At 72.1% G+C, this 55173-nt stretch carries 53 protein-coding genes; 21 read left to right on the top strand and 32 right to left on the bottom strand.

What is annotated here, in order from left to right:
* Positions 1-144 precede the first annotated feature (144 nt).
* Both AC4IJH_RS19095 and AC4IJH_RS19090 read left to right on the top strand, forming a co-directional pair.
* Positions 145-981, top strand: coding sequence for a hypothetical protein (locus AC4IJH_RS19095; protein WP_490852965.1), 837 nt, complete (start codon positions 145-147; stop codon positions 979-981).
* Positions 982-1436: 455 nt separating this feature from the next.
* Positions 1437-2450 carry an SDR family NAD(P)-dependent oxidoreductase gene (locus AC4IJH_RS19090; protein ID WP_490852964.1) on the top strand — a complete coding sequence of 338 codons (1014 nt, stop codon included), beginning with the start codon at positions 1437-1439 and terminating at the stop codon, positions 2448-2450.
* A 423-nt stretch (positions 2451-2873) separates the two neighbouring features.
* Here AC4IJH_RS19090 and AC4IJH_RS19085 read toward each other — a convergent pair whose 3' ends face one another.
* A complete protein-coding gene (locus AC4IJH_RS19085; RefSeq protein ID WP_490852963.1) occupies positions 2874-3440 on the bottom strand; it encodes a PadR family transcriptional regulator in 567 nt (188 codons plus the stop codon).
* A 146-nt stretch (positions 3441-3586) separates the two neighbouring features.
* On the opposite strand from AC4IJH_RS19085, the gene AC4IJH_RS19080 reads away from it, so the two are divergent.
* Both AC4IJH_RS19080 and AC4IJH_RS19075 read left to right on the top strand, forming a co-directional pair.
* A complete protein-coding gene (locus AC4IJH_RS19080) occupies positions 3587-4051 on the top strand; it encodes a nuclear transport factor 2 family protein (protein ID WP_490852962.1) in 465 nt (154 codons plus the stop codon).
* A gap of 55 nt (positions 4052-4106) precedes the next feature.
* A complete protein-coding gene (locus AC4IJH_RS19075) occupies positions 4107-4727 on the top strand; it encodes a GNAT family N-acetyltransferase (RefSeq protein WP_490852961.1) in 621 nt (206 codons plus the stop codon).
* A 101-nt stretch (positions 4728-4828) separates the two neighbouring features.
* On the opposite strand, the gene glyA is transcribed toward AC4IJH_RS19075, so the two are convergent.
* Positions 4829-6097, bottom strand: a complete 1269-nt coding sequence (glyA, locus tag AC4IJH_RS19070) for a serine hydroxymethyltransferase (RefSeq protein ID WP_490852960.1) — start codon at positions 6095-6097, stop codon at positions 4829-4831.
* Between the two features lie 270 nt (positions 6098-6367).
* Here glyA and rocD point away from each other — a divergent pair, with 270 nt between their 5' ends.
* The gene (gene rocD / locus AC4IJH_RS19065) at positions 6368-7582 is read left to right on the top strand and encodes an ornithine--oxo-acid transaminase (protein WP_490852959.1); all 1215 of its coding nucleotides are present in this window, start codon (positions 6368-6370) and stop codon (positions 7580-7582) included.
* A gap of 10 nt (positions 7583-7592) precedes the next feature.
* Here the strand turns inward: rocD and AC4IJH_RS19060 are convergent, their stop codons facing one another.
* A complete protein-coding gene (locus AC4IJH_RS19060; protein WP_490852958.1) occupies positions 7593-8801 on the bottom strand; it encodes a glutathionylspermidine synthase family protein in 1209 nt (402 codons plus the stop codon).
* An 8-nt stretch (positions 8802-8809) separates the two neighbouring features.
* A complete protein-coding gene (locus AC4IJH_RS19055) occupies positions 8810-9217 on the bottom strand; it encodes a hypothetical protein (RefSeq protein ID WP_490852995.1) in 408 nt (135 codons plus the stop codon).
* A 126-nt stretch (positions 9218-9343) separates the two neighbouring features.
* On the opposite strand from AC4IJH_RS19055, the gene AC4IJH_RS19050 reads away from it, so the two are divergent.
* The gene (locus tag AC4IJH_RS19050; RefSeq protein WP_490852994.1) at positions 9344-10219 is read left to right on the top strand and encodes a DMT family protein; all 876 of its coding nucleotides are present in this window, start codon (positions 9344-9346) and stop codon (positions 10217-10219) included.
* Positions 10220-10647: 428 nt separating this feature from the next.
* On the opposite strand, the gene AC4IJH_RS19045 is transcribed toward AC4IJH_RS19050, so the two are convergent.
* Entirely contained in the window at positions 10648-12201 is a 1554-nt protein-coding gene (locus AC4IJH_RS19045; protein ID WP_490852957.1) for an MFS transporter, read from the bottom strand.
* A 91-nt stretch (positions 12202-12292) separates the two neighbouring features.
* Positions 12293-13714 (bottom strand): MocR-like pyridoxine biosynthesis transcription factor PdxR, encoded by a 1422-nt coding sequence (gene pdxR / locus AC4IJH_RS19040; protein ID WP_490852956.1) that lies wholly within the window; start codon positions 13712-13714, stop codon positions 12293-12295.
* A 47-nt stretch (positions 13715-13761) separates the two neighbouring features.
* Between pdxR (AC4IJH_RS19040) and AC4IJH_RS19035 the strand changes: the two genes are divergently transcribed.
* The 7 genes from AC4IJH_RS19035 to AC4IJH_RS19005 all read left to right on the top strand — a co-directional run bounded on the left by AC4IJH_RS19035 (position 13762) and on the right by AC4IJH_RS19005 (position 19658).
* Positions 13762-14247 (top strand): carboxymuconolactone decarboxylase family protein, encoded by a 486-nt coding sequence (locus tag AC4IJH_RS19035; RefSeq protein WP_490852955.1) that lies wholly within the window; start codon positions 13762-13764, stop codon positions 14245-14247.
* A gap of 5 nt (positions 14248-14252) precedes the next feature.
* Positions 14253-14702: a carboxymuconolactone decarboxylase family protein gene (locus tag AC4IJH_RS19030; RefSeq protein ID WP_490852954.1), complete on the top strand. Its 450-nt coding sequence runs from the start codon at positions 14253-14255 to the stop codon at positions 14700-14702.
* Positions 14699-15535 carry an isocitrate lyase/PEP mutase family protein gene (locus AC4IJH_RS19025; protein WP_490852953.1) on the top strand — a complete coding sequence of 279 codons (837 nt, stop codon included), beginning with the start codon at positions 14699-14701 and terminating at the stop codon, positions 15533-15535. Before AC4IJH_RS19030 ends, AC4IJH_RS19025 begins: the two co-directional genes overlap by 4 nt.
* Before the next feature lie 259 nt (positions 15536-15794).
* Entirely contained in the window at positions 15795-15998 is a 204-nt protein-coding gene (locus AC4IJH_RS19020; protein WP_490852952.1) for a hypothetical protein, read from the top strand.
* Positions 15995-17533 (top strand): L-lactate permease, encoded by a 1539-nt coding sequence (locus AC4IJH_RS19015; protein WP_490852951.1) that lies wholly within the window; start codon positions 15995-15997, stop codon positions 17531-17533. Before AC4IJH_RS19020 ends, AC4IJH_RS19015 begins: the two co-directional genes overlap by 4 nt.
* A 115-nt stretch (positions 17534-17648) precedes the next feature.
* Complete coding sequence (gene pdxR, locus AC4IJH_RS19010; RefSeq protein ID WP_490852950.1) at positions 17649-19094, top strand: MocR-like pyridoxine biosynthesis transcription factor PdxR; 1446 nt, start codon at positions 17649-17651, stop codon at positions 19092-19094.
* Between the two features lie 93 nt (positions 19095-19187).
* Positions 19188-19658: a hypothetical protein gene (locus AC4IJH_RS19005; RefSeq protein ID WP_490852949.1), complete on the top strand. Its 471-nt coding sequence runs from the start codon at positions 19188-19190 to the stop codon at positions 19656-19658.
* Positions 19659-19749: 91 nt separating this feature from the next.
* Here the strand turns inward: AC4IJH_RS19005 and AC4IJH_RS19000 are convergent, their stop codons facing one another.
* Positions 19750-20925, bottom strand: coding sequence for a trypsin-like serine peptidase (locus tag AC4IJH_RS19000; RefSeq protein WP_490852948.1), 1176 nt, complete (start codon positions 20923-20925; stop codon positions 19750-19752).
* A gap of 225 nt (positions 20926-21150) precedes the next feature.
* On the opposite strand from AC4IJH_RS19000, the gene AC4IJH_RS18995 reads away from it, so the two are divergent.
* Positions 21151-21345: a hypothetical protein gene (locus AC4IJH_RS18995; RefSeq protein WP_490852947.1), complete on the top strand. Its 195-nt coding sequence runs from the start codon at positions 21151-21153 to the stop codon at positions 21343-21345.
* A gap of 37 nt (positions 21346-21382) precedes the next feature.
* Here AC4IJH_RS18995 and AC4IJH_RS18990 read toward each other — a convergent pair whose 3' ends face one another.
* The 7 genes from AC4IJH_RS18990 to AC4IJH_RS18960 form a co-directional block, all read right to left on the bottom strand.
* Complete coding sequence (locus tag AC4IJH_RS18990) at positions 21383-22084, bottom strand: response regulator (RefSeq protein ID WP_490852946.1); 702 nt, start codon at positions 22082-22084, stop codon at positions 21383-21385.
* Between the two features lie 73 nt (positions 22085-22157).
* The gene (locus tag AC4IJH_RS18985; RefSeq protein ID WP_490852945.1) at positions 22158-23840 is read right to left on the bottom strand and encodes a sensor histidine kinase; all 1683 of its coding nucleotides are present in this window, start codon (positions 23838-23840) and stop codon (positions 22158-22160) included.
* Between the two features lie 131 nt (positions 23841-23971).
* Positions 23972-24976 carry an ABC transporter substrate-binding protein gene (locus tag AC4IJH_RS18980; protein WP_490852944.1) on the bottom strand — a complete coding sequence of 335 codons (1005 nt, stop codon included), beginning with the start codon at positions 24974-24976 and terminating at the stop codon, positions 23972-23974.
* Between the two features lie 2 nt (positions 24977-24978).
* The gene (locus AC4IJH_RS18975; protein ID WP_490852943.1) at positions 24979-26970 is read right to left on the bottom strand and encodes an ABC transporter permease; all 1992 of its coding nucleotides are present in this window, start codon (positions 26968-26970) and stop codon (positions 24979-24981) included.
* 286 nt (positions 26971-27256) lie between these two features.
* A complete protein-coding gene (locus AC4IJH_RS18970; protein WP_490852942.1) occupies positions 27257-28327 on the bottom strand; it encodes a quaternary amine ABC transporter ATP-binding protein in 1071 nt (356 codons plus the stop codon).
* Positions 28327-29868, bottom strand: coding sequence for a GMC family oxidoreductase (locus tag AC4IJH_RS18965; RefSeq protein WP_490852941.1), 1542 nt, complete (start codon positions 29866-29868; stop codon positions 28327-28329). The genes AC4IJH_RS18970 and AC4IJH_RS18965 overlap by 1 nt, the downstream gene beginning before the upstream one ends.
* 62 nt (positions 29869-29930) lie before the next feature.
* Positions 29931-31439 carry an aldehyde dehydrogenase family protein gene (locus AC4IJH_RS18960; protein WP_490852940.1) on the bottom strand — a complete coding sequence of 503 codons (1509 nt, stop codon included), beginning with the start codon at positions 31437-31439 and terminating at the stop codon, positions 29931-29933.
* A gap of 288 nt (positions 31440-31727) precedes the next feature.
* Here AC4IJH_RS18960 and AC4IJH_RS18955 point away from each other — a divergent pair, with 288 nt between their 5' ends.
* Positions 31728-32435: a hypothetical protein gene (locus AC4IJH_RS18955; protein WP_490852939.1), complete on the top strand. Its 708-nt coding sequence runs from the start codon at positions 31728-31730 to the stop codon at positions 32433-32435.
* Positions 32436-32517: 82 nt separating this feature from the next.
* Here AC4IJH_RS18955 and AC4IJH_RS18950 read toward each other — a convergent pair whose 3' ends face one another.
* The 3 genes from AC4IJH_RS18950 to AC4IJH_RS18940 all read right to left on the bottom strand — a co-directional run bounded on the left by AC4IJH_RS18950 (position 32518) and on the right by AC4IJH_RS18940 (position 35064).
* Entirely contained in the window at positions 32518-33660 is a 1143-nt protein-coding gene (locus AC4IJH_RS18950) for a DUF5954 family protein (protein ID WP_490852938.1), read from the bottom strand.
* Positions 33661-33664: 4 nt separating this feature from the next.
* The gene (locus AC4IJH_RS18945; protein WP_490852937.1) at positions 33665-34120 is read right to left on the bottom strand and encodes a DUF6415 family natural product biosynthesis protein; all 456 of its coding nucleotides are present in this window, start codon (positions 34118-34120) and stop codon (positions 33665-33667) included.
* A gap of 125 nt (positions 34121-34245) precedes the next feature.
* On the bottom strand, positions 34246-35064 hold the full coding sequence (locus AC4IJH_RS18940) for a lipase family protein (protein WP_490852936.1): 819 nt from the start codon (positions 35062-35064) through the stop codon (positions 34246-34248).
* 137 nt (positions 35065-35201) lie between these two features.
* Here AC4IJH_RS18940 and AC4IJH_RS18935 point away from each other — a divergent pair, with 137 nt between their 5' ends.
* Together AC4IJH_RS18935 and AC4IJH_RS18930 are read left to right on the top strand one after the other, a co-directional pair.
* Positions 35202-36023, top strand: coding sequence for a helix-turn-helix domain-containing protein (locus AC4IJH_RS18935; RefSeq protein ID WP_490852935.1), 822 nt, complete (start codon positions 35202-35204; stop codon positions 36021-36023).
* Positions 36020-36313 carry a DUF397 domain-containing protein gene (locus tag AC4IJH_RS18930; protein WP_490852934.1) on the top strand — a complete coding sequence of 98 codons (294 nt, stop codon included), beginning with the start codon at positions 36020-36022 and terminating at the stop codon, positions 36311-36313. Before AC4IJH_RS18935 ends, AC4IJH_RS18930 begins: the two co-directional genes overlap by 4 nt.
* Here AC4IJH_RS18930 and AC4IJH_RS18925 read toward each other — a convergent pair.
* A complete protein-coding gene (locus tag AC4IJH_RS18925) occupies positions 36267-37082 on the bottom strand; it encodes a siderophore-interacting protein (RefSeq protein WP_490852933.1) in 816 nt (271 codons plus the stop codon). The genes AC4IJH_RS18930 and AC4IJH_RS18925 overlap by 47 nt on opposite strands.
* A gap of 106 nt (positions 37083-37188) precedes the next feature.
* Here AC4IJH_RS18925 and AC4IJH_RS18920 point away from each other — a divergent pair, with 106 nt between their 5' ends.
* On the top strand, positions 37189-37932 hold the full coding sequence (locus AC4IJH_RS18920) for a TetR/AcrR family transcriptional regulator (protein WP_490852932.1): 744 nt from the start codon (positions 37189-37191) through the stop codon (positions 37930-37932).
* Positions 37933-38126: 194 nt separating this feature from the next.
* Positions 38127-38726, top strand: coding sequence for a chitin-binding domain-containing protein (locus AC4IJH_RS18915; RefSeq protein WP_490852931.1), 600 nt, complete (start codon positions 38127-38129; stop codon positions 38724-38726).
* A gap of 79 nt (positions 38727-38805) precedes the next feature.
* On the opposite strand, the gene AC4IJH_RS18910 is transcribed toward AC4IJH_RS18915, so the two are convergent.
* Positions 38806-39744, bottom strand: a complete 939-nt coding sequence (locus tag AC4IJH_RS18910; RefSeq protein ID WP_490852930.1) for a GlxA family transcriptional regulator — start codon at positions 39742-39744, stop codon at positions 38806-38808.
* Positions 39741-40325: a cysteine hydrolase family protein gene (locus tag AC4IJH_RS18905; protein ID WP_490852929.1), complete on the bottom strand. Its 585-nt coding sequence runs from the start codon at positions 40323-40325 to the stop codon at positions 39741-39743. The genes AC4IJH_RS18910 and AC4IJH_RS18905 overlap by 4 nt, the downstream gene beginning before the upstream one ends.
* A gap of 170 nt (positions 40326-40495) precedes the next feature.
* Between AC4IJH_RS18905 and AC4IJH_RS18900 the strand changes: the two genes are divergently transcribed.
* Positions 40496-41281: a hypothetical protein gene (locus tag AC4IJH_RS18900; protein WP_490852928.1), complete on the top strand. Its 786-nt coding sequence runs from the start codon at positions 40496-40498 to the stop codon at positions 41279-41281.
* 31 nt (positions 41282-41312) lie between these two features.
* Here the strand turns inward: AC4IJH_RS18900 and AC4IJH_RS18895 are convergent, their stop codons facing one another.
* From AC4IJH_RS18895 to AC4IJH_RS18885, 3 genes are all read right to left on the bottom strand, one after another.
* Positions 41313-43145: a hypothetical protein gene (locus AC4IJH_RS18895; protein ID WP_490852927.1), complete on the bottom strand. Its 1833-nt coding sequence runs from the start codon at positions 43143-43145 to the stop codon at positions 41313-41315.
* 133 nt (positions 43146-43278) lie between these two features.
* On the bottom strand, positions 43279-44136 hold the full coding sequence (locus AC4IJH_RS18890) for an ABC transporter permease (protein WP_490852926.1): 858 nt from the start codon (positions 44134-44136) through the stop codon (positions 43279-43281).
* Positions 44133-45209 carry an ATP-binding cassette domain-containing protein gene (locus AC4IJH_RS18885; protein ID WP_490852925.1) on the bottom strand — a complete coding sequence of 359 codons (1077 nt, stop codon included), beginning with the start codon at positions 45207-45209 and terminating at the stop codon, positions 44133-44135. Before AC4IJH_RS18885 ends, AC4IJH_RS18890 begins: the two co-directional genes overlap by 4 nt.
* Positions 45210-45446: 237 nt before the next feature.
* Here AC4IJH_RS18885 and AC4IJH_RS18880 point away from each other — a divergent pair, with 237 nt between their 5' ends.
* Positions 45447-45956, top strand: coding sequence for an anthrone oxygenase family protein (locus AC4IJH_RS18880; protein WP_490852924.1), 510 nt, complete (start codon positions 45447-45449; stop codon positions 45954-45956).
* A gap of 14 nt (positions 45957-45970) precedes the next feature.
* On the opposite strand, the gene AC4IJH_RS18875 is transcribed toward AC4IJH_RS18880, so the two are convergent.
* The 9 genes from AC4IJH_RS18875 to AC4IJH_RS18835 all read right to left on the bottom strand — a co-directional run.
* Positions 45971-46738, bottom strand: coding sequence for a serine/threonine kinase C-terminal domain-containing protein (locus AC4IJH_RS18875; protein ID WP_490852923.1), 768 nt, complete (start codon positions 46736-46738; stop codon positions 45971-45973).
* Between the two features lie 41 nt (positions 46739-46779).
* Positions 46780-47217 (bottom strand): hypothetical protein, encoded by a 438-nt coding sequence (locus AC4IJH_RS18870; protein ID WP_490852922.1) that lies wholly within the window; start codon positions 47215-47217, stop codon positions 46780-46782.
* Positions 47214-48863, bottom strand: coding sequence for an AbeC-like domain-containing protein (locus AC4IJH_RS18865; RefSeq protein WP_490852921.1), 1650 nt, complete (start codon positions 48861-48863; stop codon positions 47214-47216). Before AC4IJH_RS18865 ends, AC4IJH_RS18870 begins: the two co-directional genes overlap by 4 nt.
* Positions 48864-49053: 190 nt before the next feature.
* Complete coding sequence (locus tag AC4IJH_RS18860; RefSeq protein WP_490852920.1) at positions 49054-49668, bottom strand: GNAT family N-acetyltransferase; 615 nt, start codon at positions 49666-49668, stop codon at positions 49054-49056.
* Between the two features lie 132 nt (positions 49669-49800).
* Positions 49801-50694, bottom strand: coding sequence for a serine/threonine kinase C-terminal domain-containing protein (locus AC4IJH_RS18855; RefSeq protein WP_490852919.1), 894 nt, complete (start codon positions 50692-50694; stop codon positions 49801-49803).
* 1 nt (position 50695) lies between these two features.
* Positions 50696-51076 carry a hypothetical protein gene (locus AC4IJH_RS18850; RefSeq protein WP_490852918.1) on the bottom strand — a complete coding sequence of 127 codons (381 nt, stop codon included), beginning with the start codon at positions 51074-51076 and terminating at the stop codon, positions 50696-50698.
* On the bottom strand, positions 51063-52829 hold the full coding sequence (locus AC4IJH_RS18845) for an AbeC-like domain-containing protein (protein WP_490852917.1): 1767 nt from the start codon (positions 52827-52829) through the stop codon (positions 51063-51065). Before AC4IJH_RS18845 ends, AC4IJH_RS18850 begins: the two co-directional genes overlap by 14 nt.
* A gap of 174 nt (positions 52830-53003) precedes the next feature.
* Positions 53004-53993 (bottom strand): malate dehydrogenase, encoded by a 990-nt coding sequence (locus AC4IJH_RS18840; protein WP_490852916.1) that lies wholly within the window; start codon positions 53991-53993, stop codon positions 53004-53006.
* A 530-nt stretch (positions 53994-54523) separates the two neighbouring features.
* On the bottom strand, positions 54524-55173 hold a 650-nt coding region (locus AC4IJH_RS18835; protein WP_490852915.1), incomplete at its 5' end, for a DUF2690 domain-containing protein.

The following is a 55173-nucleotide window of genomic DNA, read 5'->3' as shown; positions in this document are numbered from 1 at the left end:
CCGGGGAGGCGTTCGAGGGGCCCGGGGAGGCGTCCGGGAAGACGGCCAGGGAGGCGTCCGGGGAGAAGGCGGGGAAGGCATCCGGGGAGAGAGCCGGGAAGACGTTCGGGGAGATGGCGGGGGCGGGGGAAGGGGGTGGGAGCGATGGCGAGGAATGATCGCGAGCGCGACGAGCGGCTGCCGGAGGAGCTGCGGGAGCTGGGGCGCGGGCTGGGCGGTCCGCCGGTGGACGGCGAAACGGTCGTCGAGCGGGTGCTGGCCGACATAGTGGCCGCACGGTCGCGGGAGGGCGACGCCTCCGCGTCATCCCCCGCGCCGCATCACCGGGGATTCCCCGGCCGGGCCGGTCGGCTGCGCGCCCTCTGGGCCCGTGTCCGGCGGCGGAAGCGGGCGCTGGCCGCTGGCCTGTGCGGACTGGTGGTCCTGCTCGCCCTCACCCCGCCGGTGCGCGCCGCAGTCGTGGAGTGGTTCGACTTCGGCGGTGTCGAGGTGCGGTACGACCCCTCCGCCCGGCCGCCGGGCAGCCCGCAGCCGCCGGAGTGCGGAGAGCTGTCGGCGCAGGCAGCGGCCCGTAAGGCCGGACTCGACGCGGTCGCGCCGCGCGGCGTGGACGCGTTCGAGGGCGCGGCGGTGTCGGCGGACGGCCAGGTCCTGTCGCTGTGCTGGCGGGGCGAGGACGGCAGGCGGATACGGCTCGACCAGTTCCCGGCGGCCCTCGACCCGGCCTTCGCCAAGCTGACCCCCGTCCCGCACGAGTGGCTCTCGGTAAAGGGCGCCATCGCCCTGTGGTTCCCCGAACCACACCGCCTGGAGTTGAAGTTGACATCCCTGGAAGGCCGGGAGCGCTCCGTCACGGTCCGCCCCGCAGGCCCCACGCTCGTGTGGGAGCACTCCGCCTCGCTCACGCTACGGCTGGAAGGGGTGCCGTCCACCACGGACGCCATACAACTCGCCGAGTCCGTCCGCCGATTGGGAACCTGAACGGGCCGGGCGGTGTATCAGAGGCAGTCGGAGCGGAAAGCCGCACCACCGAACCTCCGGAGGCCCCCGTGCGCAGGCGAACCCCACCCCAGCTTCATCGGCAACAGCACCCTCACCCTCCCCATACGCCTGAACCCGCAGGCCTGAACGACCTCGGCAGGCGTGCCGAAATCCGGTGCCCTTCCAAGCCCCGTCAGGGGCGCGGGGCTGTGTCGCTATGCGGCTCCGCCGCGTGGGCGCGACCAGCCCCCACCGGCCTGCAGGTTCATCACCGCACGCCCAGCGGATCACCCAGCCGCGGCGAGCGATGGCGCACGCGGTATCGGCGGGGTGTCGGCGGCGGACAGCCCCCGTCGACGCGGTGTCGGTCGCGTGTCGGCAGCCGCTGCGACCTTGTACGTGGCCGATGCCGGTCACCATCCGCAGCAACCACCCCGACCTTCAAGGAGCTTGCCGTGTCACCCAGAGTTCAAACGCCCCGCGACAGCCGGACCCGGCCGTGGGACGTGCACCGGCTTCCGCGTGCCGACGGCAAGAGCTTCCTGGTGACCGGGGGCAATGCGGGGATCGGGTACTTCGTCGCCGAGCAGCTGGCCCGTACCGGTGCCACCGTCGTCATCGGCAGCCGCGATGCGGCGAAGGCCGGGGCGGCCATGGCGTCGATCCGTTCCCGTGTACCGGGGGCGGCGCTCCGCCACCTTCCGCTGGACCTCGCCGACCTGCCCTCGCTCGGGGCGTGCGTGGACAGGCTGCGGCTGGACCGTCTGGACGCGGTCGTCCTCAACGCCGGTGTGCTGCTCGATCACCCCAGGCGGCGGGAGACCCGAGCCGGTCATGAGCTGATGTTCGCCACCAATCACCTGGGGCACTTCGCGCTGACCCACTGGCTGATGCCGCTTCTCGCGGCCGCACCCGCCGCCCGCGTCGTGACCACCGGCAGCCTCACCGCGAAGTCCGAGCGACTGGACCCCGACGACCTCCACAGCACGCGCGACTACCTGCCCAAGCGCACCTATGCGCGCTCGAAGCTGGCCCAGATGCTCTTCGGCTTCGAACTCGACCGGCGTCTGCGCGCCGCCGACGCCACAACGCTGAGCGTGGTGACCCACCCCGGTGGCGCGCTCGACTCCCTCACCCCGTCCCGCCCGCCTGTCCACGTCCGCACCACCGGCGAGCTCCTGCACGGTCTCCCGGCCGGGCTCCTCCTCCAGGGCAAGGAGGCAGCCGCCTGGCCCGCCGTCCGCGCAGCCCTCGATCCGACCGTGACCGGTGGCCGGCTCTGGGGCCCCAGAGTCTTCGGCCTACGAGGCAGACCGAGACTCGAGCCCGTCCCGGACCACATGGCCGACACCACGGCCGCCGCCCACCTGTGGGAGGCCAGCTGCGCCCTGACCGGCATCGCCCCGGCCGCGTACGGGCAGTCCGGCCCGGTCCCGTGCGGAAAGGAGTCTTTCGTGCCCTCTACCTGAACTGAGACGGGCGACAGGACGGCAGGGCAACAGGACGGCAGGGCAACAGAGCGGCAGGGCAACAGAGCGGCAGGGCACTGAAGGTGCGCTGGACAGTGCACTGGTCTGGGCCCCCGACGACCCGCGGCTCCCCGAACTCGCCGACGCCGTACGGCCCTGGGGCGCCCGGCGGTCCGGCGGCCCGGAAGCCCGCCCATCAGCAGCCCCCGCCCGGCACGCCCGCCCTCGTATACGCCCATGCCACCGCCGCCCGTGCCACCACCGTGCATGCCCCGCCGTGCATGCCCACCCTCGTGGACGCGCATGGTGCCGCCGTGACTTCGGCGTGGCGGCGCCGGATGGAGTGATGGAGTGATGGAGTTGGTGCCCTACGGGCCGCAGGGTGATTGCCGTACGCGCAGAGGTGAATGTCGAACTTGCCGTCTACAGCGAGTGGTTGAGGGAGCGGGTGCGCAGGATGTTGGCGGTTTGATGGCACCAGGTGCGGTTGCCCTCTTCGAAGGCGAGGCCGCGGAGGCAGGTGAGGTAGGGGCCGATGCGCTCGCCGTGGCGGAGGAAGTCCTCCTCGGTCCGGCGGCCGCGCATCTGACGCAGCAGGGCGCCGAACAGTTTGATCTTCGCGTCGGCGAAGGTGGCCCGCTCTTCAAGTTGGGCGATCAGTTCCTCGGCGGGGAGGTGGTCGGCGGCCTGGACCTTCACCAGCAGGTCGTCGCGGATGACGGAGGGCTTGGAGGTGGCGGCAGCGAACCGTTCCAGTTCGGCGAGGCCGGGCTCGGTGACCGTGAACAGGCGCTTGTTGGGCCGGGTGTCCTGCACCACTTCGCGGCCGGCGACCAGCCTTTCCTTCTCCAGCTTGGCCAGCTCGGCGTACAGCTGCTGCGGGAGGGCGTGCCAGAAGTTCGCCACGCCCACGTCGAATGCCTTGGCCAGCTGGTATCCGCTGAGTTCCTCGTCCAGCAGCGCCGCGAGTACGGCATGCCGCAAAGCCATGAGACCCCCTCCCTCGCCTGCGCCCGCCCACCGCCTCTTCTGCTTCTACCTCTTCCGGTCGGGCGCGACGCCATGGTACTCAAGAAACTGACTAGTCACTTTCTTGAGTATGTGGAGTGCTGAAGCACTGGAGCGCTGGAGGAACTGTGATGTCTGCCGATCGCTTTCGTGAGGCCGTCGAACGCCGTGATCTCGCCCTGCTGGAGGGCCTGTTCACCGAGGACGTCCGCTTCTACAGCCCGGTGAAGTTCACGCCGTTCGAAGGCAGGCCGATGGTGCTGGGCCTCTTCGGCGTACTGCTGCGTACCTTCGAGGACTTCCGCTACATAGGGCACTTCGACGGTACGGCCGAGACCAGCACCGACGGCACCGAAGCGGCCTCTGCCGTCCTGCCCTTCCGGGCCACCGTGCGGGGCCGGCAGATCCATGGCATCGACCTGCTGCAGTTCGACGAGGCCGGTCTGATCAAGGAGTTCACGGTGATGGTCCGCCCGCAGTCGGCCGTGCACACACTGGGTGAGGCGGTGCTGGCCGGACTGGTCGCCGACGGCCTGGTCCCGGCGCCGTCACCGGAACCGTCACCCGAACCGACTGCGGCACCCAACGCCTAGCGGGCCGGGCGCAATTCGGATGTGGTGCGCGGGTGCCGCGTGATAGGTGTCCGGCATGGACGATCTTGTGACCGCGCGGCTCGTGCTGCACCCGCTGAGCCCCGCCGAGGCGACACGTCTGCTGGCGAACGAACCGGACGGCAGTGTTCCGTGGGCACCCGGCTATCCCGCCGAAGACGATCTGGCCGGGGCCCGGCGGTTCCTGACGGCGTGCGCGGGCCCCGGCGATCCCCAGCCGTTCGGCCCGTACGAGATACGGCGCCGCGAGGACGGGCACGCGATCGGCGGCCTGGAGTTCCACGCCACCCCCGACGAGAACGGCAGCGTCACCATCGGCTACGGCCTGGTCCCGGCCGCACAGGGCCAGGGCTACGCCTCCGAGGCGGTACGCGAACTCCTGCGCCTGGCAAGGGCGCTGGGCGTGACCCGCGTCAAGGGCGACGCCGACCTCGACAACACCGCCTCGCAGCACGTCATGACGGCCGTCGGCATGCGCTGGGTCGCGGAGGACGAGCGGGTGAGGTACTACGAGATCGCCTTCGAGGACGACACCGACACCCTCCCGGGCAACGGCGAAAAAGCCGAAGTCGACGCCCTCCCGGGCAGCTTCGAAACAGCCGAAGCCCACACCCTCCCGGACGCCCCATCGAGCCCCACCGAGCCCAATCGCCGGTAAACCCCGCCCCTCCGTGTCCGGCAGCCCGTCACCCGCGTCCGGCCCTGCGTGAAGCCCGGACACGGCCGTTCAGCCGCTCGTCCGCTCGGCAGCTCGGCCGTTCAGCCGCTCAGCCCCGGTGCCGGAAATGCCGTCATCAGGTCGGCCACCTCTGCGCGGATCTTCGTGAGCGTTTCCTCGTCGCCCGTGCCCGCCGCTGCCACGCCCCGGTCGATCCAGTCGGCGACCAGTGGCATGTGGTCGGTGCCCAGGCCGCGGGAGGTCAGGGACGGGGTGCCGATGCGTACGCCCGAGGGGTCGAAGGGCTTGCGGGGGTCGAAGGGGACGGTGTTGTAGTTGACGACGATGCCGGCCCGGTCCAGGGCCTTGGCGGCCACCTTGCCCGGGACGTCCTTGGGGGTGAGGTCCATCAGGATCAGGTGGTTGTCGGTGCCGCCGGAGACCAGGTCGAAGCCGCGTGCCAGCAGCTGTTCGGCCAGGGCCCTGGCGTTGGCGACGACCGCGTGCGCGTAGTCGCGGAAGGCGGGCTGGGCGGCCTCGTGCAGGGCGACGGCGATCGCGGCGGTGGTGTGGTTGTGCGGGCCGCCCTGCAGGCCGGGGAAGACCGCCTTGTCGACCGGCTTGGCGAAGGACTCGCGGGACATCAGCATCGCGCCGCGCGGGCCGCGCAGCGTCTTGTGGGTGGTGGTGGAGATGACGTCCGCGTGCGGTACGGGGGAGGGGTGCGCGCCGCCCGCGACCAGCCCGGCGATGTGCGCGATGTCGGCGACCAGGACGGCGTCCACCTCGCGCGCGATCTCGGCGAAGGCCGCGAAGTCGATGGTGCGCGGGACGGCCGTGCCGCCGCAGAAAATGATCTTCGGCCGTTCCTTGAGGGCCAGTTCGCGGACCTGGTCGAAGTCGATACGGGCGTCCTTCGCCCGTACGCCGTACTGCACTCCGCGAAACCACTTCCCGGTCGCCGAGACGCCCCAGCCGTGGGTGAGGTGGCCGCCCATGGGCAGCGACATGCCCAGCACGGTGTCGCCGGGCTCGGCGAAGGCGAGGTAGACCGCGAGGTTGGCGGGCGAGCCGGAGTACGGCTGGACATTGGCGTGCTCGACGCCGAAGACCGCCTTGGCGCGGTCGATCGCCAGGCGCTCGACGAGGTCGATGTTCTGCTGGCCCTCGTAGTAGCGGCGGCCCGCGTAGCCCTCGCTGTACTTGTTCTGCAGCACGGTCCCGGTGGCCTCCAGGACCGCCGCGGAGACATAGTTCTCGGAGGGGATCAGCCGCAGGGTGTCGGCCTGGAGCCGCTCCTCGGCGCCTACCAGGGCGGCGAGTTCGGGGTCCGCTGCGGACAGCGCGGGGTGGGAAAGGGGAAGCGTCATGGCGTCCTCCGGGGCGATCGGTGATGGGTCCGGTCGTGGTCCCGGGGTGCCGAGGGGGTCCCCCCGGTCGAGCGCAGTCGAGAGTGGGGGAGGGCGGCACCTCGTGGGCGGGTTGCCGCACACCGCTTCCTCGGGGTCCGTTCCCCGTACGCCAGTCGCGGTGCGCAAGGCCAGTCTAACGGGGGCTGTGCGGCGCAAGGTTTCATCGCATACCGTCCGCCCAACGGTAGAAATGCCGTCGGATCGCCCGCATAGCGAACGGAGTCAATGGTGACGCCCACGACGCCCACGGAACGCAGCATCGCCGCCGCCGAGGCCCACAGCGCGCACAATTACCATCCGCTCCCCGTCGTGGTGGCCTCCGCCGAGGGCGCCTGGATGACCGATGTCGAGGGGCGCCGCTACCTCGACATGCTGGCCGGGTACTCGGCGCTCAACTTCGGTCACGGCAACCGCCGGTTGCTCGACGCCGCAAGGGAGCAGCTGGAGCGGGTCACCCTCACCTCGCGCGCCTTCCACCACGACCGCTTCGCCGACTTCTGCGCCCAGCTCGCCGAGCTGTGCGGCAAGGAGATGGTGCTGCCGATGAACACCGGCGCCGAGGCGGTGGAGACGGCCGTGAAGACGGCCCGCAAGTGGGGTTACCGCGTCAAGGGCGTGCCGGACGGGCAGGCGAAGATCGTCGTGGCGGACAACAACTTCCACGGCCGGACGACCACCATCGTCTCCTTCTCCACCGACCCCGAGGCCCGCGCCGACTACGGCCCGTACACCCCCGGCTTCGAGATCGTCCCGTACGGCGATCTGGCCGCGCTGGAGGCGGCCGTGGACGAGAACACGGTCGCGGTGCTGCTGGAGCCGATCCAGGGCGAGGCGGGTGTGCTGGTGCCGCCGCCCGGATATCTGCCGGGCGTACGGCAGTTGACGCGCGAGCGGGGCGTGCTCTTCATCGCGGACGAGATCCAGTCGGGGCTGGGGCGCACGGGCCGGACCTTCGCGTGCGAGCACGAGAGCGTGGTGCCGGACGTGTACGTCCTGGGCAAGGCGCTGGGCGGCGGGGTCGTACCGGTCTCGGCGGTGGTGGCCTCCTCGGAGGTGCTGGGCGTCTTCCGGCCCGGCGAGCACGGCTCGACCTTCGGCGGAAACCCGCTCGCCTGCGCGGTGGCACTGGAGGTCATCGCGATGCTGCGCAGCGGCGAATACCAGCAGCGGGCAACAGAGTTGGGCGAGCATCTGCACAGCGAGCTGCGGCTGCTGGTGGGCGGCGGCGCGGTGGACGCGGTGCGCGGGCGCGGGCTGTGGGCGGGCGTGGACATCAACCCGGCCCACGGGACCGGCCGCGAGATCTCGCACAAGCTCATGGACCGGGGCGTCCTGGTCAAGGACACCCACGGCTCCACGATCCGGATCGCGCCGCCGCTGGTGATCAGCAAGGAGGACCTGGACTGGGGGCTGGACCAGCTGCGGTCCGTACTGGGCGCCTGAGTCCGTACGGTCAGCGGATCACATGGGGCAGGAAGCGGGCGTACTCGTCCGTGACCGGCCCCGCCGACTCCCGGATGCCGAGCCCCGCCGCCTCGTCCTCGACGACCCACGCGCCGAGCACCACACGGTTGCCGTCGAAGTCGGGCAGCGGGGCCAACTCCTGGTAGCAGCAGGCCTCTTCGCGTGTGGCCGACGGCATCACTCCGTTGCCGACGGAGTCGCCGCCCGGCTGATGGAGCGTCACCCCGGCGCCCTCGCGCCCGAGCAGCGGCTTGGATACGTACCCGCTCGTGTGCGCCAGCTCGCGCGGCCCGTCCAGGTAGGCGGGCAGCAGGTTCGGGTGGCCGGGGTAGAGCTCCCAAAGGACGGCCAGCAGCGCCTTGTTGGACAGCAGCATCTTCCAGGCGGGCTCGATCCACAGCGTGGAGCCGGTGCCGCCGCCGTTGTCGAGAGTGTCCAGGACGTGCGGACCGAAGGCGTCCGTGGCCAGCCACTCCCACGGGTAGAGCTTGAAGCAGGCCCGTATGAAGCGCAGCCGCTGGTCCACGAAGCGGTGTGCGAGCCGGTCCCAGCCGATGTCCTCCATCGAGATGGCGACGGTCTCCAGGCCGGCCTGCTGCGCCGTCTCCTCCAGGTAGGCCACCGTCATAAGGTCCTCGCCCAGCTCGTCGCCCGCGGAGTGCGCGAAGTGCAGCGGGGCTCCCGGCGGCAGCAGCGCGGCCTGCTTCTTCCAGGCCGCCACCAGCCGCTCGTGCAGCGAGTTCCACTGGTCGGCGCCGGGGAAGCGGTCCTCCATCCAGAACCACTGCGGGCTCGCCGCCTCCACCAGGGAGGTGGGGGTGTCGGCGTTGTACTCCAGCATCTTGGCCGGGCCGCTGCCGTCGTAGCGCAGGTCGAACCGCCCGTACAGGGAGGGCAGTTCGTCCCTCCTGCGCCAGGACTCGGCGACCAGCTCCGCCAGGTGCGGGTCGGTCAGTCCGAGGTCGGCGAAGCGGCGCTGCTGGACGATGTGCTCGGCCGCCGCCAGGCACATCGTGTGCAGTTCCTCGACGACCTCCTCCAGTGCCTCGACCTCGGGCAGCGAGAAGGAGTAGTACGCGCTCTCGTCCCAGTACGGGCGCAGCGAGTCGTCCGGGTAGCGGGTCAGGGGGTAGATCAGGCCCTGCGCCTCGACGGTCTGCTGCCAGCCGGGGCGCGGGGTGATGGTGTGCCGCCGCATGGTGCCGCTCAGCCCCCGCTCGAACCGGAGCAGCCGAAGCCGCCGCGGTCCACGGCCTGGCTCTTGCTGAAGGTGCCGCGGTCGGCACGGCCGCCGCTGGTCTCGGAGCCGTAGTACCACTGCCCGTCGACGGACTTCCCGCCGCCCGCGCCGGCACCCTTGCCCGTGCCCTTGCCCTTCCCGTACGAGCCGCCGCTGCCGGTGCTCCCGCCGGTACCGGACGATCCCGAGCTCCCCGAGTTCCGGCACGCCTTGGCGTCCACCACCCGGTATCCCTTGACCACGTCGTAGCTGTTGCGGTCCACGCACCGCTTGTCCGGCTCGGAGCCGCAGGAGGTCAGGGCCGCCGCCAGCGCGCCCATCCCGCCCAGGATCACCGTGCTCGACCGCAGCCGTCGTCGCGCCTTCTCCGCCATGTACGTATCCCCCGTCACCGGCGTCACTCGTGTCACTTTCAACGGTGCAGCCTAGGTGTACGCCCCGGCACCGCGTGAAAGGGGTCCGGCCGCCGTACGCCTATGGTCGGATCTGTGATCCTCGGGATGGTTTGCGCGCTCGGCTCGGCGCTCTGCTTCGGCACCGCCTCCGTACTCCAGGCGGTCGCGACCCGCGCCACCGCGCCCGGCACCGGCTCCGGCGTCGACCCCGGCCTTGTGCTGCGCGCCCTGAAACAGTGGCGCTATCTGCTCGGCCTGGCCCTGGACGGCGCCGGTTTCCTGCTCGAACTGGCCGCGCTGCGCTCGCTGCCCATCTACGCGGTGGGCGCCGCCCTGGCCGCCAGCCTCGCCGTCACCGCCGTCGTCGCCACCCGCGTCCTGCACACCCGGCTCAGCCGCGTCGAGTGGGCGGCGGTGGCGCTGGTCTGCGGCGGCCTGGCCCTGCTGGGGCTGGCCTCGGGCGAAGAGGGGCACCGTACGGGGTCCCTGGCGCTGCGCCTGGCCACGCTGGGGGTGGCACTGGCCGTCCTCGCCTGCGGCGTACCGGCCGGGCGCCTGCCGGGGCGGGCGCGGGCGGCGGCGCTCGGCCTCGGCGCCGGCTGCGGCTTCGGGGTCGTGGAGGTCTCCGTACGCCTCATCGACAGCCTCTCCCTCCCCTCCCTGCTCACCAACCCCGCCACCTACGCGCTCCTCATCGGCGGCGGCTCCGCCTTCCTCCTGCTCACCTCCGCCCTCCAGCGCGGCTCGGTCACCACCGCCACCGCCGGCATGGTCATCGGCGAGACGCTCGGCCCGGCCCTGGTCGGCGTCGCCTGGCTCGGCGACCGCACCCGCGAGGGCCTCACGCCCCTGGCCGTCACCGGCTTCGCCCTGGCCGTCCTGGGCGCCCTGACCCTGACCCGCTTCGGCGAACCACCCGCCGCACCCACCGAGTCCTCCCCCACGCCCCCGGCACCTCCCGAACGGAACACCGCACCCTGACGCCCCGCGCCTCACACCTCCCTGTGGCCGGCGCCGTGCCCACCCCTGTGGGCCGTGCCTCACACCTCCCCGTCGACCACGGCGCGGGCGATCCCGCGCAGCGGTCCCGCGCCCGCGCCCGCGAGGTCGAAGGCTTGAAGTAGCCGTTGTCGTAAACGGGGTGTCGTCCGCGCCCGCGAGGTCGAAGGGGGCACGGCCCAGGCCGGGCGCGATCCGGGCCGGATGCGGTCCAGGCCAGACGCGGCCCAGGCCGGGCGCGCCCACCAAGTCGCCCGGACAGGCGGCCTGTCGGGGGCCGGCGCGCCGTAGGGCCGGTCGCATCGGGCACACAGGAAGCACCCCGCCCCCTTCGCGCAGGCCAGCGGGGTAACCGGTACGCGCGCGCCCCGACCGCCCGCGCCACCCCGCCCCACACCCGGACGCCCCCGTCACCCCACCCCCGTACCCGCCCCGCCCCTGCGGCGAAAGGCCGCCAGCACCAGCGCTCCGCAGACCACCGCGAGGGCCGTGCTCGTCAGGGAGACGGTTTCCAGGGCGGTGAGGAAGGCTCGGGAGGTGGTGTCCAGGAGGTGGGTGGCTGTGGCGGGCGGGAGGCCGGGGGCGGCCGAGGTGGCGGCGGCGATGCCCTCGCGGGCGGTGTGCAGGGCCTCGGCGGGCAGGGTGCCCGTGGGGGCGGGCAGGTTGGCGCGGTAGACGGCGGTGCCGATGCTGCCGAGGACGGCGATGCCCAGCGAGATGCCGAGGTCGCCGGTGACGGAGACGACGCTCGCGGCGTTGCCCGTGCGGTCGGGCGGGGCGGCGGCGGTGGCCGTGTCGGTGCCGAGCGCGAAGACGGGGCCGTACCCGATGGCCATGAGGGTGAAGGCGACGGCGACCAGGAGCGGGTCCGCGCCGGGGGTGAGGCGGGAGAGCGTCGCGAAGCCCGCGGCCATCATCACCAGGCCCGCCGCGATGACCCGGGCGCGGGGGAAGCGGCGTGCCAGCAGCGGTCCGAGCAGGGAGGCCAGCGCGCCGACGACGGCGCCGGGCAGCAGCCACAGACCGGCCTCGAACGGGCCGAGCCCGGCGACCGACTGGAGGTACTGGGCGATGAAGAACTGCATGCCGGCGTAGGTCAGGACGCAGGCCGTGACGGTGCCGACGGAGGTGGAGAAGGCCCGGTCGGAGAAGAGGCGCAGGTCCAACAGCGGTACGGGCAGCCGCCGTTGGCGCAGTACGAAGCAGGCGCCGAGGGCCAGTCCGGCCACCAGTACCAGGGCGGGCAGCGGCGTCACGCCCTCGGCGGTCAGCTTCTTCAGGCCGTACACCGCGCCCAGTACGGCACCGAGCGACAGCGCGACGCTGACCGCGTCCAGGCGGCCCGGGGCCGCCGCGCGGCTCTCCGGCAGCAGTACGGGCCCGAGCGCCGCCAGCAGCCCCATCACCGGCACCGCCACCAGGAACAGCGACCCCCACCACCAGTGCTCCAGCAGGAGCCCGCCCACCACGGGGCCGAGCGCCGCGCCGGTGGAGAATCCGGCGCTCCAGATGCTGATCGCCACGGCGCGCTGCCGCCCGTCGGGGAACATCCGGCGCAGCAGCGACAGCGTCGAGGGCATCAGGGTCGCCCCGGCCACGCCCAGCGCCGCGCGCGCCACGATGAGCATCGTCGCGCCGGCGGCGAACGCGGCCAGCGCCGAGACCACGGCGAAGGCCACCGCGCCGGTCAGCAGCAGCCGTCTGCGCCCGATCCGGTCCCCGAGGGTGCCCATGGCGATCAGCAGACCGGCCATCAGGAAGCTGTAGATGTCGATCATCCACAGGAGTTGGGTGCTGCTGGGGTGCAGGTCGGCGCTGATCCGGGGGACGGCCAGGTGCAGCATCGTCATGTCGAGGGAGAGGACGGCCGCGGGCAGGACGAGCAGTGCCAGCCCGGCCCACTGCCGTGCTCCGGCACGGGCAGGGGGCGCGGCGTCGGCTACGGATAACGGGGACGGGTCCATCCCCGCACCGTAAGAATTCCGGTGTCAACCGGGCCAAGCGATCAACGGCGAGTGCGTCACCTCTCGCGCGTGGCGCAGCACGTGCCCGCCGTCACTCCACCGCCTCCGGCAGCACCCGCAGCAGCGCGTCCAGCGCCCCCGAGAAGGCGTGCTCCGCCGGGGTGCCGTACCCCACGACCAGGGCGTCGCGGGCCGCGCCCGGCGCGTCGGGCGCGCGGAAGCGGGTCAGCGGGTCCAGGGCCAGGCCCTGCCACAGGGCGGCCTGCACGATGGACGGCGCGGTGCCGGGCGGGAGTTCGAGGACGGCGTGCAGCCCGGCGGCGATCCCGGAGACGTGCACGTGCGGGGCGTGCTCGGCCAGCGCGGCGACGAGCTGGTCGCGGCGCCGCCGGTAGCGCAGCCGCATACTGCGCACATGCCGGTCGTAGGCGCCCGAGGAGATGAACTCGGCGAGGGTGAGCTGGTCCAGGGCCCCCGAGGACCACTCGCCGGTGCTCTTGAGGGCGAGCAGCGGCTCGACGAGACGGTCCGGCAGCACCATCCACGCCAGGCGCAGCGCGGGGGCAAGACTCTTGCTGGCGGTGCCGAGGTAGACGACGTGGTCGGGGTCCAGTCCTTGAAGAGCTCCGACGGGCTGGCGGTCGTAGCGGAATTCCCCGTCGTAGTCGTCCTCCAGGATCACCCCGCCGCCGGCGCGCGCCCAGCTGACGACGGCGGCGCGCCGGTCGGGGTGCAGCGGCACGCCGGTGGGGAACTGGTGGGCGGGGGTGAGCAGTACGGCCCGTACGCCGCGCAGCTCCTCCAGCTTGCCGGTGTCCGCGCCGCGGTCGTCCACCGGCAGGGACACGGTACGCAGCCCGGCGCGCGCCGCGGCCTCCCGGTGGAACCACAGCCCGTAGGACTCGTTGGCCAGCTCCCGTACGCCGGACTGGCGCAGCAGCCGGCTCAGCAGCGCCAGACCCTGGATGAACCCGGCGCAGATCACGATGCGTTCGGGGTCGGCGCGCACGCCGCGGGCGCGGGCGAGGTAGTCGGCCAGGACGGTGCGCAGCTCGGGTCTGCCCATCGGACTGCCGTATCCGAAGGCGCTGTTGGGGGCGGCGGCCATGGCCCGGCGGGCGGCGGCCAGCCACGCCGAGCGGGGGAAGCCGGAGGCGTCGGGGGTGCCGGTGCTCAGGTCGTGCCGCGGGCCGGTGGCAACCTGCGGCGGGGTGGCGCGGCGGGCGGGCGGCGCGGTACGCGGCAGGGCGCGGCGGGCGACGCGGGTACCCGATCCCTGGCGGGCGCTGAGCCACCCTTCGGCGACGAGTTCGGCGTAGGCGTCGGCGACGGTGTTGCGGGCGATGCCGAGGTCGGCGGCGAGCGAGCGCGAGGAGGGCAGCCGGGTGTCGGGCGCGAGCCGTCCGGTGCGCACCGCCTCCCGCAGGGCATGCATCAGACCTGCGCGTACGCCCCCGGGACCGGACAGGTCCAGGTGCAGGTCCCGGCCGAAAGTGGCCCACGAATTCTCCATGAAAGTGGACCATACCCCTGAGCCATTATCGGCATAGTTTCTAGAGCATGACGACGAATGCGAACCCCGCCGGACACCCCGGCCACACCCACGGCCCCCGGATGAACCTCGCCCAGCAGGCCCCCGAGTTCTACAAGGCCATGATCGCGCTGGACACGGCGGCCAGGAAGGGCCTGGACCCGGCGCTGGTCGGACTGATCAAGATCCGCGGCTCGCAGCTCAACCACTGCGCCTTCTGCATCGACATGCACATCAAGGACGCCCTCAAGGAGGGCGAGACCCAGGCGCGGATCTACCTCCTCAACGCCTGGGAGGAGGCGGCGGGCTTCTACACCGAGAAGGAGCGGGCCGCCCTCGCCCTGACCGAGGCGATCACCGTACTGACCGACGGCTTCGTGCCGGACGCCGTCTACGAGCGCGCCGCCGCCCACTTCGACGACCAGGAGCTGTCCCAGGTCATCGCCCTGGCGACCACCATCAACGCCTGGAACCGCATCGGCGTGACCACCCGCCTGACCCCGGGCCGGGTGTGAGCGCGTTGACCGGGCGACTGGACTACTGGCCCAAGAATCCCGAGATCTACCGGGCCCTGTACGAACTCACCCGCGCCGCCAAGAAGGGCCTGGGCGACGACACCCTGGCCGAACTGGTCTTTCTGCGCGCCTCGTTCCTGAACAAGTGCGCCCCGTGCATCGTCATGCACACCGAGGCCCTGCGGGCGGCGGGCGTGAGCGAGCAGCGGATCAGCCTGGTCGGCGCCTGGGAGGAGGCCGCGGGCTTCTACACCGAGAAGGAGCGGGCCGCCCTCGCGCTGACCGAGGCGGTGACCGTGCTGACCGACGGCTTCGTGCCGGACGCGGTGTACGAGCGCGCCGCCGCGCAGTTCGGCGAGCGCGAACTGGCCCATCTCATCGGGGTGATCACGGCCATCAACTCCTGGAACCGCATCAATGTGGCGACCCGCAGGCCCCCGGGAGAGCACGCATGACGCTCACCCCGGACACCGCGCTGTCCGGCGCCGCGGCCCTGCGGGCGCTGCACCACGGCCGTACGGCGGGCGATCCGCTCGTCCTCCCCGGCCCGTGGGACGCGGCCAGCGCCCGGGCCTTCGCGGACGCGGGCTTTCCGGCCCTGGCCACCCCGAGCGCGGCGGTCGCGGCCTCCCTCGGGTACGAGGACGGCGCGACCCCGCCCGCCGAGATGTTCGCCGCGATCGCACGCATTACCCGGGCCGTGCCCGGCGTCCCCGTATCGGCCGACGTGGAGGCCGGATACGGCCTGTCGGCACGGGAGTTGGTGGAGCGGCTGGCCGAGAGCGGCGCCGTGGGCTGCAACCTGGAGGACACCGACCCGGACACCGGTCTCCTGAAGGACCCGCGGCGGCAGGCGGACTGGCTGGCCGAGGTGCGCGCCGAGGCGGGTGACGCGCTGGTGATCAACGCCCGGGTGGACGTCTTCCTGCACGGCGGCGGAGGCAACGAGGGCGGCGAGGGCGACGGGGGCGGCGAGGGCGACGGGGGCACCCTCGATGCCGTTGAGCGGGCCGTCGAGAGAGCCGTCGAGGAGGCCGTCGCGCGCGGCCGGGCGTACGCGGCGGCGGGCGCCGACTGCGTGTACCCGATCCTGGCTCCCCCGCACCTGCTGGGCGAGCTGGCGGCCGGCCTCGGCGTCCCGGTCAACGCCCTCGCCACCCGTGAGGGCCCGGGCCCGCGCGAGCTGGGCGAACTGGGCGCCTCCCGCATCACCTTCGGCCCCAACCTGCTCAGGCGGACGATGGAGGCGGCGCACGGCATCGCGGCGGATCTGCGGGGCGGGGCGTAGCGGGCGGAGCGTAACGGGCGGGGCGTGGCGAGCAAGGTGCAGCGGGCGGGGCGTGACGGGCAGGGCGTAACGGGCGGGGGCAGGGCGCACGGGCCCGGCGACCTGACTGAGTCACCGGGCTGCGGTTGGTCGTAAGGCGGGGATAAATGCACAGTGCGGTAGCCCGTTGTCCGCAGGAGGACCGGCCGTGGGGCGGGCACCCGCACCGCCCGCACGGCGTGAGCGCACCGGCCCTCCCTCCCGAGAAACCGAGGCCACCGTGAGCCACCGCCCCGACGCCCGTACCCTCGAAGTCACCGCTCCACAGGGCGCGTTGGACCTCTCCGCGTTCATCCGCGAGGTCGGTCTGCTGCGCAAGCACAAGACGCCCGACCCGGCGGACACCGGCGCGTTCCGGGCCACCGTGGGGCTGGTGGTGGGGCTGACCGAGCGCACCGATAAGCGCGGCGCTGCCGCCCGGTGAATGCCGCCCTGGCCACCCTGCCGGTCCTGGTGACGCTCGGCCTCCTCGGCTTCAGGGTGCGGGCCCTGTACGCGGGCCTGGCGGCGCTGGCCACCGCGGCACTGCTCACCGCGACGGCGTTCCGCACCCCGCCCACCCGCCTGATGTCCGCCCAACTGCAGATGCTGCCCACGGCAGTTGAGCTGTCCGCCATTCTCTTCGGCGGCCTGCTGCTCAGCGAGCTGATGAGCCGCACCGGCGCGCAGAACCGGCTCGGGGACCGGATCGGCGGCGCCGTCGGCTCGCCCGCCCGCGCGGTGCTGCTCGTCGTCCTCGGCGTGACGCCGTTCGCCGAGTCCCTGACCGGCTTCGGCATCGGCGTCATCGTGGCCATCCCGCTGCTGCGGCGCCTGGGCCTGCCCCCGGCGAAGGCGGCGGTGGTGGGCCTGCTGGGGCTGGTCACGGTGCCGTGGGGCTCCCTGGGTACGGGCAGCCTGGTCGCCGTACAGCTGGGCGGCGTGGACTTCCAGGACCTCGGCGTGCACTCGGCACTGCTCTCCGCCCCCATCTTCCTCATCGCCGGCGCGGCGGCACTGGTGATCACCTTCGGGCTGCGCGGGGCGGTGGCCTCCTGGCTCGAACTCCTGCTGTCCGTGGGCGCGTTGTGGGTCACCCTGTGGGCGGTCAACACCTTCCTCGGCGTACCGCTGGCCGGTGTGCTGGGCGGGCTCGCCGCCATCGTGGCGATGCTCCTGGGCGGACGGCGGCGCGGCACCCCGCGCACCGCCCGGCCGCGCGCCCCGATCGCCCGCCCACTGGCCCCGTACGGCTTCCTGGTCGCCGGGCTGCTGGCGGGGCGGGCGCTGCTGGAGGCGGCCGGAATCCGGGAGGGCTGGTGGACGGTGGTGGCCGGGCCCGCGGGCTGGCTGCTGCTGACCGCCGCGCTCACCCCGTGGCTGCTGGGCGCGGCCGCTTCGGTCCTGCCCGCGGCGCTGGGCACGGCGGTACGGCGCTGGTGGCAGGTGGCCCTGACCACCGTCCTGTTCCTGGCGCTGGGCGCACTGCTGACGGTAACGGGCATGAGCCGCGAGATCGCCCAGGCCGGTGCCGCGCTCGGGCCCGGCTATCTGCTGCTCGCGCCCTGGATCGGCGCCGTCGGCGGCTTCCTGGCGGGCTCCAACACCGGCGCCAACGCGATGTTCGCGGCCAGCCAGGCGGGTACGGCGCAGTTGCTGGGCTACTCGACGGTCCAGCTTGTCGCGGTGCAGAACGTGAGCGCCGCGCTGGCGTCGAGTGCGGCGTTGGCGCGTGTGGAGCTTGCCGTGCAGTTGGCGGAGCGGGCCGAGGGAGCGCGGCCGGTTCCTGCGTCCGTTCCGGCGCCGCGGGTTCCGGCCGGGGTCGGCGGGCGGAGTGCGGTGCCGGTTCCGCGTGAAGCCGGTGTCCGTGCGGCGGCGGCCGTTGCTCCGGTCGACTCTCATCGGGTGCTGCGGACGGTGTTGGCCGTGTATGCGCTGGGGTGTCTGATGCTGGGGGGTATTGCGCTGGTGGTGAGGTGAGTGGCCGGGCAGCTGCGGGCCGGTGGGGGCTGGTCGCGCAGTTCCCCGCGCCCCTAAAAATGCGCAGTTCCCCGCGCCCCTGATGTCCGAATGACCGGCGCTAGAGTCGCCTCTTATGGCGGAAGTAGAGGTCAACCAGTCCGGTTCCGTTGCCTGGGGCGGTAGGCCGGGGGTCGATCTGCATCTGGATCTCAGTGGGGGCGGTAGTCGTAGTGCGGTGCTGACGCGTGCGTTGCGGGAGGCGGTGCGTACGGGGCGGCTCGCGCCCGGTACTCGGCTGCCGCCCTATCGGTCGCTCGCCGCCGACCTCGGTATCGCCCGCAATACCGTCGCCGACGCCTATGCCGAACTCGTCGCCGAGGGCTGGCTCAGCGCCCGTCAGGGGTCGGGTACCCGCGTCGCCCAGCGCGCCGAGCCGCTCAAGCCGCCGCGCGCCCCCGCACACCGGCCCGCCGCGCCCCGGCCCGCCCACAACCTCCAGCAGGGGCAGCCGGACGCCGCCTCCTTCCCGCGCGCCGCCTGGCTGACCTCGGCCCGGCGTGCGCTGACCGCGGCCCCCAACGACGCCTTCGGGCCCGGCGATCCGCGCGGCAGGCCCGAGCTGCGGGCCGCCCTCACCGCCTACCTCGCGCGCGCCCGCGGCGTGCGCACCGAGCCCGAACGCATCGTCATCTGCTCGGGTTTCGCCCACGCCCTGCGCCTGCTGACCGGCGGCCCGGACCCCGTACTCCGCGGGCCCCTGGCCGTGGAGTCCTACGGCCTGCCCTTCCACCGCTCCATCCTGGAGTCCGCCACCGGCCCCACCGTCCCGCTCCCCCTGGACCAATCCGGCGCCCACACCGCCGAGTTGGCGGCCCTTCGCGGCGTACGGGCGGCCGTCCTGACCCCGGCCCACCAGTTCCCCACCGGCGGCCCGCTGCACCCCGACCGCCGCGCGGCCGCCGTCGACTGGGCGCGCTCGACGGGCGGTGTGGTCCTGGAGGACGACTACGACGGCGAGTTCCGCTACGACCGCCGGCCCGTCGGAGCCCTTCAAGGGCTGGACCCGGACCGCGTCATCTACGCCGGTTCGGTCAGCAAGAGCCTGTCCCCCGCGCTGCGGCTGGGCTGGATGGTGCTCCCGGACCCGCTCGTGGAGCGCGTACTGGCCGCCAAGGGCGAGCGCGAGGCGTGGGCGAGCGCCACCGATCAGCTCACCCTCGCCGACTTCATCGAGTGCGGCGCCTACGACCGCCACATCCGGCGCATGCGCCTGCACTACCGGCGCCGCCGCGACCGGCTGGTCGCGGCCTTGGCCGAACACGCCCCGCACATCACCGCCACCGGCATCGCCGCCGGCCTGCACGCCGTCCTCCAACTCCCGCCCGGCACCGAGGAATCCGCCCTCCGCGCCGCCCGCTGGCAGGGCATCTCCCTCGATCCCCTCTCCGCCTTCCGCCACCCCGGCTCCCCCGCCCCCACCCTCCACGGCCTGGTGGTCGGCTACGCCACCCCGCCCGACCACGCCTACGCCGCGGCCCTGGAGGCCCTGCTCCGCACCCTGCCCGCCCCACCGCAGTAGGCGGGGCCCACACCCCCATGGATCATGCGGAACCGGCGCTGATGAGGCCGGCAGAGGGGATATTCCAAGATTTAGTGCGCTGTGGGGGTTCACGTGAAGTTGTCTCGGGTTTCGACCGCTGTCGCGGCTGCCGCGATAGCACCTGCCGTCCTGTTCTCCGCTCCGGCGTTCGCCGCCGACGACGCCGCCTCGCCCGCCAAGGCGACCCCCGACGCGGCGCCGGACGCCCGGCCGGACGGCACCGCGAAGAAGCCCCTCTCGAAGGACGATGACGACGCCCGCGTCGCGGTCTCGCGCATCCTGGCGGACAAGAAGGGCGGCGACAGCGACGGCGACGCCGCCACCGGCGAGCAGCGCCGGCAGGGCGGCGGCGACCACGGCGCGGGCGGCAAGCCCGGCGTCGAGCCCGCCGTCGCGCCCGTCCAGGACACCGCCGCGCCGTCCGGGAACGCTGCCACCGGCGCCGGTGCCACCCCGTGGGCGCTCGGCGGGGCCGCTGCCGCCCTGACCGCCGGCGCGGGCCTGGTCATCGCCGCCCGCCGCCGCACCTCCACCGACAGCTGACACCACTCCCGCGCCCCATCAGGGGCGCGGGGGAACTGTGCGCCCAGCCGCAGCCGGCCCGCAGTCGACCGGCCGCGCGTACGGCGGAGCGTCAGCCCCGGCCGGCGAACTTCCGGCTGACCGCGTCGAAGACGCCCTTCGCCTCGCGGCCCAGGTGCGGCCCCGCCAGCCAGGTGTGGTTGGCCGAGGAGATCGAGCTGTTGGAGACCAGCACGGTCTGCCCGCCGCGCTGGGTGAGCCAGCCGCCGCCGGACGTACCGCCGGTCATGGTGCAGCCGATCCGGTTCATCGCCGGGGTGCCCTGCGCCATCGTCAGCCGGTTGGGCCGGTCCAGGCAGTTCATCATCCGCGCGCCGTCATAGGGCGCGCCCGCCGGGTAGCCGAACGCCTGCATCCCGTTGACCTGGTTGGGCTCGGGCGAGCCGAACCACACCGGTACGGCGGCACCCACCGTCTCCTCCAGCGACCGGCCCCGGCCGCCCTCCGGCTTCACGTGCAGCACCGCGAAGTCGTACGCGGAACCGGCGTTGCCCTCCTTCGTGCTGCCCATGTCGATCCACTGCCCGGAGGTGGTGATCCAGTCCGCCCACCACGTGCCGTACGGGGCGACCTCCTGGCGCGGCGCCCGCACGGCCTGCCGCATCGGCAGCCCGGCGTTGTTGTACGAGGGCACGAAGACGATGTTGCGCATCCAGCCGCCGCGCTTGCCCGCGTGCACACAGTGCCCCGCCGTCCACACCAGGTTGGAACGGCCCGGGTGCGCGGGGTCCTTGACGACCGTGCCCGAGCAGACCATCGGCCCCTCGGGGCTGTCGAAGAAGATCTTCCCGATGGGCGCCATGTTGCGGTTGTAGGGCCGCTTGACCTCGCGGGCCGGCACCGGGCGCGGGTCGGGGTCGGTGGCGCCGTAGCCCTGCCCCGCGCCGGTGCTCTGCACGGAGAGGTTCGGGGAGTCGGCCTTGGCCATCCGGTCCGGCTGCCACAGGTCCTTGATGACGGGGTTGGCGAACTCGGACGCCTTGCGGGACCACTTGTCCCAGTTCTTCCAGCCGCCCTCCTTCCACTTCCCCAAGTCGCCCCATTCCTTGGGGATTTCGGGAAGCTTGAGGTCGTCGCCGCCCCCGTTCTTCTTCTGTTCCGTGGAGGCCGCTGCGCTCGGCTGCGCCCCGGCGGCGTTCTCCTGGTCCGGGCCACAGCCGGTGGCGGTGACGGCGAGCAGTGCGGCCACCGCGGCGGCGGCCGCGGTGGATCGGCGTATGGAAGGCATGGAGCCTGGTCCCCCTGTTACGTACACGAGACGGCCGAGCAATTGTCATGACCTCGATCGAGACCGAGATCGCGACCTACTATGCCTGCCGCCGCCCGCACCGGGGGACGAGGGGTTGCCCGAGGCCTTGAGGGCACACCGGTGGCATCACCGGGCGGGCGCGGGGTACTCGCAGCGCCGAGCCGATCCGCTTCATCCGACACGGCCCGACACCCTGGAGGCGTCATGCCCGGACTGCTCGACCGCATCCTGCGCTACGCCCGCAGCCCGCAGGGGCAGCGGACCATCGCCGGCGCCCGCCGCTCCCACTCCGGCCGCACCCGCAGGTCCCACACGCACCGGCCCCACCGGTCCTACGGCGGCTCCGGGCGCGGCGGCCAGGCCCGCCGGCTGCTCGCCATGCTGCGCGGCCGCCACTGACCGAGCGCGCTCCGGCCCGGAGCCGACTACGAGCCGACTACGAAGCCAGCCCCGCCTGATGTGCCAGCAGCGCCGCCTGGACCCGGCTCTCCGTGCCGGTCTTCTCCAGGATCCGCCCGACGTGGGTCTTGACCGTGCCCAGGCCGATGTCCAGGCGGCGGCCGATCTCCAGGTTGGGCAGGCCCTCGCCGAGCATGGCCAGCACCTCCCGCTCGCGGTCGGTCAGGGCGGCGAGGCGCTCGCCGGGGCCCTCGGCCGGGGCGGAGCCGGCGCCGATGCGGGCGCCTCCGGTGAGCATCCGCTTGATGACGGTGGCGGTGACGCCCGGCGAGAGCACGGAGTCTCCGGCCGCCGCGGCCCGCACCGCGTTGATCAGTTCCTGCGGGCCCTCGTCCTTGAGCAGGAAGCCGGTGGCCCCCGCCGCCAGGGCGCGGGTGACGTTCTCCTCGTCACCGAAGGTCGTGAGCATGACGACCTGCGGCTTGGGGTCGAGCTGTACGAGCTGCTCGATCGCGGCCAGCCCGTCCAGCACGGGCATCCGGATGTCGACCAGCGCGACATCCACCGGCTGCTTCTGGGCGATCTCGACCGCCTCGGCGCCGTTGACGGCCTCGCCGACGACCTCGATGTCCTCGGCGTGACGCAGGATGAGGCGGACGCCGTGACGAATCATTTCCTCGTCGTCGGCGAGCAGGACTCGGATCTTGCCGGTGGGGGCGGCTGCGGATTCGGTGGTCATGGGGTTCTCCGGCGAGGTGGGGGACGGGGAACGGCCGCAGCGGTCGTGAGCGGCCCGCGCGTGCGGAAGACCGTCAGCCGACCTCTTCGTGCAGCGGTACGGAAAAGTTGGCGATATCGAGCAAAACGTTGTTGCGGAAACAGTAACGGGTGAGCTCGATCCGGCCGTCCCGGCCCCGGTCGCTCGTGTACGGGAAGTAGCACTGGGTGCCCGGCGGGCGCGGCGGCTCCTTGCCCGCAGCGGCGGCGCGCGCCAGGTCGCTCTCGAAGCTCGTCAGGCGCGACACCTGCTCGCGGCTCATGCCCACCCGTACGGTGGCCTCCTCGTTCACACTGCCCGCGATCGGCCGTGAGCTCTGCACCACCGCCAGCCCGAACAGCAGCATCGCCCCCACGCCCGCCAGCCCCAGCAGCCCGGTCGCGGCGCCGGACAGGGTCCGCAGCGGGGCGGGCAGCGCGCCGGACCTGCGGGTGGCCTCGGCCACCAGGTCGTCGGCGCGCACCGGACCCGACTCCGCGGCGGGCGCGGCGGACGGCGCGGGGCGGGCGGGTACGGAGGCCTCGACGAGGAAGCCGCCCGTACGGGTGGGCTCGGCGCGCAGCTCGCCGCCCAGCAGCCGGACCCGCTCGCGCAGCCCGTTCAGCCCGCGCCCGGTGCCCAGCCCCGTGGTGGCCTCCGGCGGCACGGGCGGCACCCCATTGCGGATCCGGACCCGTACCAGGTCCTCGGTGTGCGCCACGGTCAGCTCGACGGCGGCGCCGGTCGCGTACCGGTGCACATTGGTGAGGGACTCGCGCACGACCCGGTGCACGGCGCGCCGCACCCGCGGCTCCAGGGTGTCCAGGTCCGCGCCGTCCCAGGTGAGGGTGACGGGGATGCCCGCGGCCCGCGACTCCTCCGCCAGCGCCTCGATGTCGGAGCGGGTGCCGGTGGCGTCGGTGAGCGCGTCGGTGCCGGTGTTGCGCCCCAACGGGCCCAGTACGCCCAGGACTTCGCGCAGTTCGTTCATCGCGTCGCGGGTGGCCAGCCGTACCTGCGCGGCCTCCTCCTTCAGCTCGGGCGCCTGCGAGGCCAGCGCCATCTCCAGCCCGCCGGTGTGCAGGGAGATCAGACTGAGGCGGTGGCCGACCAGGTCGTGCATCTCGGCGGCGATACGGGAGCGCTCCTCCACCCGGGAGGCGTTGTCGGCCAGCTGCCGGGCCTCCTCGGCGGCGGCGGCCCGGTCGCGCAGCGCCAGCACCAGGCGCTCCTGCTGCCCCGCCGAGCTGCCGACCAGGCCGGGGATCAGTACGCCGACGGCGCCGACCACGGCTCCCATCGCGAAGCCGAACACCCACGTGCCGTAGTGGCTGCCGACCGTGCCGACGATGCCGGTCACCATCGGCAGCACGGCCGCACCGAGCAGGACGACACCGCGCTTGCGGGGGGTGTCGATGCGGCGGGCGGCGGCGTACGCGGCCATGGCGGTGAGCAGTCCGGCCATCGGCACGACGCCGGAGAGCGCGGCCAGCGCCAGCAGGGCGGCGATGGGAAAGCGCCGGCGCAGCAGCAGGATCAGCGCCGCCACGCAGAGCACGCCTGCCTTCACCAGGCTGGGCAGCGCGTTGAAGAATCCGGCGTCCCCGCCGCCGTAGCCCATGACCGCGAGGTAGAACAGCGCCACGAGCACCTCGACGCAGGCGACCGTCTTGGGAAATCTCACGGCCAGGCTCTTGTGGGTGGCGCGGCTGGGCGCGGACTGCGGCAGATAGGGCATGCCATCGATTATCAGCACGCCGGCGGCGCATTCTCTGCACCCTGAGTACGAGACGGCGCCGGGCCCGTCTGCCTAAAGCAATACGGGCCCGGCGCCGTCAGCGCGTCCTCACTCGGCGAGAAGCCGCGTCCTCACTTCTTGGGAAGCCACGCCTTCCAGACGTCCGGGTGCTTCTCGACCCACCGCTTGGCCGCCTCGTCTGCGGACAGCCGGTCGGCGGCGATCATCTCGGAGACCTCGTTCTGGTTCTCCTTGGACCACGTGAAGTTCTTCAGGAACTTCGCGGCATCGCTGCCGCTCTCGGCGAAGTCCGTGTTGAAGAATTTCTGCAGCGGAGTGGTCGGATAGGCACAGTCCACCGTGGTGGGATCCTCGGCGCCCTTGGCCGCGCATTCCTCCGTGTGCTCGGGGAGTTTGACCTCCACCATCGGCACCTGGTTGAAGAGCCACTGCGGCTCGTACCAGTACGTCAGGAACGGCTTCTTGGACTTGGCGAACTGCTGGATCTGGGTGATCTGCGCCGCCTCGGACCCGGCGAAGACGACCTCGAAGTCCAGGTCGAGATTCTTCACCAGCGCCTTGTCATTGGTGACGTAGGACGGCGAGCCGTCCATCAGCTGGCCCTTGCTGCCGCTCTCGGGCGTGCGCAGCTGGTCGGCGTACTTGTTGAGGTTCTTCCAGTCGGTGACGTCCGGGTGGGCGTCGGCCCAGTACTTGGGGACGAACCAGCCGATGTGGCCGGTGACGCCGTTGCCGCCGCCCGCCGTGATCGTCTTCTTGTCCTTGATGTACCGCTGTTCCTGGTCGGGGTGGCCCCAGTCCTCCAGGATGGCGTCCACCCGGCCCTGGCTGAGCGCGTCCCAGGCGGGGATCTCGTCCACCTGGACGGTGTCCACGCGGTACCCCAGCTCGTGCTCCAGGAGGTACTTGGCGACCCCGACGTTGGCCTGGGCGCCCACCCAGGTCTGTACGGACAGCGTGACGGACTTGGTGCCCTTGGCCGCCGCGAACGGCGAGGCCTGCTTGGTCATGTCCGCCTTGCCGCAGCCGGACAGCGCCAGCAGCGTGGCCCCGGCGAGCACAAAGGCACCGGCCGCCTTCAGGGACGTACGCGTGCGCATACGGGTACGGGACATGGTCAGGCCCCCTTCCCCGCCGTACGGCGCTCGGTGGGCTGCGTCACCCGGTCCAGCATCAGACCCAGGCACACGATGGCCACGCCCGCGACCAGCCCGAGCGCCAGATCGCCGGTCGCCAGACCGGTGACGACGTCGTAGCCGAGCGCGCCGCCGCCCACCAGGCCGCCGATGATGACGACCGCGAGGACCAGGACCACGCCCTGGTTGACGGCCAGCAGCAACGCGGGCCGGGCGAGCGGGATTTGGACCTGGCGCAGGGTCTGCCAGCGGGTGGCGCCCAGCGAGCGGGCGGACTCCATGGCGGCCGGGTCGACCTGCCGCAGGCCCTGGGTGGTGATGCGGATGACGGCGGGCAGCGCGTAGACGACCGCGGCGGCGGCAGCCGGGGCGCGGCCGACGCCGAAGAGCGCGACCACCGGGATCAGGTACACGAACTGCGGCATGGTCTGGCACACGTCCAGCACCGGCCGCAGGATCTTCTCCATGCGCTCGCTGCCCGCGGCCAGCACGCCGATGCCGAAGCCCAGCACCAGCGTCACCGCGAGCGCGGCGAGCACCTGGGACAGGGTGTTCATCGACGGCTTCCACACGCCGAGCACGCCGATGGCGGCCATGGCCAGGGTCGCGGTCAGGGCGGTGCGCCAGGTGCCGATCAGCCACGCCAGCGCGGCGACGATCAGCAGCACGCCCCACCAGGGCAGGGCGGTCAGGCCGTCGCGCAGCGGGTCCAGGACCCAGGAGGTGAAGTGCGCGGCCCAGTCGGCGGTGCCGCCGATGACGGGGATGCCGGAGTAGAGGTGGTCCACCATCCACTCCTTGAAGTCGTTGACCGGGCCCGCGATGGCCACCGTCCAGCCGGAGGGCCAGACCGTGGACCCTGCCAGCCGCGCCGCGGCGGCGATGACCGCGGTCAGCACGCCGATGCCCGCCCAGGCGCGCCACCCGGCGAGCCAGGACGGCCCGCCGCGGCCCGCGTCCGAGCCCAGCCGCTCACCGGCGGCCGCGGTCGTACGGTCCATGACGATGGCCAGCAGCACGATCGGTACGGCGGCGGCGAGCGCGGCACCCACGTCCACCGAGGCCAGCGCCTGGTAGACGCGGTCGCCCAGACCCGCGGCGCCGATCATCGAGGCGATCACGGCCATCGACAGCGCCATCATGATCGTCTGGTTGAGCCCGAGCAGCAGCTCCTTGCGGGCCAGCGGCAGGCGGGCGGTCAGCAGCCGCTGCCGTCCGGTGGCGCCGAGCGAGCTGACGGCCTCCAGTACGCCCTGGTCGGCGCCGCGCAGCCCGAGCGCGGTCAGCCGCGCCATCGGCGGAGCCGCGTACACGACGGTGGCCAGCAGCGCGGCCGGCACACCGATGCCGAAGACGAGCACGACCGGCAGCAGATACGCGAAGGCGGGCAGCACCTGCATGGTGTCCAGCACGGGCCGCATCATCCGGAACATCCGGTCCGAGAGCCCGCCCGCCAGACCGAGCAGCGCGCCCACGACGACCGAGGCGAGCACCGCCACGATCATCAGCGCGAGGGTCTGCATGGCGGGCACCCACATGCCCAGCAGCCCGGTGACCGCGAAGGAGACCAGCGCGGTCACGGCCACCCGCACCCCGGCGGCCCGCCAGGCGATCAGGGTGACGGCCGCGGTGACACCGGTCCAGCCGAGCGCGAGCAGCAGCAGATACACGCCGCGTACGGACACGACCACGGCGTTGGACAGATGCCCCAGGAAGTACACGAACAGCGGGTGGCTGTCCCGGTTGTCGATGATCCAGTCACTGGCACTCCCCAGCGGCTTGGACAGATCGACGGTCAGCTCGCCGGGCCACAGCCCGCTCTCCCACTTGGCGTGCGCCAGCGGTACGAGAACGGCGGCGGCGACGATCAGCAGCGCGACCTTGCTGAGCGCACGATGCCGGGTCAGCACGCTCAGCGGATTACCTGCGCCGCGCGCCACAGAGGCACCGGCGCTGGGGGTGGCGACCGTCATGCCCGCCCCCGCTTGACCGTGCCCGAAGGCACATTCATCGCCGCGGCCCGCTGAGCGTTGCTCCAGTGCCGCATGGCCATAGCGGACAGCGCGCTACGAAGCGCACCCATCCACCCCGTCTGTGGGCAGGCGTTCCGCTTGGCGAGGGGGGCACCTCCCGTGCCCTTGGGGCTACGGGGGAGGGCGGGCACAACCGACCACCGGACCGCGGAGGAACGACGAGTCCGCTCAGCGTGCAGCTGCGCAGCCCGCGCACCGGCAGCCTGACGATAAGGAGAGGCGTACATCAGGCAGCCACCTTCCCCTCGTCCAGTCGCGCAACGACATTCAGCAGACACTCGTGGTCGACGACGCCGAGACACCGCCCCTCGTCGACAACACGGGCCGCCCCGCCGGTGCGCGCAACGGCCTCGATCGCGTCGGCGACAAGGGTGTCGGGGGCAAGCGCTGCCCCCCGGTCCGCCTCGCCGTCCTGGGCGGGCCGCATGGCCGTCCGCACCGTGAGCACCTGCTCCCGCGGCACATCGCGCACAAAGTCGCGCACGTACTCGTCGGCGGGCGCCCCGACGATCTCCTCGGGCGTGCCGAGCTGAACGACCCGCCCGTCCCGCATCAGCGCGATCCGGTCGCCCAGCCGCAGTGCCTCCGAGAGGTCGTGCGTGATGAAGACCATCGTCCGCCCCTCCTCGCGGTGCAGGCGGACGACCTCCTCCTGCATGTCGCGCCGGATCAGCGGGTCGAGCGCGCTGAACGGCTCGTCGAACAGCAGGACTTCGGGGTCCACGGCCAGCGCGCGGGCGAGACCCACACGCTGCTGCTGACCGCCGGAGAGCTGGCCGGGCCGGCGCTGTTCCAGCCCGGCCAGCCCCACCTTCTCCACGAACTTCATGGCGGTGGCGCGCCGTTCGGCCCGTCCCACGCCCTGGATCTCCAGGCCGTACGCCACGTTGTCCAGCACGCTGCGGTGCGGCAGCAGCCCGAAGTGCTGGAAGACCATGGCCGCCCGGTGCCGGCGCAGTTCGCGCAGCGAGGTGCGGTCCATGCCGCGCACGTCCTCGCCGTCCATCTCCAGCACGCCGCTGGTCGGCTCGATGAGCCGGGTCAGGCAGCGTACGAGGGTGGACTTGCCCGAGCCGGACAGGCCCATGACGACGAAGACCTCGCCCTTGCGGACGTCGAAGGAGACATCGCGGACCGCGGCGGTGCACCCGGCCTGCTCCCGCAGTTCCTGCGGGGACAGCTCGGCCAGTGAACTCCCGGGCACCTGCTCGGCCTTGGGCCCGAAGACCTTCCAGAGGTTGCGTACGGAGAATACGGCGTCGGTGGACGCCGAGGCGGTAGCGGCAGCGTCAGTCATTACGCATCACCGTCCTTGTCCGGGGACAAGGAGAGCAGTTCGGCGCACTTCTCCCCCACCATCAGCACGCCGATCATCGGGTTGACCGCGGGCATCGTCGGGAAGACGGAGGCGTCCGCGATACGGATTCCCTCCAGGCCGCGGATCTTCAACTCCGGGTCCACGACGGCCAGTCGGTCACCGGCCGCGCCCATCTTGCAGGTACCGGCCGGGTGGTAGACGGTGTGTGCCGCCTTGCGCACCAGCTCGCTGATCTCCTCGTCCGAGGTGACCTCGGGGCCGGGGAAGACCTCGCGCTTGAGCCACTTGGCGAACGGCTCGGCCTGCGCGACCTTGCGCGCCAGCTTGATGCCGTCGACGAGGGTCTTGCCGTCGTAGTCGCCCTCGTCCTCGAAGTACTTGAAGTCCAGCGCGGGCTTGACCTCGGGGTCGGCCGAGGTGAGGTAAAGACGGCCGCGCGCACGGGACTTGGGGATGTTCGGCGTCATCGAGACGCCGTGCTCGGGCCGCTCGTAGCCCAGGCGCTCCGGGTTGTCCGTGAACGGGATCTGGTAGAAGTGGAACATCAGGTCCGGGCCCTTGTGGTCCGGGTCCCGCTTGACGAACAGACCCGCGTCGGAGTCCATCGCGGAGTTGTCGGGGATGGGCCCGTTGGTCTCCCAGACGATGACCGACTCGGGGTGGTCGATCAGGTTCTCGCCGACGCCCGGCAGGTCGTGCACGACCGGGATGCCCAGCGCCTCCAGGTCGGCCTTCGGCCCGATGCCCGAGTGCATCAGCAGCCGCGGGGTGTCCACCGCGCCGGCGCAGACCAGCACCTCGCGCGCGGCCTCGACGTACACCTCTTCGCCGTCCTTGGTACGGACGTGGACGCCGCGCGCCCGGGTGCCCTCAAGCTCCAGCTTGTGCGCCCAGGTCTCCAGCATCAGCGTGAGGTTGGGCCGGTCACCGGCCTCCATGTGGGGGTGGAGGTAGGCGACCGAGGCGGAGGAGCGCTTGTTGTTCTCGGGGTGGTAGGAGAGGTCGAAGAAGCCGACGCCCTCCTCGAAGGGCTTGTCGTTGAAGCCGACGACCTCGGGCACGCCGAGCGCGGTCTTGGCGGCCTCGACCCAGTCGGTGGCTATCTGGTTCTGGTCCTTCTTGGCCACCCGCACGATGTTGTTGCGCAGCTTGCCGAAGTAGGGGTCCATGGCCTTGGCGCCCCAGCCGGCGGCGCCGGCCTCTTCCCACTCGTCCCAGTCGGAGGGCAGCGGCTTGAAGGAGATCAGGGTGTTGTGCGAGGAGCACCCGCCCAGCACCTTGGCGCGGCTGTGCAGGATGTGCGAGTTGCCGCGCGGCTGCTCGGTGGTCGTGTACTCGTAGTCCAGCTCGCCGCCGAGCAGGCCGAGCCACTTGCGCAGCGTCAGCACCTCCTCGCGGTCGATGTCGGACGGGCCGCCCTCGATGACGGCCACGGTGACGTTCGGGTCCTCGGTGAGGCGCGAGGCGATCACGGATCCGGCGGTGCCGCCGCCGACGACGACGTAGTCGTACACAGGCATGGGGGGTGCTCCTTACTGCAAAGTGCGTGCGGAATACGCGGTGCTGCGAACAGTCAGGCGTCTCAGCCTGCGAACCAACGGACCGGCTCGGGCCGGAGGTTCTCGTAAACGTGCTTGCTCTCGCGGTACTCGTCCAGACCCGAGGGGCCCAATTCCCGCCCGATGCCGGACTTTCCGAAGCCGCCCCACTCCGCCTGCGGGAGGTAGGGGTGGTAGTCGTTGATCCAGATCGTGCCGTGCCGCAGCCGGGCGGCCACCCGGCGCGCGCGGGCGGTGTCGGCGGACCACACGGCGCCCGCGAGCCCGTATTCGGTGTCGTTGGCCAGCGCGATGGCCTCGTCCTCGTCCTGGAAGGTCTCGACGGTCAGGATCGGACCGAAGGTCTCCTCGCGGACGACCTTCATCCCGCGGTGGCAGCCGTCCAGGACGGTGGGCGAGTAGAAGTAGCCGGTGGCGGGGCGTACGTCGCTGGGCTTGGGGCGGGAGCCGCCGGCCCGCAGCTGCGCGCCCTCGGCCAGGGCGGAGGCGACATACGCCTCGACCTTCTCCAGCTGCTGCTGGGAGACCAGCGGGCCGCACTCGACGCCGTCCTCGGTGCCCCGGCCGAGCTTGATCTTCTCGGCGCGGCGGGCGAGCTCGGAGACGAAGCGGTCGCGCACCGACTCCTCGATGATCAGGCGGGCGCCCGCCGAGCAGACCTGGCCGCTGTGGGCGAAGGCGGCGTTCAGCGCCTGGTCGACGGCGGTGTCGAAGCCCTCCTCGGTCGCGCAGGCGTCGGCGAAGACCACGTTGGGGTTCTTGCCGCCCAGCTCCAGGGCGATCTTCTTGGCGCCCGCGACGGCAGCGGAGCCCGCCTTCGTGCCGCTGGCCAGGCCACCGGTGAAGGAGAACAGGTCCACGTCCGGGTGCTCGGCCAGCCGCTGGCCGACGGGCACGCCCGCGCCGGTGACGATGTTGGCGACGCCGTCCGGCAGCCCGGCCTCGGCCAGCAGCTTGACCAGGTGGACGGTGGACAGCGGGGTGACCTCGCTCGGCTTGATCACGAAGGTGTTGCCGGCCGCCAGCGCCGGGGCGATCTTCCAGCTGGCCTGGAGCAGCGGGTAGTTCCAGGGCGTGATCATCGCGCAGACGCCGACCGGCTCGTGCACGACGACGCTGTGGACGTCCTCCGAGCCCGCGTCCACGACCCGGCCGCCGCTCTCGTTCATCACCAGGTCGGCGAAGTAGCGGAAAGCGCCTGTGACGTCGTCGACGTCGACCCGGCCCTCTTCCAGGGTCTTGCCGGTGTCGCGGCTCTCGATGAGCGCGATCTCCTCGCGGTCGCGCTGAAGAAGGTCGGCGACCTTGCGCAGCAGCGCGCCGCGCTCGGCGACGGGCGTACGGGGCCAGGCGCCCGTGCCGCCGTCGAAGGCGCGCTTGGCGGCCGCAACGGCCGCGTCGGTGTCCGTTGCGTCACCCTCCGCGACCACGGCGAGGGTCGTCGCGTCGGCGGGGTCGAGGACCTCCCGCGTGGCGCCGGACGTGGCACCGCGCCAGGTCCCGTCTACGTGAATGGTCTCGATTGCCGACACGTCTGTTCTGCCTTCCGCTTACCGATTTGCTCCAGCTGGTTCACACCAGCAACGGGTACCCCTCCCCGAAAGCCCTTTGCCCATGCGTAAACATGCACCGAAAGTGACCCGAGTCACTTACCGGAGCGGTCGTTCCCTGTAATGACGGGGTTCGTCGCGCCTTCCGTTTGCGTAAAGTCGCACGAGGAGAAAAGTGGGCAGCACTACCGCAGAAAGCGCAAAGTGACTAGGAAGACGCAGAAGGTGACGAAAGCCAGTTTGCGTGCGGTAGCCGTAGGTACGGCAGCCATGATCGGGCTCACCGCCTGCCAGTACGGGGATCTCAGCGGCTTTCCCGGCCAGTCCGCCGAGGACATCAGCAAGCAGTCCCTGAACGCGACGATCGGCGCCGCGTCGATGCGGATGCGGGTGGACGAGGTGGGGCGGCACAACCGCCCCCGCAAGCTGGTCTTCGCCGCGGACTCCGCCGGGAACTGCACCGCCTCGGTCGCCACCCCCGGCGAGGGCCGCGTGGAGATCGTCACGCGCGGTGACCGGGTCTGGGCCAAGCCGGACGCGGACAATCTCAGGGCCAAGGCCGGCAAGGCCACCGGCGCCCGCCTCTCCTCGGTCCTCGGCGGCCGCTATGTGTACGGCTCCACCGCCGACCCCCTGCTGCGCACCTACGCCCAGGCCTGCGACCTCAAGGCCCGCCAGGAGAAGATGGCCAAGGACGGCCTGCTCGACACGAGCGTGCTGACCAAGGGCGCCCTGGTCAATTACAAGGGCCAGGAGACCATCACCCTTCTGAGCGAGCGCTGGTACCGCAAGTCCCAGATGCTCGTCGCCACCCACGGCACGCCCTACGTCCTGAAGTACTCCTGGGAGAAGAAGGACGGCACCTTGGTGATGACGGAGCTGAGCGGCTTCAACGAGCCGGTCACCACCAAGATCCCGCCGGCGGCACGGTCCCTGGACGTGGCAGACCTCCGACGCCTGGTGCCGGGCACCTGGTGAGCGCCCCATAAGGGGCGCGGGGAACTGCGCATTCTTTAGGGGCGCGGGGAACTGCGCGACCAGCCGCAGACGGCCCGCAGCCTCAAGACCCCGCTTCCCGCGGAGCACCGGGCCGGGCGGCCCCCTGCGCCTTACGGCGCGCAAGCTCCCGCTCCATGAGCCGATGAAACTCCTTCATCTCCTCGTCCGGCTCCGCCGCGCCCGCCTCTTCCTCCTCCTCGCCCCCGTCCCGCAGCAGCCCCTGGTCCCGCAGCCGCTGGGTATGCACCTCCACCGGCGGATCGGGGTCGAAGTCGGAGGGCCGCGGCCCCTCGGGACCGTCGGGCCCCAGCCGCAGCAGCTGCTCGACCCGTACGACCCGGAAGCGGCGCCCGGCCACCTCCAGCTCCTCGCCCCGCTCCCGGTCGAACCGGTCCGCCGCCGCCTCGTACGCGCCCCGCGCCGCCTCGCTCAGCTTGAGCATGACCGGCGCCATCACCCGCAGGTACAGCGTCAGCGCGTCCCGCGCGGCCTGCGGCGTCCCGCACGAGCGGGTGTGCGGTTTCCACCGCCCGTCCTCCTCGGACACCATGAATTCCGTAGGCAGCAGCACCCCGCCGGGGTGCGTGCGGGTGGCCCGCCGCGAGTCCTCCCGTACGTCCCTGGGCACCGTCCCGGCCACCCGTACGTACTGCAGCAGGTCCAGCGTCAGAATTCCCGTGGACATGCCCGTGCCGACGAACGGGTCGATGACGAACCCGGTGATTCTGCTGGGGACTTGATACGCCTCGCCGGGCCGCGCCGGATCCGGGTCCGAGGGCCGCGGCGGCTCGGGGCCGTCCTCCCCCATCCGTACGAACTGCTCGGCGCGCACCACGCGGTATCTGCACCCGCGCACCGTCAGCTCGTCCAGCGCCTCCCAGTCCAGCCGCGCCGCCGCGGCCGCGAACTCCTCGGCCGCCGCCGTGTCCTGCGCCCCGCGCGCGTCGTGCGACAGCCGCCTGAACGTCGACGCGAGGCTGTCCCTGGCACCCTGCGGCGCGTCGTCCCCGAAGCCGAGGACCACCCAGCCGCCCTCCTCCCGCTCGCGCGCGAAGCCGAACACCGGCCCGCCCGCGCCGAGAATTTCCGGGTACGCCTCCCGCGCCCGCCACGCCTCATCCTCGGCGAGCGCCGATACCGGGTCGTGCTGCGCCGTCACCTTGATCGTCCGGTACCCCGGCACGTCCCCACCGTGGTCTGTCATATGCCTAGTGTGCTCGCATCGGTACGCGCCGCACGACGGATTCGGCATCCGCCACCCCTGCGAGCGCCAACTGTTCATGGTGGTGGACCAAAGCCCGGCAGGAGCGAGCCAGTTGCTGCGCATGGCGCATGGCGGACACCAGCCCCACGCCCTGGCCCACCCCCAGCTTCCGCTGCGCCTCGCCCACTCCGGCGAGCGCCAGGCAGCGCACGCCGTCTCCTTTGGGCAGCAGCCGCGCCCGGTCCTCGATCGCCGGGATGAGCACGGCGAGATGGCCCCTGAGGTAGAGGATCAGGTCCTCCAGCTCGTCGTAGCGCGGCAGCGAGGAGTCCTCGGAGAGCACCGCCGCCACGCTCTCCATGATGGCGCCGTGGTCGACGATGCCGGCCCGGCCGCTGTCCGACTCCTGAACTCCCGGACCCCAAAGGCCCGTTCGATCGATCGGTGTGTACTGAGTCATGCTCCGAAGATGCCCGCACCCCGGGCTGCTTGACGAGCCTCACGCACGGTACAGACCAGCCGTAACGGTGCAGGTGAGAAGGGGTACAACAGCGCTGTAACGCGACCCGGGACGCAGTATGCGACTCAGCTGCCGTGCTTGGCCAGAGCCTCGACGTATTTCGCCATCCGGTGGTCCCGGAACCCGTCGCCGGTGGGCGACCACAGGTCCTCGGTCATCCCCTTCACCCGGTCGGCGAGCACCCCGAGCAGCGGCATCCTGTCGCGTACCACGCCCCCGCTGTCGATGTACCGCACCGCCTCCGCATGGTGATAGGCGGGCTCGGGCGGCAGGTGCGGGACGATGTCGTTGTTGTTCACGAAGCGGTACATGCGCTTGGCGAACGCCTTGTTGTGCGCCAGCGCCAGCAGCCGGTCACAGGTGCGCGGCTGCCCGAAGGTGTAGATCCCGTCCGCCGTCAACTGCGGTTCCTCGAAGTGCAGTCGGCACCCCGCCAGCATCGCGAGCGCACCCCCGAGGCTGTGTCCGGTCAGCCACACGGACTGGTTCCTGTCGCGCAACTCCGCGATGGTGTTCTTCACGTCCGGGAAGACCGAATCCAGCGCCTCGCCGAAGCCGTAGTGGATGAACCCGGTGCCCGACGGGCTCGGCCACGGCGTCCCGCCGGCGTCCGACAGCCAGTCGCGCAGCTTGTCCGTCTCCGTGCCCCGGAAGGCCGTGACGATCATGTGGTCCCCGGCCATCGTGTACGCCTGGTTGTCCTCCAGCGGGAACGGCGGAGTGAAGCGGGTGTGATGGTGCCGTACGTGCTCGAAGCCCCACTCGGCGGCCCGCTCCTCGATGACCTTCGGCTCCTCGTACGCGAGTTGCGCGGCCAGCGCCATCGCGTAGGCGTGCCGCAGGCTGTACTCCGTGACGTGCTGGTCGATCACCGGCGCAGTCATACGCAGCTCCTAGGGCAGTACGTTCGATCGAGTGGACTTTGCCGATTCCCCACCCGACAGTCCCCACATCCTGCCTAGCTTTGCCAGCCCCACACCGGGTACAAACAGGCCGTAATGGTCGGGGCGAGGCGATCACCGTGAATGACGACTACGACGACAACACTCCCGTGAGCCTGCGGATCATCGGAGCCCAGATCAAGGGCCTTCGCGAGGCCCGCAGTTGGACCCAGGATGAGCTCGGCAAGAAGGTCGGCTACTCCGGCCATCAGATCCGCAGCGTGGAACGGGGCCGCAGGAAGCCGAAGCCGGATCTGCTGATGAAGGCGGAGGAGGTGTTCGGGGTGCCGGGGGTTTTCACGTCGGTGATCGATGAGCTCCTGAAGGAGTCGCACCCGACGTGGTTCGAGCCGTACGCGGAGGCCGAGGCGGAGGCGGTGGCGTTGTCCGCGTACGACAGCCAACTCGTCCGAGGGCTGCTACAGACCGAGGAGTACGCGCGTGCCGTACACGTCGCCTACCGCCCGGCGCTGACCGACGAGGAGATCGAGACCCGCGTCACCGCCCGCATGGCCCGCCAGCAACTACTGACTCGCACACCCGCACCAGCCCTCAGCTTCATCCTCGAAGAACACGTACTGAAGCGCCCCATCGGAAGCCGCAAGGTGCTGCGCGCGCAGCTTCACCACCTCCTTGAGGTAGGGCAGATGCGGCACATCGACATTCAGGTGATGCCGCTGGATTGCACCGATCACGCGGGCTTGGAAGGCCCATTCACGCTCGTCGAGCCTGCCAGCGAGCCCATGTGCGCATACCTGGAAGTCCAGGGAAACGGCAAACTGATCACGGAGCGCCGCAAGGTCAACAACCTCGTCCGCAAGTATGGAATCCTCCAGAGCCAGGCCCTGACTACCGCGGAATCGGCGCAGTTCATCCAGAAGTTGGCGACAGGAGAGAGATGAACACTCTGAAGTGGTTCAAGTCTAGCTACAGCGGCGGAGACGGAGGGGAATGCATCGAAGTCGCCTACGCCTGGCGGAAGTCCACCTACAGCGGCGGGGACGGCGGCCAGTGCATCGAAGTCGCCGCCCACCCCACCACCATCCACATACGCGACTCCAAGCGAATAACCAGCAACGGGCCTGTCCTGGACGTCACCCCCGCCCAGTGGCAGGCCTTCGTCGACTTCGCCGTAGGCACGGCCGTCAGTGGAGGCCGCGCTTGCCCGGCGTCCAGAACGGCTTGGTCTTGATGGCCTGGCGGGGCCAGCCGCGGTCGTTGACCAGATGGTTGCGGATGAGCTGGCAGGTGCGGGCCTCGCCTGCGACATAGGCGGCGCCCGCGGCGTCCGCGGGAAGTTCGAGGTCGGCGACGGCGGCGAGCAGCGTCTGCGAGGAGGCCGCCGGGGCGCCGTGGCGGTGGACGCGGTGGAGGCGGTAGGGGCCGGGCAAGGGCAGGTCGTGGGCGGGGGACTCGCTCTCCAGGACCCCGTAGACGTGGGCCGAGGGGCCCAGCTCCCGGATCATCGGGCCGAAGGCGGCGGTGGCCGTCTCCTCGCCGACGAACAGGTGGTACGGAGCCGTACGGAGGAAGAAGTCGCCCTGCGGCCACCACAGGCGGACCGGGTCGCCCGGCGCCGCCTCACTGGCCCAGGTCCGGCCTATCCCCTCGCCCGGGTGGAGGTGCACCCGGAGTTCGATCGTGCGCGCCTCGGGGTCGAAGTCCCAGATGGTGTACGTGCGCAGGGTCTCGCCCGGGCGCAGGATGCCGTACATCGACAGCGGGTCGTTGATCTCGACGCGGACGTGCTGCCCGGGCGAGTAGGGGAAGGTGACCGGCCGGTGGGCGGCCAGCAGGATGCGCCGCATGGTGGGCGTCACCAACTCGGCCTCGGCGACGACCGCTTGGACGGTGTACTTGGCGAAGGGCCCGGACCGCCGACCGCGCCGCCGCGCTCCCCCTCCACCTTCTGCCCCTGCCCCTGCCCCTGCCGTCGACTCGGTGCTCGCATGCGTGGCCACGACCGATCCCCCTATTGGGTCTAGGCTTCCTTAGAGCCATTAAGCAAACATAGATGCTCTAGAGTTTCAACGTCGTACGGGACGAAGAGAGCGAGGACGTGCGCGGATGACTGAGCGGGCGGCTGGGCAGGGTGCGGAGCGGCGGGCCGCGAGTCGGCGGGACCGGATCCGGCAGGAGACGGTCGAGGAGATCCACGCGGCCGCGCGCCGGCTGCTGACCACGAAGGGGTCCGCGGCGGTGACGATCAACGCCGTCGCGCGCGAGGTGGGCATGAGCGGCCCGGCCCTCTACCACTACTACGCCGGGCACGAGGCGCTGGTCGGCGCGGTGACCGCGGGGTTCTTCCAGGAGCTCGCCGAGGAGATGGCCGCCGCGCGCGACGCACACGCCCAAGACCCGCCCGTACGACGGCTGTTGGCGACCTGCCGCGCCATGCGGGCCTGGGCGACCGCCCACCCCGACGAGTTCGGCTGGGTCTTCGCCAGCCCCATCGCGGCGGCGAACCGGGAGCCGGACTCCGACCGCCAGCGCGCCGGGCGGGAATTCGAGCGGGTGCTGCTGGAGCAGGTCGCCCAGTTGTGGGCAGCCGAGCCGTTCCCGGCGCCCGACCTCGCGGACCTGGACCCCTCGCTGCGCGGCCAGTTGAACGCGTACTCCAAGTCCATCGACGGCCTGCTGCCGCCCGAGGCCGTGCACACCTATCTGGCGTGCTGGACCCGGCTGTACGGCCTGCTGTGCATGGAGGTCCTGCACCAACTCGACTTCGCCTACACGGACTTCGAGCCGGTTTTCGAGGAGTGTCTGCGGGACGTGTGCACGATGGTGGGGCTGGAGTACACGGCGGCGTAGCGAGGCCGCAGCGGAGCGGGGGCGGGCGCTACGCGCGTCCCGGTGGCTCGATCGGGGAGCGTGCTTTCGGACGGTACGGGGGAAGGGGGCGACGGGCGGCGCACGGCGTTCTAGCGTGCCGGGCGTTCGGTCCGTTCCCTTGCGCACTGCGCCCCGTTCCGCAGGGGCGCGTGCCCACGAGAGAGGAACTTCCCGTGAGAAAGCGCGCGTTATCCCGCCTGCTCGCCGCGCTCGTCGCCGTCCCCGCGGCACTGGCCGTGGGAGCAGCCACCGCCCCGCCGGCCTCCGCGGCGCCCGCTCCCGCCGCGCCCGCCGACGCCGTGTACGGCTGCCCCTCCGGCAGCGTCACCTACCTCCCGTACCCGGACAACGCCCGCAAGGTCGTCTACTGCGAGTTCGGCAGCGCGTACGTCACCAACTGCCCCAGCGGCTACTACTGGAACCCGCGGGTGACGGCCTGCGACATCCCGGGCGACATCCGCCCGTACGAGACCCGGACGGCCACCGGCACCGGGCGCGTCGTCCCCGCCCCGCGCCAGGTCAAGGGCGTCAACGCGCGGCTGACGTGGCGCGACGGGCGTCCGCTGGGCGGTGCGACGCTGACGTTCAGCACGACCACCGGCGTGCGGCTGTGCTCCGCGCGCACCGACGCCAACGGGTATGCGGTCTGCGACTCCGCGCCGGGGCTGAGCGTTCCGCTGGAGACGCTGCTGAACGGCTTCGAGGCGGCGTATCAGGGGATCCGGTCGCTGAGTGCTTCGCGCGCGCACGGCGCGGTCAGCCTCGGCGGCTGATCCGTCACACACCTGCGGGCCGGTGAGGGCTGGTCGCGCCCACGCGGCGGAGCCGCATATCAACGCTGTCCCGCGCCCCTTAGCTCCTTACGGGGCCCGGACTCCCCTCACGCCCCCTCAACCGCCGCAGCATCCTCGCGTCCTGGAAGCCGACCGCGTGGGCCGCTGATTCGACCGTCGAGCCGGTGGAGATGAGGTGCTCGGCGCGTTCCACGCGCAGCAGTTGCTGGTAGCGCAGTGGTGTCAGGCCGGTGGATTCGGTGAAGCGGCGGGTCAGGGTCCGTACGCTGACGCCGCAGGAGGCGGCGAGCTCGGACAGGCCCAGCCGGTCGGTGAAGCGGGCGTCGATGAGGTCCTGCGCGTGGTGGACCGCGTCGCTGAGGTGGGCGCGGTGCCGCAGCATGGCGCCGGCCTGCTGTTCGTCTCCGTTGCGGCGGGCGTAGACGACCATGGAGCGGGCGGTGCGGGCGGCGGCGGAGGGGCCGTGGCGTTCGGCGACCAGGTGCAGGGCGAGGTCGATGCCGCTGGCGATGCCGGCGGAGGTGACCACGCGGTCGTCGACGACGTAGAGGACATCGCGTACGACGTGCGAGCGCGGGTAGCGGCGGGCGAGTTCGTCCTGGAGGTCGTGGTGGGTGGTGCAGCGGCGGCCGTCCAGGAGCCCGGCGCGGCCCAGCGCGTCCGCGCCCGCGCAGACGCTGGCGACCGTACCGCCCGCCGCGTGGTGCGCGACCAGCCGCTCAAGCGTGGCGGCGGTCAGCTGACCGTTCTCGCGCAGGCCGGACGAGCGCCAGCCGGGGACGACGATCAGGTCCTGCGGGGTCAGCCGCGGCCAGGCGGTGGCGGCACGCAGCGCGATGCCCTGCGCGGTGGGGAGGTCCTCCTGCTCGGCCACGTACAGGATCTCGTACGGTGCGCCGCCGCACTGCGGCTCGGCCGCGGTCGAGAAGACCTGGGCGGGCCCGGCGAGATCCAGCAGGTGCAGCTGAGGTACGAGCAGGAAGACCACCCGGGTCACGATCCGGTCAGCTCCTTCACGGTGGCTATGCGGGCGAAGCGCCCGGCGAGAGCGTACTCGGTACGCGCGATGATCTCGTCCGTCCCCAGGGTGCGCGGATCGGCCAGGATCTCCGCCAGGGAGCGGCCCGCGGGCGCGTCCCGGTGCTCGATGGGGTGGGTGGCGGTCGCGTCGATGACGAAGGTGACCTGGTAGCCGAGGTCGGAGGCGACCCGGGCGGTGGTCTCGCAGCACTGCTCGGTGCGGATGCCGCTGATGAGCACCTCGCGGATGCCGCGCTCGGTGAGCAGCTGCTGGAGGTGGGTGGTGGTGAAGGCGTTGTGCGAGGTCTTGGTCAGGACGGGCTCGCCGTCCGCCGGCGCGAGCCCCTCGATCAGGTGGACATGGCCCAGGGCCGGGTCGAAGACCGTGCCGGTGCCGGGCTCGGTGTGCAGGACCCAGACGACCAGGTCCCCCTTGGCCCGTGCGGCGGTCACCAGCTCCCGCACCCGCTCGACGATGTCGGGGCTGGAGGTGGCGGCCCAGTTCTCCCGCTGCCGGAAGGACTCCTGGACGTCGATGACGATCAGTGCGCTGTTCATACCCCGATCCTGGCCCGGCGGGCGGCCCGGCTGAAGGCCCGATCGCGTCCCGATGCGGAACGATCCGGTCAGGCATCACGGCTCCCGGAAGATGCGGCCACCGCCCCCGGAACCTACGCTTTATGGCGTATGTGCCCCTCGGGGGCCGCCCTCGGGTCGGAGGTCTCGACATGACGAGGAAAGCAGCGCGAAAGTACGGCACGAGTGCCGTGGCGGCGGGTGCGGCGGGCCTGCTCGCCCTCACCGCCTGCGCGAGCGCCAGCGCCGAAACCGTCGCCGCCGCCAAGGCCGACGACAGCGCCTGGACCGACCGCTCCGCGCAGCAGATCTCGGACGACGCCAAGAAGGAACTCCTGTCCGCGACCTCCCTGCGCATCCGCACCGAGGACGCGGCCGCGGGGACCAAGGTCGACCTCGCCCTGGACCGCGACGGCAACTGCACCGGCTCCATCGACCAGGGCGAGAGGGGCCGCCTCGACCTGGTCAAGCGCGGCAACCAGGTGTGGCTGCGCCCGGACGCGACGTACTGGAAGAACGAACTTCCGGGCAAGGAAGGCGAGTTGACGGCCGAACTGGTCAACGGCCGCTACATCCACGGCACCACGGACGACGCCATGCTGCGGCACCTGAGCCGGACCTGCGACCTGGATGCCTTCCAGCAGCAGGTGGCCGGCGACGGCTCCCGCTCCGCCGACGAGGGCATGACCAAGGGCACCCCCACCACCCACGAGGGCACCCGCGTCATCCCGTTGTCCAAGACCCGCGGCGAGAAGACCCAGACCGTCTACGTCGCCATCGACGGCAAGCACTACCCCATGAAGATCACCACCTCCGGCGACGGCGAGGACGGCACCGTCCTCCTCAGCGAATACGGCACCCCCATCCCCACCACCACCCCCTCCCCCGCCGAATCGGTCGACTTCCCCCACTACCAGGGCCAGTTGGAGTCCGTCTGAGATCGGTGGTACGCACCCGGCGCCGACGGCGTCAGTTGCCGGCGGGCCGTGGCCGGTCGTCGTTGAAGGCGAAGTCCACCAGCCGCGTGCTGACCTGCTCCGGCTTGCCGTTGTTCTGCTTCTCGGCGGCGGTGACCATGTCCAGGTGCTGGTAGCCGGGGACGATGACGCGGTCCTGCGGGACGATGTTGCCGTACGCGGCGTTCTGGACCGGACCGTCGCCCGCCAGGAGCGTCAGCACGCGGGTCTTGGTGGAGAGGTGGTCGGCGTCGCGGTAGACGAGGTGGCCCGCGTCGGCGGTGCGGCCCAGGCCCAGCGAGAAGACCATGTCGGTGATCTGGCGGGTGGGGAAGTACCACTCCCAGCCGTTGATGTCGCCCAGGCCGCGCATGGCGCGGGCGAAGGTGGGCAGGTCGGTGACCTCCTTGGAGGGGTTGGTCACCGGCTTGCCCTCGTCCAGCGGCAGATCGCGCATCGCCTGCGACGTCTTGTCGTAGTTGCGCCAGTCGTGGACGCGGACGCCGGGCAGAGCGGGCGTGACCCCGTGGCCGTACCCGATGCCGCGGGCGATGTACTCGCCGAAGACGGGGATGCGCAGCAGGACATCGGGGGCGGGGAAGGTGCGCGGGCGCATCGGGCCGTCGAAGGTGCCCAGGCCCGCCTTGATCGCCGAGATCCACATCGAGTTGTTGTCGAACAGGGCGCCCAGCAGGCCGCGGTTGGTCAGCCGGATGCCGTGGGGGATGGGCAGGCCGCTGGTGAAGCTGCTGACCAGCTCGGCCCAGCTCGGCGAGAGGATGCCCTTGAGGACGATCTCCCAGTCGTGCTGGAGCGGCTGGCGGGTGAGGACGGTCTCCTGCGTGGGCTGGACGTCGGCGGCCAGTGCGGTCGTCTCGAACAGGGCCAGGATCTTGGGCAGGCTGAAGACGACGCCCAGGTCCAGGTCGCGGGTCACCAGACCGGCCTGGAAGGCGGCGTCCAGGGTGGTCTTGCCGAAGCCGCCGCCGATCAGCTGGACCAGGATGTCCAGGAAGGGCAGCGACTTGAGCCCGGCCGGGTCGTTCATCGCGATCCCGTCCAGGGTGTAGCCGCCGCTGCCGCAGATCGTGTGGCCCGCGTCGCCGGTGGTGAACGGGTTCTTGTCGAAGTCCCAGGACAGCATGGGTCCGACGAGGAAGCCGCCGTAGGAGTGGCCGCCGCACAGCACCTTGCGCCGGGCCTCCCCCGGCATGCCCTCCTCGATGACCGCCCGCCAGTCGTCCAGGGTCCGCCCGATGCCGAAGTCGGCGAGGTAGGGCAGCTTGAGATAGCTCTGCCAGCCCTCGAACTTCCGGCCGCCCACGGGCTTTCCGTACAGGTAGTAGTCCAGCGCGACCTTGGGGTCGCGGGCCTTGCGGGCGGCGTTCAGGCCCGTGTGGTCCTCCACGCAGTTGGAGCGCCGGTCCAGTGCCCAGTACTCCACGTACTTGCCGCGCGCCGCCGACTTCTTGACCACCTGGACGCCCTGCGGGAGGAAGATCGCGGCGCCCATCATCAGGCCGGGCTGCGCGGTGAACACCGCGTCCGCCCTCTTGGACTCCGCGGGCCCCTTGGCGTGCCGGAAGCGCAGATAGCGCAGCCAGTCGCAGGCCTGGGGGTGCGGGGCGACGGTGGCCGGCAGCGGGTGGCGCACCTTGACCTCGGAGACGAGGACGTCGTCCGGGATCGAGGGGTCGGTCAGCGGGGTCTCGGCCCGGTCGGTCGGCACCGGCAGCCCGGCGGGGCGGGCATCGGGGCCGGGGGCGGCGACGGCGGGGACGGCCACTGCGGCCAGACCGAGAGCGGCCAGCCCGGCACAGGCGGCCCGGATGCGCGGTGTCAGCATGGGACATCCTTCGGGGAGCGGACCGCGGGAAGCGGATCCAGCCCCATGACCGTACGCAGTGCATTCGAACGGTCACCATCGGTGATGGGCCGATCGGGCGGCGGGCCGCGCGCTCCCGGGGCCCGCCGCCGTCTCACTTGCGGTTGTAGAGCCGCATCGTGACCGGACCGAAGACCAGCAGGAACGCCGCGGCCCAGCCGAGCGACCACAGGAGGTCCGCAGCGGGCCAGTCGCCCGCCATCAACTCCCTTACCGCCGTGGCCAGATGGGTGATCGGACTGTTGTTGACGAAGGCCTGGAGCCAGCCGGGCATGGTCTTGGGGTCGACGAAGATATTGCTGAGGAACGTCAGCGGGAAGAGCACCATCATGCTGACGCCCATCACCGACTTCTCGCTGCGCAGCAGCAGGCCGAACATCGTCCAGACCCAGGAGAAGGCGAAGGAGAAGACCAGCAGCAGCGCCACCCCCGCGAGCACTCCCACCACCCCGCCCGTGGGGCGGAAGCCCAGGATCAGTCCGACGCACAGCATGACGGTCGAGGCGATGGCGTACCGCAGCACATCGCCGAGCAGATAGCCGACCATCGTCGAGGGGCGCCAGATGGGCAGCGTACGGAAGCGGTCGAAGACGCCCTTCTCGATGTCGGTGTTGACCGAGACGCCGGTGTACATCGTGATCATCACGACGCTCATCACGAGGATGCCGGGCAGCACGAACTGCAGGTATTTCGTGGGGGTCCCGGCCAGCGCACCGCCGAAGAGGTACGTGTACATCAGCACCATCATGATCGGGAAGGCGGTGACGTCGAAGAGCTGCTCGGGCACATGCTTGATCTTGAGGAGGGCGCGCCAGCCGAAGGTCAGCGAGGCGGAGAAGGCGCTGGGGCGCGGCGGCCGGTCCTTGGCGACCAGCAGCTCGGCCAGGCTCTCGGCGGTGACCGGCGCGAGATCCTCCGTACGCGCCTCGGCCGCCGTGGGTGCGGTGCTCATGCCGTCACTCCTTCCTGCTCCTGCTCCGGGTCCGGGTCCGGTTTCTGCCCCGGTCCTCCCGGCTCCTGCCCCGGCTTCTGCCCCGGCTTCTGCGGGCCGGAGGCCGGGCGGCGGTCGGTCAGCGCCAGGAAGACCTCGTCCAGGCTCGGCTGCCCCAGCGCGAAGTTGTCGACCGTGATGCCGCTGCGGGCCAGCTCCGCCAGCGCCCGCCCGGCCTGCTCTGCGGCGCCCTGGCCGCTGCCGTCCGCGCCCACCCGGGCGGTCAGCGCCACCGGGTCCGGCTCGCGCTGCACCTCGGCGTCCAGCGTCTGCCGCAGCACCCGCTCCGCCTCGGGCCGCTGCTCCGCGTCGCGCAGCCGCAGATGCACCGAGCCCGCGCCCACCGACGCCTTCAGCTCGCCCTTGGTCCCCTCCGCGATCACCTTCCCGTGGTCGATGACCGCGATACGGGACGCCAACTGGTCGGCCTCGTCCAGGTATTGGGTGGTCAGCAGGACCGTCGTACCCTGCGCGACCACCGCCCGCACGATGTCCCAGACCTGGTTGCGGCTGCGCGGATCGAGCCCGGTGGTCGGCTCGTCCAGAAACAGCAGGTCGGGGGTGTTCAAGATGCTCGCCGCGATGTCGATACGGCGCCGCATGCCACCCGAGTAGTGCTTGACCTGCTTGCCCTCGGCCTCGCTCAGCCCGAACGCCGCCAGCAGCTGGGCCGCGCGCTCCCGCGCAGCGGGCTTCTTGTGGCCGAGCAGCCGACCCAGCAGGACCAGGTTCTCCGTCCCGGTCAGGTCCTCGTCCACCGACGCGTACTGGCCGGTCAGGCTGACCCTGCCGCGTACCGCGTCGGCCTCGCGCACCACGTCGTGGCCGAAGACGTGCGCCTCGCCGCCGTCCGGCCGCAGCAGCGTCGCCAGCACCTTCACCACCGTGGTCTTGCCCGCGCCATTGGGCCCGAGCACCCCGTACACGGTCCCGGCCGGCACGGTCAGATCCACCCCGTCCACGGCCCGGGTCTCGCCGAACACCTTCACCAGCCCCGCGGTCTCGATCGCCGGGCCGGTCCTCTGCACACTCATTCCCGCTTCCTCCCTGTTCCCCGAGAGACGACGGCCCGCCGGTGCGCGCACGGGTCCCCTCCAGCATGTTCAGACTCGGCCCGCCCCGCACTCCGATTTCCCACCGGGCCCCGCAAGAGACGCCCTTAAGAGGCGCCGGGAACTGCGCGCTCAGCCCCCACCGACCTGCAGATTCATTCCACGCCCCCAGCGGAGCGATTACCCTGCGGGGCACGTGCACAGAATCGGGGGATTTCCATGTACGAAACGGCCCGCACCGCCACACTCGTCGCGGCCACCATCGCCACCGGCCTGAGCGCAGGCCTCTTCTTCGCCTTCTCCTGCTCCGTGATGCCGGGCCTGCGCAAGGCCGACGACCGCACCCTGGTCGAGACGATGCAGCGGATCAACGTGGCGATCCTCAACGGCTGGTTCCTGCTGGTCTACATCGGCGCCCTGCTGCTGACCGCCGCGACCACCGCGCTGCACCTGCGCGCCGACGGCCACGGCGTGCTCCCCTGGCTGATCGCCGCCTTTGTCCTCTATCTGGCCCTGCTCGTCATCACCGGCGCCGCCAATATCCCCCTGAACAACCAGCTCGCCGCGGCGGGCCCGGCCGATGAGCACGCCGATCTCGCCTCCGTGCGCGCCCGCTTCGAGGCCGCCTGGGTCCGGTTCAACCTGCTGCGTGCTCTCGCCGGCACCGCGGCACTGGGGTGTCTGGCCTGGGGGCTGGTGCTGCACGGGCGCATTCCGGGCGGGGTCTGAGGCGCAGCGCCGGGTCAGGACGCGTTGCAATAGGCCGTCGGGCAGAAGGACTTCAGTGCGGCCTGCTGGACCTCGGACTGGGTGGTGCGCTCGTCCACGGGCGCCGCGGCGACGATCGCGTACATGGCGTTGTCGGCGGCGGCGAAGCGGTGGTCCAGTATGCGACGCGGGCCCTGGGTGGAGTGGGTGTAGGTGTATTCGAGGAACGCGTCGGCGTCGGTTTCCTGGCCGATGCGGACCAGGGTGACGGGGACGTAGTCGTCCAGGGCCGAGGCCAGCCGCTCGGCCTCCTGGGCGGAGTCGACGGGCGTCGGCTCCGGCCCGTTGAGCTGGAAGATCTGCAGGAGCTGGGAGCCGTCGGGCGAGGTGAAGAAGACGCTGGCGCCCTCCGTGCTGCGCTGCCAGGTGTCGCGAACGTCGACGGTGAAGCCGGCCGGGTCCTGGACGCGGGTGAAGCCCGCCGGGACCTGCTCGGAGGGCGACGGGGTCGGGGCGGTCGGCTCGGAGGTGGGTCCCGAGGTCGGCGACGCGGGGTCCGTGGAGGGGGTCACCAGCGCGGTGCCGGTGGGCGGCGGCCCCAACTGGGGAGATTCGTCACCGCCGTTGCGTACGAGCAGGAAGATGCCGACGCCCAGGGCCGCGCAGAGCACCACGCCGATCAGGGCGAGGATCAGCGTGCGCTGGGGATTGGTGACGACGTCGTCCGGCGGCTCCGGCCCGGGGCGGGCCGGGCCCGGCGTCCCGCGCACCCAACGCTGGTTGTCCGCGTCCCAGTTGCTCATGACGACCGCCCCGTTCCCGTCCCTCGTGCCCGTACGCGCGCTCAGCCCAGCAGCTGGCCGATCGCCTGTGCCACCGTCGCCGCCGAGGCCAGCCCGGCCGCCGCGCTCGTGCCCAGCTCCAGCCGCTCGCGCAGCCGCGCCAGACGGCCCGCGTCCGTGCGTCCGGTGGCCGTGATCTCCTCCTGGACCTGGGCGAGTTGGTCGTCCAGGTCGGTCAGTTCGGCGCCGCCCGCCCCCTCGCGCGGCGCGAGCAGCAGCAGGTGCTCGCGCAGGGTGCGTACCGCGGACAGCAGCGCGGCGGCGTCCGGGGACAGCGGCCCGCCCGAGTGCACGGCCTGCGCCCCGGGCCCGGAGGCCACCGCGCCGCCGGTCATCACGCCGATGCTGATGTCGCCGGAGGAAGGGCCGGAGGAAGGGGTGGACAGCGGGGGCCCGGCCTCCTCCTCGCCCTCCCGGCGGTCCTGCCCGGTGCTGGTCATGTGCTCGCTCCCTTCGCGGTGCTGGGCCTGCCGTCGCTGCCGGCTCCCGGGCCCGTGCCGCTGCGCGCGGTGGCCCGCTCGCCGGTGGCCACGGCGCCGCCGCTCATCGACCCGATGAAGACCCCGCCGCCGCTGACGTTGACGATCTGCTGCTCGAACTCGTCCGTCTCATAGCCCTGCGAGCGCAGCGCCTCGCGCACCCCGCTGACGATCCGGTCCTGGACGGTCTTCACATAGCGGCTGACGTCCATCTCCTGCATGAGCGAGATCTCCCCGGAGCTGCCCATCTCGCGTACGGAGGTGGCCGGGCCGTCGGGGACGGCCCGGCGCGGGTCGGCGAGCCACACGCGGAAGAGGGCGATGAGGGTGCGTACGGCCGAGACCCCGGCGGCCACCGACGCGCTCGGGGCGGAGAGCAGGGCCCGTACGCCCTCGCGCCCCACGTCCCCCGACCCGCGCCCCGCGATCACGTCCACGATCCGGAACAGGTCGCTCAGCGGCATCAGGACGTGCGGGACGACCTCCAGCACCAGCATCCCGCCCTGGGTGTGCACCCGGACCAGGACCGAGACCACCACCTGCTCGTCCCAGGCGCCGACCCGGATCCGCAGGAAGTGCCGGCGGGCCTCGCCGCCCTCGTCCACGGCGTCGGCCAGATGCCGCTGCACGGCGGGCGGGTCGTAGGTGACCTGGCCGCGGGCGGGGCCGACCGGCAGATAGACGAACTCCTGGATCTCCAGCTCGCGCAGCCGGTCCCGGCCGGTGGCCGCCGCGGAGTCGCGCAGCCGCTCCAGCCGGGGCCGGATCAGATCGACGACCGTACGGGCCAGCAGGCGCTGGTCCTCCGGGCGGGCGCCGTCGCGGGGTGCGCCCGGCGCCGCCCTGCGCTTGAGTTCCAGGGCGAAGGACCACGGCTCGTAGGGCCGCCCGGCGCCGACGAAGGGGCGGTAGGGGTCGTAGATGGTCAGCGGCGCGTGCTGCTCGCGGTCGACGGAAGCGGCGATCCGGCGCAGCCGCAGGGTGGGCGGCGGCACCGCCCGCGGCAGCGTGGCGAACACCGGGCGTGCCAGCTCGTGGCGCATCACGGCCTCGACCCGCGACCGGTGCAGCCACACCGGCAGGACCAGCAGCAGCGGGAAGAGGAGGGCGAGCACCACCCGGCCGTCGGTGAAGGCGAGGACGATCGCCAGGCCCCAGTAGGTGAGGACGAACAACCGGGGCGCGATCGGCGCCAGCACCTTCATGCGGCCGCTGCTGGCCTGGCGTACCGTCGAGCGGTCCAGGGTGTAGGCGGACAGGCTCCGGGCGCCCAGGGCCAGGCGTCCGGCCCAGGCCAGGAAGGCGACGACGGCGTAGGCGAGGAACCACGGCACGGCCATCAGCGGCGGAATGCCCGCGGTCAGCTCGGTGATGATGAAGGCGGCCCACAGGGCGAGCACCAGCAGCGCGGTCTCGGCCTCCAGGCGGCGGGCGCGCAGCGCATGGGCCAGAACGGGGACGGCGTCGATGCCCAGCGACGGGGCGACGGGCCGTTCCTCGTGCTCGACCAGCTCTTCGATGACCCGGCGGCGGAAGTTTCCGTGGAAGTACGCCCCCGCGCACAGCAGGCGGGTGGCTTCGGTGTGGGACGGGTCCTGATCGGGCATACCCTTGCACCCCCCGATGGCCGAACTCCTGTGTTATTCAAGGAAGTTGGCGGGTTTACGACCAGTCCTCAGAATACGGCGACGGGGCGGCGCGAGCGCCGCCCCGTCCATCACGGAATGCACACGGTTCCGTGCGGGCCCTTCGCCCCCGCCGAACCCGCACGGGCCACACGGCCGCGGACCGACTGCTTCAGGCGCCGTCGCGCGCGCCGGGGCGGCGCAGCATGCACCAGGTGCGGGGGCCGCCCCCCGGCAGGTCCAGCTCGGCAGTCACCTCGAAGCCCAGCCGCCGGTAGAAGGCGACATTGGTCTCGGTGGAGGTCTCCAGGAAGGCGGGCAGCCCGGCGCGTTCGGCCTCCTCGATGCCGGGCCGCACGACCGCCCGGCCCAGCCCCTTGCCCTGCCGCAGCGGGTCGACGCCGACCGTGCCCAGGAACCAGGCGGGCCCGGTCGGCCGGTGCGGCAGCAGCACGGCCGCCGCCGCCTCGCTCGCCTGCGCCCGGTCGCCCGCCAACTCGCGCATCCGCGGGGCGAGTTCGGCGAAGACGTCCCCGGCGGCCAGGGTCTGCGGGGTGGTCCACACCGCCACCGCGTCGCCGTCGTCGGCCACCCACACCCGCCCGTGCTCCAGGCCGATACGGGTCAGGAACAGCTCCTGGAAGCGCTCCACGCGCCAGGCGTGGTCGTCGGCCGCGACGGTGTGCCGGGTGTAGGGGTAGTCCGCGAAGGCCCGGCCCAGGGTCCGTACGGCCCGGGGCACGTCCTGGGGGGTGGCGGGGCGTACGGCGACGGAGCTGTCGAGCATGGCGGCCTCCCGTGACGGTCTGCGATCACATGGGTCGGTGTCGGTACGCCGCTCCATACGGCGCCCGACACCGTCCGGTTCATGATCGGAAACGCTCGGCGGCACCCCGCCGTTCCCGCCGCCCGCCGCCCGCTACGGGTCGGGGACGAAGGAGGCCAGCGCCGCCTTCTGGACTTCCTCCTGCCGGGGCCAGTCCGCCGCGGGCGCCATCGCGAGCACCGCGTAGTGATGGCCGTCGGGCCCGGTGAAGGCGCGGTCCACGCCCCGGCAGCGCACCCCCAGCTTCTCGCTGTCGTACTCGTAGACCAGCTGGGCGGCGTCCGGACTGGGGCCCTGGTCGGCGACCTGCTCCAGGCTGATCTCCTGGTAACCCGGGTTGCCGGACAGCCCCTTGGAGGCCTCCTTGAGCGCCTCGCGCGGGGAGAAGTCGGCCTCGGTGATCTCGAAGATCTGCAGCAGGCCGCGGCCGTCCGGGGAGCGGTAGAAGACGCCGGTCTTCTCCTGGCTGCGCCGCCAGCCGTCGGGTACGGCCAGCGAGAAGCCCTCCTCGTCGCGCACCTGGTGGAAGCCCTGGGGCACGGCCCCGCCCGAGGCGGAGGGGGAGGCCGTCGGGGTGCCGGCCGGAGTGAGCCGATCGGTCGCGGGCGGCGGGGAGCTTGGGGGCGTGGCGGGCGCCGACGCCGCGGGCGGCCGCTCCCCTGCCGCGTCCCGGCCCTTGTCGTCCTTCGGTCCCCACACCAGCCAGCCGCCGCCGAAGCCCGCGGCGACCACGGCGAGGGCCACCACGGCGATCAGGGCCGTGGACCCCGGGCGCCGCCCGCCGCCCGGAGGCCCGTACCCGGTGTCGGTGGCCCGGGCGGGATCGGCGGACGGCTCCTGGCCCGGGGCGCCGGGCGCCGGTTCGTAAGCGGGCCGCGGTGGCGGCGGGCCGGTGTGGCGGGCCCGCGGCGGACCGCCGTCCTCCCAGCTCTGGGTCTCGTCGTTCCAGCGCGCCGGGCCCGGCCCCCCGTTTCGTTTGCCGCCCATCTCACCCTCCCAGGAGTGCCGAGACCGCCCCGGCGGCGGCGGTTCCGGAGGCGAGCAGGCCGGTCACCGCGCTCGCGTCGGAGAGGGCGGTACGCAGCCGGGTCAGCCGGGAGCGGCCCGCCCGCCCGCTCTCCTCGATCTCGGCCTGGGCGTCGGCGAGTTCGGCGCCGAGCACCGTGGTCTGCGGGTTGACCACCAGCCGGTCCAGGTCCTGGCGCAACTGCCGTATAAGCCGCAGGAGTTCCTCGTGCGCGGGGTCGCGGACGGCGCCCGGGGCCTGGTGGTGGGTGACGGTGTTGTGGTCGCCGATGGCGAAGGCGCCGTGCACCTCGCCGATGTGGATACCGCGGTCCGCGCCCTGCCGCTCGTCAGCCGTTGCCATGGTTGCCTCCCGACTCGGGACCCTTGCCGGTGCTGGGGGTCTGGGGGGTGGAGTGGGTGATGGTGTTGTGGTCGCCGATGCCGACGGCGCCGTGCACGGCGCCGATGAACGTACCGCCGTTGTTGATGTTGTTGACGACCCGCTGCTCGAACTCGTCGGTCTGCCAGCCCGCGTCGCGCAGCGCCTGGCGCACCCCGCCCGCCACCCGGTCCTGAATGCTCTTCAGATAGCGGCTGACGTCCATCCGCTGGAACATCGAGGCGTACTCGTCGGCGCCCAGTTCGCGTACGGACAGCGCGGGGCCGTCCGGCAGGGCGCCGCCGTGGCCGCCGGTCCCGATCCGCCACACCGAGGCCAGGCCGCGCCAGAGCGTGACCACCGCCCGCCCCGCCGAACTGGGCGTCTGCGTCAGCGCCCAGGCCGCCTTGCCGAAGACGTTGTTGTGGCGGTAGCGGTGGGCGATCCGGTCGGCGTCGTGGAACAACGGCCGCAGCGGGGGCAGCACATGGGGTGCGATCTCCAGCATCAGCATCCCGCCCTGGGTGTGCACGCGCACGAAGACCGTGGTGACGATCTCCTCGCCCCAGCCGCCGACCCGGATGCGCAGGAAGTGGCGGCGCACCTCGCCGCCCTCCTCGATCGCGCGCTCCTGGTGGACGGCGAAGGCCTCGGGCCCGTACGGCGCGTCCGCGCGGCTCGGCAGGCCGTCCACCGGCAGGAACACGCACTGGTCTACCTGGAGTTCGCGCAGCCGGTCGCGCACCGCGGCGGCGGCCTCGGGCGAGCCGTGCGAGGAGGGCGCGCGCAGGTCCTCCACCATCGGCACGATCCGCTCCAGGATCGCCCGGTTGTCCAGCGGCTGCTGCTTGCGCTCCTTGTCCGGCTTCAACTCCACCGACAGCGACCAGGGTTCGAAGGAGATCCCGGCGCCGCAGAAGGGGCGGGCGGAGTGGTACATCACCAGCGGCCCGTGCTGTTCGGTACGGATGCGCTGCCGCAGCCGGTGAAACCGTACGCCCTCGGCCTGCTCCGCCGGGTCCGAGGCCATGTCGGGGAAGCGCGCCTTGGACAGCTCGGCCGCCAACGACCGCGCGAACTGGCCGCGTTGGGTGGCCACCGCCCAGGCCAGGACGAGCGGCAGGGCCAGCGTCACCCACGCCCCGAACACGATCCGGCCGGAGTCGGGGGCGGACTCCACGGGGAAGACCGGCAGTCCCGGCACGTCCTGCGCGGTGACGGGGACGAAGTCGTCGCTGCCGAAGATCAGCACCAGCAGCATCGGCACGATCAGGATCATGGACAGCCGCCCGTACCAGCGCAGCAGCCACACCCCGGCGCGTACGTACCACGGCAGCCGCGCGACGATACGGCGCAGCCGGGCCGCGACGAACAGCAGCAGGACCGGCCCGAGATAGATGGCGGCCAGGCCCGAGGACAGCACGGTCGCCACGACCCACAGCAGCAGGATTCCCGCGGCCCAGCCCAGCTCCATGCGCCGGGCGCGCAGCGCGTGGGCCAGCACGCGGGCCGCGTCCATGCCCAACGACGGTGCGACGATGCGCTCTTCGCGGACGTAGAGCTCCTCGATCACCGTGTCGCGGAAGGTGTCGTCGAGGTAGGCGCCGGCGCACAGCAGCCGGGTGGCCTCACTCGCGCTCGGGGCGACGGGCGCGACGCCTTCTCTCCCCGGTGGAGCGCCCTGTGCAGAGCCCTGTGGAGAGCCCTGCTGATGCGAAAGGTACGTCTGTGTCACCGGATTCCCCCATGGCCCCGAATGTCCACCGTGACGGGCGAGTTGGCAAAGTTGGAGGACGCAGCATAACCGAACATGACCGAGCCCGTACGGTCCGTTTCTCTGTGCGAGGGACCGTACGGGCTCGGGTGGTTCACTGCCCCCTCAGGGGCCCGGTGTTGTGGTGGCGCAGGCTCAGATGAGGCCGAGGGCGCGGACCGCCTCGCGCTCCTCGGTGAGCTCCTGGACGGACGCGTCGATGCGGCCGCGCGAGAACTCGTTGATCTCCAGGCCCTGGACGATCTCGTACTTGCCGTCCTTGGTGGTGACGGGGAAGGAGGAGATCAGGCCCTCCGGGACGCCGTAGGAGCCGTCCGAGGGGATGCCCATGGAGGTCCAGTCGCCGGCCGCGGTGCCGTTGACCCAGGTGTGGACGTGGTCGATGGCGGCGTTGGCGGCCGAGGCGGCCGAGGAGGCGCCACGGGCCTCGATGATCGCGGCGCCGCGCTTGGCGACGGTCGGGATGAAGGTGTCGGCCAGCCACTTCTCGTCGCCCACGACCTCGGCGGCGTTCTTGCCGGCGACCTCGGCGTGGAAGATGTCGGGGTACTGGGTGGCGGAGTGGTTGCCCCAGATCGTCAGCTTCTTGATCTCCGAGACCGGGACGCCGGTCTTCTGCGAGAGCTGCGAGATCGCGCGGTTGTGGTCCAGGCGGGTCATCGCGGTGAAGCGCTCGGCCGGCACGTCCGGCGCCGCCGCCTGCGCGATCAGCGCGTTGGTGTTGGCCGGGTTGCCCACGACCAGGACCTTGATGTCGTCCGCCGCGTGGTCGTTGATGGCCTTGCCCTGCGGCTTGAAGATGCCGCCGTTGGCCTCCAGCAGGTCACCGCGCTCCATGCCCTTGGTACGGGGGCGGGCGCCGACCAGCAGGGCGACGTTCGCACCCTCGAAGGCCACGTTCGGGTCGTCGGAGATGTCGATGCCGCGGAGCAGCGGGAAGGCACAGTCGTCCAGCTCCATGGCGGTGCCCTCGGCGGCCTTCAGGCCCTGCGGGATCTCCAGGAGGCGCAGCTTGACCGGCACATCGGCGCCGAGGAGGTGGCCGGAAGCGATGCGGAAGAGGAGTGCGTAACCGATCTGGCCGGCGGCGCCGGTCACGGTGACATTGACGGGAGTGCGGGTCATGGCGATCTCCTGCGCGACGTTTTCGGGGGCAAGCCCCCGGACCACCATGGGTGGCGGTGGGTGTCCCTGCCCATTTGCCGAGGTCTCTTGTTGTAACGAGGTCTCTTGGTGTCGAGAGGTCTCTTGGTATCGAGAGACTCGGCCGTCAGGCTATCGGACCTCCGCCCGGCGCAGACGGCGGGCCGGTGTGGGACTCCTCACCGGCCCGCGCGACTCGAACGTCTCCAACCGCCCCGGGTGGGCGGCCGCCCGCTCCAGGAGGGGGAGCGCGGGCAGCCGCCGAGTTGCACACCCGTGGGGGGTACCAGTCCGCCTGCCCGCGATTCCCGCCCTCAATCCCCTCGCCTCCGGTCTTTCCTCAGAGGCACGAGGAAACGACGCACCTTCAGGGACGCGGGGGCCTCCGCACCTTCAGGGGCGCGGGGAACTGCGCATCTTTCGGGGGCGCGGGGAACTGCGCATGCCTTAGGGGCGCGGGGAACTGCGCGACCAGCCACGACGCACCCGCAGACGACGTACCGGCGCCACCTTCAGGACGCCGCCGCGACCGGCGCCGCACACCCCTGCACCCCCGCAACCGTCCTGCCACACGCAGTGATCTTCTTAGGACCCCCCGGCGCCGCGACCATCGGCGTATACGCGTCGCCATCCGCCCCCGCCGTGGCCCGCTGACTGCTGCCGCCCGCGGCAATCGTGGCCCGGTCGCCCTGCACGGCGTTGGTGATACGGGCCCAGGCCGCACCGCAGACCTTGCTGTAGCGGACCTCGATCAGGGCGCCGCCCGCCGTACCGCGGGACGTACTGGTGGCGTACCGCCCGCCGCAGCCCATCTGCTCGGGGTCCTTGCCGGCGCAGTCGGCGCCGCTGCACTTGACCCCGGCCGGCAGCGCGGGCTTGTCGCTCTGCGAGGGCGAGGCGCTGGGCGCGGCCTTCTTCGCCTGGCCGGCTCCCGGGTCGAGCAGGAGGACGGCGGCGGCGACGACCAGCAGCGCGCCGACCACACCGGACAGGAACATCGCGATACGGCGGCGCCGCCGCGCCGCTGCGTCGTCCGGCCCGTAGGGCACTGGCCCGAACCCCTGGCCGTACCCGGCCGCGCGCTCCCCCGCGCCCCAGCCGCCCGCCGCGCTCGCCGCGCCGACCGTGCCCACCATGGAGGCGCCGCGGCCGCCGCCGCGCG

This window comes from Streptomyces sp. UF-297, assembly GCF_058245575.1.
This window is presented reverse-complemented; position numbering and strand designations above follow the sequence as displayed.

What these genes read in the sequence shown, in the direction of transcription:
- AC4IJH_RS19085 (WP_490852963.1), bottom strand. Translation starts at nt 3,440, where the DNA reads ATGGCTTTGCGGCATGCCGTACTCGCGGCGCTGCTGGACGAGGAACTC.
- AC4IJH_RS18945 (WP_490852937.1), bottom strand. Translation starts at nt 34,120, where the DNA reads ATGACTCAGTACACACCGATCGATCGAACGGGCCTTTGGGGTCCGGGA.
- AC4IJH_RS19075 (WP_490852961.1), top strand. Translation starts at nt 4,107, where the DNA reads ATGGACGATCTTGTGACCGCGCGGCTCGTGCTGCACCCGCTGAGCCCC.
- AC4IJH_RS18855 (WP_490852919.1), bottom strand. Translation starts at nt 50,694, where the DNA reads ATGGGCGGCAAACGAAACGGGGGGCCGGGCCCGGCGCGCTGGAACGAC.
- AC4IJH_RS18850 (WP_490852918.1), bottom strand. Translation starts at nt 51,076, where the DNA reads ATGGCAACGGCTGACGAGCGGCAGGGCGCGGACCGCGGTATCCACATC.
- AC4IJH_RS18940 (WP_490852936.1), bottom strand. Translation starts at nt 35,064, where the DNA reads ATGACTGCGCCGGTGATCGACCAGCACGTCACGGAGTACAGCCTGCGG.
- AC4IJH_RS18840 (WP_490852916.1), bottom strand. Translation starts at nt 53,993, where the DNA reads ATGACCCGCACTCCCGTCAATGTCACCGTGACCGGCGCCGCCGGCCAG.
- AC4IJH_RS18985 (WP_490852945.1), bottom strand. Translation starts at nt 23,840, where the DNA reads ATGCCCTATCTGCCGCAGTCCGCGCCCAGCCGCGCCACCCACAAGAGC.
- AC4IJH_RS18975 (WP_490852943.1), bottom strand. Translation starts at nt 26,970, where the DNA reads ATGACGGTCGCCACCCCCAGCGCCGGTGCCTCTGTGGCGCGCGGCGCA.
- AC4IJH_RS19025 (WP_490852953.1), top strand. Translation starts at nt 14,699, where the DNA reads ATGACGCTCACCCCGGACACCGCGCTGTCCGGCGCCGCGGCCCTGCGG.
- AC4IJH_RS18865 (WP_490852921.1), bottom strand. Translation starts at nt 48,863, where the DNA reads ATGCCCGATCAGGACCCGTCCCACACCGAAGCCACCCGCCTGCTGTGC.
- pdxR (WP_490852956.1), bottom strand. Translation starts at nt 13,714, where the DNA reads ATGGAGAATTCGTGGGCCACTTTCGGCCGGGACCTGCACCTGGACCTG.
- AC4IJH_RS18870 (WP_490852922.1), bottom strand. Translation starts at nt 47,217, where the DNA reads ATGACCAGCACCGGGCAGGACCGCCGGGAGGGCGAGGAGGAGGCCGGG.
- AC4IJH_RS18970 (WP_490852942.1), bottom strand. Translation starts at nt 28,327, where the DNA reads ATGACTGACGCTGCCGCTACCGCCTCGGCGTCCACCGACGCCGTATTC.
- AC4IJH_RS19055 (WP_490852995.1), bottom strand. Translation starts at nt 9,217, where the DNA reads ATGGCGGAGAAGGCGCGACGACGGCTGCGGTCGAGCACGGTGATCCTG.
- AC4IJH_RS19050 (WP_490852994.1), top strand. Translation starts at nt 9,344, where the DNA reads ATGGTTTGCGCGCTCGGCTCGGCGCTCTGCTTCGGCACCGCCTCCGTA.
- AC4IJH_RS18950 (WP_490852938.1), bottom strand. Translation starts at nt 33,660, where the DNA reads ATGACAGACCACGGTGGGGACGTGCCGGGGTACCGGACGATCAAGGTG.
- AC4IJH_RS19045 (WP_490852957.1), bottom strand. Translation starts at nt 12,201, where the DNA reads ATGGACCCGTCCCCGTTATCCGTAGCCGACGCCGCGCCCCCTGCCCGT.
- AC4IJH_RS18980 (WP_490852944.1), bottom strand. Translation starts at nt 24,976, where the DNA reads ATGTCCCGTACCCGTATGCGCACGCGTACGTCCCTGAAGGCGGCCGGT.
- AC4IJH_RS18930 (WP_490852934.1), top strand. Translation starts at nt 36,020, where the DNA reads ATGAACACTCTGAAGTGGTTCAAGTCTAGCTACAGCGGCGGAGACGGA.
- AC4IJH_RS18955 (WP_490852939.1), top strand. Translation starts at nt 31,728, where the DNA reads ATGATCGGGCTCACCGCCTGCCAGTACGGGGATCTCAGCGGCTTTCCC.
- AC4IJH_RS19060 (WP_490852958.1), bottom strand. Translation starts at nt 8,801, where the DNA reads ATGCGGCGGCACACCATCACCCCGCGCCCCGGCTGGCAGCAGACCGTC.
- AC4IJH_RS18875 (WP_490852923.1), bottom strand. Translation starts at nt 46,738, where the DNA reads ATGAGCAACTGGGACGCGGACAACCAGCGTTGGGTGCGCGGGACGCCG.
- AC4IJH_RS18920 (WP_490852932.1), top strand. Translation starts at nt 37,189, where the DNA reads ATGACTGAGCGGGCGGCTGGGCAGGGTGCGGAGCGGCGGGCCGCGAGT.
- AC4IJH_RS19035 (WP_490852955.1), top strand. Translation starts at nt 13,762, where the DNA reads ATGACGACGAATGCGAACCCCGCCGGACACCCCGGCCACACCCACGGC.
- AC4IJH_RS18880 (WP_490852924.1), top strand. Translation starts at nt 45,447, where the DNA reads ATGTACGAAACGGCCCGCACCGCCACACTCGTCGCGGCCACCATCGCC.
- AC4IJH_RS18895 (WP_490852927.1), bottom strand. Translation starts at nt 43,145, where the DNA reads ATGCTGACACCGCGCATCCGGGCCGCCTGTGCCGGGCTGGCCGCTCTC.
- AC4IJH_RS18900 (WP_490852928.1), top strand. Translation starts at nt 40,496, where the DNA reads ATGACGAGGAAAGCAGCGCGAAAGTACGGCACGAGTGCCGTGGCGGCG.
- AC4IJH_RS18890 (WP_490852926.1), bottom strand. Translation starts at nt 44,136, where the DNA reads ATGAGCACCGCACCCACGGCGGCCGAGGCGCGTACGGAGGATCTCGCG.
- AC4IJH_RS18990 (WP_490852946.1), bottom strand. Translation starts at nt 22,084, where the DNA reads ATGACCACCGAATCCGCAGCCGCCCCCACCGGCAAGATCCGAGTCCTG.
- pdxR (WP_490852950.1), top strand. Translation starts at nt 17,649, where the DNA reads ATGGCGGAAGTAGAGGTCAACCAGTCCGGTTCCGTTGCCTGGGGCGGT.
- AC4IJH_RS18995 (WP_490852947.1), top strand. Translation starts at nt 21,151, where the DNA reads ATGCCCGGACTGCTCGACCGCATCCTGCGCTACGCCCGCAGCCCGCAG.
- AC4IJH_RS19000 (WP_490852948.1), bottom strand. Translation starts at nt 20,925, where the DNA reads ATGCCTTCCATACGCCGATCCACCGCGGCCGCCGCCGCGGTGGCCGCA.
- glyA (WP_490852960.1), bottom strand. Translation starts at nt 6,097, where the DNA reads ATGACGCTTCCCCTTTCCCACCCCGCGCTGTCCGCAGCGGACCCCGAA.
- AC4IJH_RS18905 (WP_490852929.1), bottom strand. Translation starts at nt 40,325, where the DNA reads ATGAACAGCGCACTGATCGTCATCGACGTCCAGGAGTCCTTCCGGCAG.
- AC4IJH_RS18860 (WP_490852920.1), bottom strand. Translation starts at nt 49,668, where the DNA reads ATGCTCGACAGCTCCGTCGCCGTACGCCCCGCCACCCCCCAGGACGTG.
- AC4IJH_RS18965 (WP_490852941.1), bottom strand. Translation starts at nt 29,868, where the DNA reads ATGCCTGTGTACGACTACGTCGTCGTCGGCGGCGGCACCGCCGGATCC.
- AC4IJH_RS19095 (WP_490852965.1), top strand. Translation starts at nt 145, where the DNA reads ATGGCGAGGAATGATCGCGAGCGCGACGAGCGGCTGCCGGAGGAGCTG.
- AC4IJH_RS18885 (WP_490852925.1), bottom strand. Translation starts at nt 45,209, where the DNA reads ATGAGTGTGCAGAGGACCGGCCCGGCGATCGAGACCGCGGGGCTGGTG.